Genomic DNA, 55774 nt, shown 5'->3' on the forward strand with positions numbered 1-55774 from the left:
CAACCCGACCGCTGATGCCATGAAGCGGGCCCTGGCCGCCAAGAAGGCCGGGAGCAGTGGCGCAGCCACGTCCGGGGGCTTCAAGCCGGGCCAGCACGAAGAGAAGATGGTCGCGCGTCAGAGCGCAGCGGCCAACAAGCCCGCTTTCCGCAAGGCGTCAAAGCGCGGTTAACCCACTGATTTATATAGGCTATTTTGGCTAAAGTCCCAGCCTGCGGGCCCGCGCCGAGATTTCGAGGAACAGCCGCTCGGTGATCAGCCGGTCAGGCAGGCCCGTGGTCTTGGTGCGAACCTCGGCCAGCGCCACGGCCTCGGTGACCTCCTGCAGGTCGCGCGGGGACCAGACCTTCACCTGCCGCAGGATCTCGGCCTCCTGTTTCCAGAAGACGCCCGCTGCCTTGGCGGCCTCGCGCGCCCCCTGACCCGAGGCGATGGCCGCAGATATGCGGCGCAACCGCCCCAGATGCTGGCCTGCCGCGCGAACCGCCGCGACGGCGGCCTCGCCCTCGGCAAAGGCCCGGCGCAAGCCCCCCTGACAGGCCGCCGCCTTGCCGCCAAAGGCCTGCTGGGCCGCGTCCTGGAACGAGGCCTGCGGCTCGACGCCCAGATGCGCCTCAAGCTCCGCCTCGTCGATCTGCCGGCCGGATCCGGGGCCGATATAGAGGATGAGCCGCTCCAGCTCCTGACGCATCAGGCCGCGTTCGCGGGGCAGGCGGGCGACGAACCGGTCCAGTGCCTCGCGCGTCAGACCGACATTGTCCGCCTGCAGGGCCTCGCGCGTCATCCGTGCGACGTCGCCGGTCTCATCCTCATAGCAGACGATGCCGACGGCCCCGGCCTGGCTCTCGGCTGCGCGGCGCAGCGCTGAATCCCGGCCCAGATTGCCCGCCTCAATCACCCAGACGGCGTCGGCGTTGTACTGGCCGTCCGCATGGCCCTTGAGAACCGCCGCCAGGGCCTTTTCCTGCGGCACGCGCTCGCCGCCGAGGCGCAACCGCACCAGACGTCGCCCGCCCATCATCGACAGGGCCGACAGGGCGTCCTCCAGCCGGCCGTCGTCCGCCTCGACATCGGTCTCGGTCAGCAGGGAGACATTGAAGGGGTCGTTGAGGTCCGGGGTGACGGTCTTGCACAGCCGCTCGGCCCGTTCCCCCACGCCCGAGCGGTCACGCCCATGGATCAGGACCACGCGCACCGACGGGTCGGGGGACTTGAGGAAGCGCTCGATCTCCGGAGCCTTGGAGAGCTGCATGGCCCCGGATCAGGGACGGGCCGGGGCGGTCGGGCCCACGGCGTGGAACAGGGCCAGGCGGATTCGCTGGGCGAGGGCCTCGGCCGCACGCTCCTCGGCGTCTTCCTGGGCCGCGATCGCGGCATAGGGCTGGTCCGAGACGGCATAGGTGACCGTGACCGTCTCGCTTCCGGTCCGGGCTTCGCCGCCGGACAGCGGCGTCAGCGTCCACTGCCCGATAAGGGTCATCTCATAGCGGGCGGCGGTGTCGTCGATCCGACGGCCCAGCGGCCTTCGGGAGGGATCAAGCGTCACGTCCAGACGCCATGCAGGTGCGAGGGCCCGATCATACAGAAGGGCATCCTCCAGCCGCTCACGCAGCCGGTAGCCCAGCCGGGTGTCGGGGGTTTCAACCACAATGCGCGACAGGCCGGCCGTGGCGGCCTCCCCATACAGGGGAGTGAAACCACAGGCGGAGACGGCCAGCATCAAGGCCGCAGCCCCGCCCAGCCAGAGCCCGCGCAGGCCGCCGGTCATCCTGCCACCAGATTGACGATACGATCGGGCACCACGATCACCTTCCGGACCGACAGACCATTGGCCTCAAGGTAGGCGCGCACGGCCGGATTGGCCAGCGCCTCGGCCTCGACGGCCTTGGGATCGGCCCCGCGCGGCATGACGATCTCGCCGCGCCGCTTGCCGCCGATCTGGACGGGCAGGGTCAGCTCGTCATCGGCCGCCAACGCCGGGTCCCACTGGGGCCAGGGCGCGTCCAGAACCATGCCGCTCTCGCCCAGCGCGCTCCAGCATTCCTCGGCCAGGTGGGGGGTAAAGGGGGCGATCAGGCGGGCAAAGGCCGACAGGGCCTCACGCCGCGCCGCACCGCCCGCGCCGGCATGGGCGCGCAGGGTCGACAGAAAGCCGTACAGCTTGGCGATGGCCGAGTTGAAGCGGAAGCCCTCGACGCCTTCGGTGACGGCCTTGATCGCCTTGTGGGTCTCGCGGCGCAGGGTCTGGTCGACCTCGGCCTGATCGGGCGCGGCGCCGTCGAATCCGTCGAACTCGGCCCAGACGCGCTGCACGAAGCGGCTTGCGCCCTCCAGACCGCCGGTCGTCCACTGGACGTCCCGCTCGGGCGGGCTGTCGGACAGCACGAACAGACGCCCGGCATCGACGCCGTGGCTGTCGAGGATTTCCTGCGGCGCGACCACATTCTTCTTGGACTTCGACATCTTCTCGATGTCGCCGATCGACAGGGGCTCGCCGGTCGACAGGCGGGTCGCGACGCGCTTGCCGTCGACCGTCTCCAGCCGGACATCGGTCGGCTCGACCCAGGCCCCGGCTTCGGTGCGATAGGTCTCGTGGACCACCATCCCTTGCGTAAACAGGCCGGCAAACGGCTCCTTCACGGACATCATGCCGGCATCCGTCAGGGCGCGGCTGATGAAGCGGGCATACAGCAGGTGCAGGACGGCGTGCTCGACCCCGCCGATATACTGGTCGACCGGCAGCCAGTGGTCCGCAGCGGCCTTGTTGATCGGCGCCTCGGCCTTCGGATCGGTGAAGCGGGCGAAATACCAGCTGGAATCGACGAAGGTATCGAGCGTGTCGGTCTCGCGCACGGCCTCGGCATCGCAGGACGGACAGCGGACGTGCTTCCACGTCGGGTGGCGATCCAGCGGATTGCCCGGCTTGTCGAAGGTCACGTCCTCGGGCAGCACCACCGGCAGCTGGTCGGCCGGCACCGGCACGGCGCCGCAGGACGCGCAGTGGATGACCGGGATCGGACAGCCCCAGTAGCGCTGGCGGCTGACGCCCCAGTCGCGCAGGCGGTACAGGGTCTTGCCCTCGCCGGCGCCGGCGGCCTCGACGCGGGCGATGACCTCGGCCTTCCCCTCCGCGATCCCCTTGCCGTTCAGGAAGTCCGAATTGAACAGGGCGCCGGGACCCGTATAGGCCTCGTCCCCGACGTCGAAGCTGTCATCGGCCCCCTCGGGCCGCACGACCGGCAGCACCGGCAGGTCATATTTGCGCGCAAACTCCAGATCGCGCTGGTCGTGGGCCGGACAGGCGAAGATGGCGCCCGTGCCGTATTCCGACAGGATGAAGTTGGCGATCCAGACCGGGATCTCCGCGCCGGTGAACGGATGGCGGACCTTCAGGCCCGTGTCGCGACCGATCTTCTCGGCCTGTTCGATCTCGGCCTCGGAGGTGCCGCCCCGGCGGCATTCGGCGACGAACTCCGCGACGGCAGGATCGGCCTCGGCCAGCTGTTTCGACAGCGGATGGTCGGGGGCGAGGCCCAGGAAAGAGGCGCCGAACAGGGTGTCGGGCCGGGTGGTGTAGATCTCGATGCCGCCCTCAAACCCCTTGGGCGGCGCGCCGGCAAAGGCCCAGGTCATCTGCAGGCCGCTGGACCGTCCGATCCAGTTCTCCTGCATGGTCCGCACCTTGTCGGGCCAGCGGTCCAGCGTCTTCAGCCCGTCGATCAGGTCGTCGGCATAGTCGGTGATCCGCAGAAACCACTGGTTCAGCTTGCGCTTTTCGACCACGGCACCCGAGCGCCAGCCGCGCCCGTCGATCACCTGCTCATTGGCCAGAACCGTATTGTCGACCGGATCCCAGTTGACCACCGAGTCCTTGCGATAGACCAGGCCGCGCTTCAGCAACTCCAGGAACCAGGCCTGCTGCTTGCCGTAATAGGCCGGATCACAGGTGGCGAACTCGCGCGACCAGTCCAGCGACAGACCCAGCAGCTTCAGCTGGTCCCGCATGGTGGCGATGTTGGACCAGGTCCATTCGCCCGGGTGCACGCCGCGCTCCATGGCGGCGTTTTCGGCCGGCATGCCAAAGGCGTCCCAGCCCATGGGGTGCAGGACCTCAAAGCCCCGGGCCCGTTTGAAGCGGGCCACCACATCGCCCATCACATAGTTGCGCGCATGGCCCATGTGGATGTTCCCGGACGGATAGGGGAACATCTCCAGCACATAGTATTTGGGCTTGCCGGTCGGCGCGGCCGGCGTGGTGAAGGCGTCAGCCTCGCGCCAGCGGTCCTGCTGGCGGGGCTCGGCGGTCTTGGGGTCGTATCGGGCCACGCGAAAGAGGGCTCCTTGAACGAGCCCGGCGCGGGCCGGGCCCGGATGCGTCGGTCGGGAGAGACGAAACCCGGCTCGGGGCCCGTCAGATCGGGTACAGGAGGCGAGTGCCCCCTACGGTCAGCGGGCGTCGGCGAGGTTGAGCTGGCGCGCGCGCGTCAGGATGGCGTTCTCGAGGTCCGTCTCGGTCTGCGGATCGACCGGGGCGGCCGTCCACTGGCCGTCGGCGCCACGCACCTGCTTGACCACGGCCACGTTCAGGGCATCGGCCCGAAGCCGGGTGTCGAGGATGAAGACGGTGGCCTTGAACCGCTCGTTCGGGGCGGCGGGGTCCGAATACCAGTCATAATTGATCACGCCACCCCAGGGGTCGGCGCTCTCCAGCGGCATGAAGCTGAGCGTGTCCAGCGAGGCGCGCCACAGATAGGCGTTCACACCGATGCCGACGGACGGGTCGTTGGAGGCCGCCGCATTGCCCGAACCGCCGATGATCGGGATCGAGCTACATCCGGCCAGGGCCAGGCTCGATGCCATCAGGACCATTGCTGCGCCGCGAACCACAGCCGACTGGGTGGCCATTCAGGACTCTCCGTTCAGATTCAACCTCATCGCTCCCGGACAGAAGCGCATGCGTCGTCCCGGATCGCACCGACCCGGAACTGTCCGTCCTATAGCACGGGGAAAAGGGGCAAAGACAAGGCAAAGCCGCATCTGCGGCCCGGAGCGCGGGACTCGCCAGCCGGGATAGGGGCGGCAGACCGGAATTCGCGTGACGCTTGCGCCACAGGAGGGAACGGAGTCGCGACGCGCGCAACCCTTGGCCCCCGTTTGCATTGACCGAACATGAGGCCAGTGTCTTAGTTTCAGGTCATAAAGCGGCGGGACCGGTTTTTGCCGGTCGCTGACGCCAATCAGAGTCGAAGGCTCAAAGGGCAGGACATGCGCCAGACGCGCACAGGACAGGTCAAGGCACAGCGCGCCCGCACGGGCGTGACCGCCAGTCTGTCGGTCGCCCTGATCATGGCTGGCGCTGCCCTGACGCTGGCGCCCGCCACCGCTGAAGCGCAGACGCGCCCCGCCCCGCGGGCCCAGACGCCGACCGTATCGCTCAGTGACGCAGATCGCGCAGCGCGCACCGGCCAACGCCGGGGTCTGCGCCTCAACGAAAGCGGACGCTGGGGTCTCGACTTCAGTCTCAGCCCGCCCGCCAGTCGCGAAGCTGAATGGGGTGACGTCGAAGCCGGCGCCTACTACCGCGTCAACCCCAGCCTGCGCGTCGGGGCCTCGGCCGGTCTGGCGGTCACCGATCCCGATCCGGCCCGGGTCCGCGAACCCGATGCCCGCGCCCAGCCGCGCGTCCGCCTGGAAAGCATCTTCCGCTTCTGAGCGCCCGTTCAGCCCGCGCTGAACACCCTCACCACACCGCCAACCGCCGCCAGCCCGCACAGACCGGTGTCCGCCAGAGCGGGCGCCGTTTCCGCCGTGATGCCGCCGAGGCCGTAGACCGGCAGGGGCAGGCACGCGACCCGACGGGTGACCTCCGCGATCCCCAGAGGGTCCCGATCCGCGCTGGATCCGCCTGCCTGAAATACCGGTGACACAATGACGGCGTCCAGGCCCTCGGGCGCAGGCCTGGAGGCCTCGCCATGCAGGGCGCCGGTTATGGTCCATTCGGGGTGACGGGACCGCAGGGCCGCAGCCCGGCCCAGATCGCGTTCGGGCAGATGCACGCCGTCCGCCCCGACGGCCCGTGCCAGATCGGCGTCGAGCCCGATCAGCAACCTCAGGCTCCGCGCGGTCGTGACGCGCCGCAGCAGCCGGGCCTCGTCGGCCATTTCGGGCCGGCCAAAGCCGCGATAGACCACCCCGGCCCCCCGGGGCAGGCGCGCTGCGACCTCCCAGGGCCGGGGGGTGCGGACCGGATCGGTAAAGAACAGCAAGGGGGGCAGGGACGCGACACCCGGGCTGACAGCCGCCGCGGCCCGGTTTAGAGCCTGTGCCGTCTGCCACAGCTGGTTTTCGTCCGGGTCGCCCGTCATGTCCTCCTCATCGCCTGTCTCTGCGCCTCCGTCCATTGCCCAGCGTCTGGATGAGGCGCGGGCGCGGATCGAGGCTGCCGCGCGCGATTGCGGACGCGACCCGGCGGCCGTCACCCTGGTGGCCGTGACCAAGACCCAGCCCTGGGGCCGGGTAAAGGCCATACTGGATGCCGGACAGGCCGTATTCGGCGAGAACCGGGTGCAGGAGGCAGACAGCCGCTGGGGTGCCCCCGAGGCCGCAGCCCATGCTGTGGAACTGCGCCTGATCGGTCCGTTGCAGAGCAATAAGGCCGAGGCGGCCTTGGCCCGCTTCGACATCATCGAGACCCTGGACCGCGACCGACTGGCCGAGGCGTTGGCCCGGGCGGGCGACAAACTGGGCAAACGTCCGCGAGTCCTCATTCAGGTCAATACCGGTGAAGAGCCCCAGAAGGCGGGTATCGCGCCGCGCGACGCCGATGCCTTCATCGCCCGGGCGCAAGAGGTTCATGGTCTGGTGGTCGAGGGTCTGATGGCTATTCCCCCGGTCGAGGAGGCCGCCGGTCCCCATTTCGCCCTGCTGGCCAAAATCGCTCGTCGCAACGATCTGGAGGTCCTGTCCATGGGCATGAGCGGCGATTTCGAGACCGCCATCCGTTTTGGCGCGACCCATGTGCGGCTCGGTACCGCCCTGTTCGGGCCTCGCGATACGGATTGAACGACGGGAAAACGCCGGCCTGCCCTTGGCGTAGGCCGCGACGCTCGCCATCATCAGGTCATGCCCACGCCCAAGACCCTGCTGATCATCGACGACGACGACGACCTGCGCGAGGCGCTGGCCGAGCAATTGGCCCTGCACGAAGAGTTCGTGCCCCGCCAGGCGGCGAATGCCACCGATGGCATCCGCATGGGCCGCGACTCGCGTATCGACCTGATCCTGCTGGATGTGGACCTGCCCGACATGGACGGGCGCGAGGCCTGTCGCCTGTTGCGCAAGGCGGGGGTGTCGACCCCCATCATCATGCTGACCGGCCAGACCTCGGACTCCGATACCGTTCTGGGCCTCGACGCCGGGGCGAATGACTATGTGGCCAAGCCGTTCCGGTTTGCCGTGCTGCTGGCCCGCATCCGCGCCCATCTGCGCAGCCACGAACAATCCGAGGACGCCGTCTTCCGCATCGGCCCCTATGAATTCCGCCCGGCCGCCAAGACGCTGTCGGCATCCGAGGGCCGCAAGATCCGGCTCACGGAAAAGGAAACCAACATCCTCAAATACCTGTATCGCGCCGGGGCCAAGGCCGTGTCGCGCGAGGAACTGCTGACCGAGGTCTGGGGCTATAACGCCGGGGTCACCACCCACACGCTCGAGACCCACATCTATCGCCTGCGCCAGAAGATCGAGCCCGAACCCGGTCAGGCCCGTATCCTCGTGACCGACCAGGGCGGCTATCGCCTCCAGCCGTGACCGGCTTCATGCCGTGGTCCGAAGTGGTCGCGCGCGTCCGCCACCTGCTTGAGGCGCGGGGCGACCCCGTTTCCGATGCCCTGTTGGGAAATCTGAAGGATATCGTGGAGCTGGCGCAAGCCGGGGTCGCGCTGCCCGAGGTGGGCATTGGCTACTGGCCGACCGCTACACTGGGCTGGCCGTCCTTGACCCTCGAAATCTTCGAGGACCGTATCGAGGTTTACCCGCCTGCCCCGCCCGGCAAGGCCATCACCGTCTGGGGCGAGCCGCACACGCCGGGGCAGGCCTTTTCCGAAGCCTTCAAGACGGCCGTTCTGAACGCCGAAGGCCCTATCCCGGACGCCATTCGCTGAGAACAGTGCTGGAGCTGCCGTCCTCGAAGGCGACACGGTCCAGCTGGACGGCAGCGATACAGACCGGACGCTGGTCGATACTGGCGGCGCGACAGCGGATGGCCTGGCCATCGGGGAAGCTGGAAAAGCGGCCCTCAAGCACCACACGATAGCCCATCGGCGAGGGAACGGGGGCGCGACCGTCTTCGCCTCTCAGGGTAAAGCGATAGGCCTGTCCGTCGCGGCGGCCCAGACGCGAACTGTCGGTCTCATGAACCGAGGCCAGACCCACAGTCTGGGAGGCGGCCTGTGCACCCCCGCCCATCAGGGGATCCCGCGCGATCTTGGGGCAGGATTCACTGCCCAGCCACGGACGGGTGACCCAGAAACCTTCGACCGCTTCCCAGCGGTCTGCAGCGCCCGACCCCACGATCAGGGCGGTGTCAGACCAGTCCCCGGGCGTCAGCGACAGGACGAGAGTCTTGTTGTCCGGTCCCCAGGTGAGGCTGGGCAGACCCGCGTCGGCGCTGCTCGCCTCACTGTCCACCGGCGCAGCCGGGGCCGGTCTCCCGCATCCGAACGGCAGACGAATGGCAAAGGTGCGACCGACAAGGGGGTCCGCGCCGGTGGGCGCAACCCCGGTGGCATAGGCTGATCCGGCGCGGGAAATGGCGCCGAGGAACGCGGCGCGATCCAGACTGGTCGGGGTCGAGACCTTCGGCTCCGGCACGGGCGTCTCGACGATCGGTTCGGCGTCGACGGGCTGTTCGCGCGGTTCGCGATCGCACTGCGCCAGACCCAGAGCCATCACGGACGCCATCGCCAGGCGGGCGACAGGCAGATCGCGGATCGATTTCATCGTGTCATTCCCAAGCATCCCAAGGCTTTAGCACAGTCTGACTTCAAGACGAATTTCCGTGAGCCGTATTGACGCCGGCCTCGGGGGCGCGTCTTCAGGGACGGATGACTCTTGATCAGATCATAGCCCTTGGCGTCCTGGTGACCGTGGTCGGCGTGCTGATCCACGGCCGGGTGCGCGCGGATGTCGTGGCGCTGGCCGGGGCGGCGGTGCTGCTGCTGCTGGGTGTGGTCCGGCCAGTCGAGGTTCAGGCGGCCTTTGCCAGCCCGGCCGTCATCGCCCTCGCCTCCCTGTTCGTCATCGCCTATGCGATCGAACTTTCAGGCCTGCTCGGCCTGCTGATCCGCCAGGCGACCAAGCTGTGTGCCCGTCTGGGCGAGGCGGGTCTGTGGATCGTCATGATGCTGTGCGGGGCCGCCTCGGCCCTGCTCAACAACACCCCGATCGTGGTGCTGGCGGCGCCGGTCATCAAGGATGTGGCCGGGACGCTGAACCGCTCGCCCAAGCGCTTCCTGATTCCGCTCAGCTACATCAGCATCATGGGCGGCTCCTGCACCCTGATCGGCACCTCGACCAATCTGCTGGTCAATGACATGGCCAGAAACGTCGGACAGCCGGTCTTCACCCTGTTCGAGATCACGCCCGTGGGCCTCGCCATCGCCGTTTGCGGGGCGCTCTGGCTGTATTTCGTGGGGGCGCGCCAGCTAGGCCGCGCGGTTGCCGACGATGAGGCCGAGGCCCTGCGCCGCAAGCGCGCCGAGGAGGCCCGGATCGAGGCCGAGACCCAGAGAGCGGCGCGGCGCTTCCGCCTGCCGTTCAGCCTGCCGCGTGTCGGCGAGCCCCGCCCGCTCGAAAACGGGTCCGGCGATGCCCAGCTGGGGGACATCAAGCTCTATGCGGCCGCCGACCGGCCGTTCGACTTCAAACGGGCCATGGTGTCGCTGAGCATCTTTGTGGCGGTCGTGCTGGCGGCCGGCATGGGCTGGATTCCGATCGCGGCGGCGGCCTTTGGCGGCGCGGTGGCGTTGATCCTGCTTCGGATCCTGACCGCCGAGGAGGCCTACTCCGGCCTGCGACCGGACATTCTCCTGCTGATCGCGGGCATGGTCGTGCTCGGCATCGCCATCGAGGTGACCGGCCTCGGCCAGACCGGGGCCACCCTGCTGATCGACGTCATCCGGCCGTTCGGGCCGCTGGCGGCCCTGATCATCCTTTACGGTGTGACCCTGTTTTCCACCGAGCTGCTGTCCAACGCGACGGTGGCGGTGCTGATCACGCCGGTGGCCGTGGCCCTTGCGGTCAGCCTGGGCGTGGATCCCCGACCCTTCCTGGTGGGGGTCATGATGGCGGCCTCGGCGGCGTTCGCGACACCGTTCGGCTATCAGACCAATGTGCTGGTCTATCAGCTGGGTGGCTACAGCTACATGGACTTCGTCCGGATCGGGGTGCCGCTCAACCTGATCACCTGGGTCGCGGCCATGATCGCGATCCCGATCTTCTTCCCGTTCTAGGCCTCAGACGTCGAGGTCGACACTGACCGGGGCGTGGTCGCTGGGGCGTTCCCACGCCCTTACCGGCTCGTGGATGCGCGCTGAGCCCGGCACCACGGCGGGCGTCAGCCCCGGCGAGGTCCAGATGTGGTCCAGCCTCAGCCCCCGGTTCGACTTGCGGAAGTCCTGGGCGCGGTAGCTCCACCAGCTGGCCAGCTTTTCCGGCTCGGGAAAGGCGTCGCGGATCACATCGCTGAAGCGTCCGGCCTGCTGCAGCCGGGTCAGGGTCTCGATCTCGACCGGCGTATGGCTGACGACCTTCAACATGTATCGGTGGTTCCAGACGTCGAACTCACCCGGGGCAATGTTGAAATCCCCGGCCAGGAGCAGGGGCGCATTCGGGTCGCGCGCCGACACCGCGGCGGTCAGTCGCTCGTAGAAATCCATCTTGTGATCGAATTTCGGATTGAGGGCGCGGTCGGGCAGGTCGCCGCCCGCCGGGATGTAGAAATTCTGGATCTCGACGCCCCTGACCGTCGCCGACACGCAGCGCGCATGCCCTTCGCGGCACAGGCCCAGGTTCGGCGCCTCGTCCAGCGGCAGGCGGCTGGCGATGGCCACCCCGTGCCAGCCCTTCTGCCCGCCGATCTTGAGATGCGGCAGGCCCATCTCTTCAAAGGCGCGCACCGGGAACTGGTCGTCGGTGCATTTGATCTCCTGCAGCAGCAGGACGTCGGTGGCGCTCTCGGTCACATAGCGGGCGACCTGGTCGATGCGCAGGCGGACGGAGTTGATGTTCCAGGTGGTCAGGCGAAGGGTCATGCGCCCGCCTTAGCAGGGGTTCGTCAGCGCGCGCAAAAAAACGCCCGGCCGCAAGACCGGGCGCTTTCAGAGGTGTCTCTGCCGCAGGGAGGGGGATGACATCCGTAGCGGTCAAATGGCTGCTGCCAGCCTGTTGTCATTATGCAACGTCAAATCGAAAACGTCAAATGGCCGCTATAGCCCCGCTTTCTGTGGCGGTTTTGACACGGTTCGTCAGCCGGGCGTATCCGTCAACGATTGCGTCCCGGGCGGCGGGTCGGGTCGCGCAGCTGGAACAGGCTGCTCGACAGATTCCCGGCGGGCCTGAGCGTGGTCAGCTGGGTGCGGGTCCGCGCGCCCTGGGCATCGACAACGGTCCATTCCTGCAGACGCATGGGGCTGCCGGCAAAGGCCAGGGTGACCGACCCGTCATTGGGCCGGCGGGCGTCCCGCGCGACCAGGGCAAAGGCACCCGAATCGCGACGCACGACCCGCTCGATGCGCACGCCCTGGTCCAGACGGACCTCGCGCGAGAGGAAGGTCGACAGCGGCGTCTCACTGAGCGGCACCTGACGGAACACCTCCAGGCGCGGGTCATAGCGCATGACGTTGTTGCCGTCCGAGACGACCAGCAGGCCCTCGGGGTTGGTGTATTCAAAGCGCATCTTGCCGGGGCGCTGCAGCCAGAACCGGCCCGTACGGCGCTGACCGCCCGCGCCCGTCTCGACAAACTCGCCCTGGGCCGAGGTCAGGCCGCGCAGATAGGTCTGGGCGCGGGCCACAACGGCCTGATCGGCCTCCGACAGGCCCGCCTGGGCCATGACCGAGGGGGCGCTGACCAGCAGGCCGGTCACGCCCAGGGCGGCACCGAGGCCAAAATCGCGGCGGGACAGGATGGGAGGCGTCGTCATGAAATCATCCTTGAAAGTGAAGCGGATCGAGACTCGAACATCCCCGGTCCACAAGGCGCGGTCATGGCTCCAGCCTGACCATATTCCGGCGCTGCGATGAAGCCCCGTTCATCGGAAACAGGGCCCGGCGCCACGCCGGCCCGGAACAACGCCCTTCGCGCGCACCGGTTCATCCTGCCCTCAGGCAGAGAGCGACCGCGTCGCGAACGTCAGGGCGAAATCCCTGCCCTCAAGCAGCGAGCCGCCGCGCGGCGAGCGTTAGGGCCACTCCTAAAGAGGCGGCGGTCCGGCCAGGACGTCGCGCTTGCCGGCATGGTTGGCGGGGCTGACCACGCCTTCCTGCTCCATCCGCTCGATCAGGGTGGCGGCGCGGTTATAGCCGATCTGCAGACGGCGCTGGACGTAGGAGGTCGAGGCCTTGCGGTCGCGGGTGACCACGGCCACGGCCCGGTCGTACAGGTCGTCACCGGTGCCGGCTCCATCATCGCCGCCGTCGACGCCGTCACCGTCCGGCTCGTCGGTGATCAGGTCCAGATAGTCGGGCGCCCCCTGCGCCCGAAGGTGGGCACAGACTTCCTCGACCTCGCGGTCGGTCACGAACGGCCCGTGCAGGCGGGTGATCCGCCCCCCGCCGGCCATATAGAGCATGTCGCCCTGACCCAGCAGCTGCTCGCCGCCCTGTTCGCCCAGGATGGTGCGGCTGTCGATCTTGGAGGTCACCTGGAAGGATATCCGGGTCGGGAAGTTGGCCTTGATCGTGCCGGTGATGACATCGACCGACGGGCGCTGGGTCGCCATGATCAGGTGGATACCGGCCGCGCGGGCCATCTGGGCCAGCCGCTGGACCGCGCCCTCGACATCCTTGCCGGCGACGAGCATCAGGTCGGCCATCTCGTCCATCACCACGACCAGATAGGGCATGGGTTCGGGCCGGATCTTTTCGGACTCATAGACCGGGCGGCCCTGTTCATCGAAACCGGTCTGGACGGTACGTTCGAAATGCTCGCCCTTGGCCTGGGCCTCCTTGGCGCGGGCGTTGTAGCCGGCGATGTTGCGCACCCCCAGCTTCGACATGCGGCGATAGCGGTCCTCCATCTCGCGGACCGTCCATTTCAGCGCCACGACCGCCTTCTTCGGGTCGGTCACCACCGGGCTCAGCAGGTGGGGAATGCCGTCATAGACGCTGAGCTCCAGCATCTTGGGGTCGATCATGATGAAGCGGCATTCGTCGGGGCTCAGCCGGTACAGGATCGACAGGATCATGGCATTGACCCCGACCGACTTGCCCGAACCGGTGGTGCCCGCGATCAAAAGGTGCGGCATGCGCGCCAGGTCGGCGACATAGGGCTCCCCGCCGATCGTCTCGCCCAGCGCCAGCGGCAGCAGGTGGGCGGGTTTGTCATACTCGCCCGAGGCCAGCAGATCGCGCAGATACACGGTCTCGCGCTTGGCATTGGGCAGTTCGATGCCGATGGCATTGCGGCCCTGAACCACGCTGATGCGACAGGCGCGCGCCGACATGGAGCGGGCGATATCGTCGCTGAGTGCCACCACGCGTCCGTGCTTGACCCCCGGGGCGGGGACCAGTTCGTACAGCGTCACGACCGGGCCCGGCCGGATCTGGTCGATGGAGCCGCGCACGCCGAACTCCTGCAGCACTTCTTCCAGCAGGCGGGCATTCTGTTTCAGCGCAGCCTCATCGACCGCGGCGACGCGCTTTTCCGGCTTGGACAGGGTGGCCAGCGACGGCAGGTCAAAGGCCCCCGGCGGACGCACGAAATCAAAGGTGCGCTGATCGACGTCGGCATCCTTGCGGGCGGCGCGGGTCGCCTTGGTCGGGGCGACGCGCGGCTCGGACACGTCGGGCGCGCGGGCGGCAGCGGGCGCGGGCTCCCGTACCGGCGGGACCTCCGGATCGACGGGCTTGGGGCGGGGCGGGGCGCGACGCACGGGGCGGGCGCGGGCGGTCTCGGCGGGGGTGGCCGCGCGGGTGCGGGCCCGGCCCCGGATCCAGTCCAGCGCGTCGCCCAGATCAGCGGGGCGAAGGCCCAGCGCGTGGCCCAGCGCCGTCAGGGCCCCCGCCAGGAACATCAGCCCGATCACCACACTGACGATGACGCTGTTGCCCGGCAGGCCCAGCGCATTCAGTCCGGCAACGATCACCCCGCTGAACCCGTCGCCTGACAGGCCGCCCATGCCGGTGACCAGCGGCCAGATGGCGGGCGGGGTCGGCGTCGACAGGGCCGCGGCCAGCGCCAGCACGCCCAGTGTCGCGGTCAGGCTGCGCATCGGCGTCACCAGCAGCCGGTGACGCAGGGTGTCGCCCACGGCGATGGCCAGCCCGAAGGCCAGCAACAGCAGGGCAGCCGGCCAGGCCGCCAGTCCGAGGCTCTGCATGAACAGATCGGCGACCACCGCCCCCTGCGTCCCCAGCCAGTTGGTCGGGGCATGGGTGGAGGCAGCGTTCCAGCTGGGATCGTTGCGGTTCCACGAGATCAGGGCCAGCAGCAGCAGCACCGACAGCAGGGCCTGCAGCATGCCGCGAAAGCGCACGATCGCCGGCGCCTGCCAGACAATGCGGGCGCTCAGCCAGATCCGGTGACTGATGGCGAGGGCGGCGGACATGGGCGGGCAGACCCCTTGCGGACAAAACAGCGGCGAAACACCGACAGGGTGGCAGAGGGAGGGTTAAGGGGCTGTTTACCTCGCCCCTATGTGCGCCGCTTTCGGAGGCCTTTCGCCGCACTGGACGGATGGCAGCGACAGCGCGACAAGGGGCCATGACCGAGATTGCTGACACCGATGTGCTGATCGCCGGCGCAGGCCTGGCCGGGGCCAGTCTGGCGCTGGCCCTGTCGCGCGAAGGCTTCGACGTCACCGTGGTCGATCCCCAGCCGTTCGAGGCCCAGCTGGCGCCGACATTCGACGGGCGCTCGACCGCCATCGCCTTTGCCACCTACCGCATGCTCCACACCTTGGGGCTGGGTCAGGACCTGGCGCCGCATGCCTGCCGGATGGACCGGATTCTGGTGACCGACGGACGCCGGCCCGGCGCCTCGGCCAGGGCGCCTGATCCGGCCTATCTGCGCTTCGACGCCGATGAGATCGGTGACGCCACCGGCGGCGAACCGCTGGGCTATATGATCGAGAACCGTCGCTTGCGCGTGGCGCTGGCCCGCGCCCTGGCCGAGACCGATGTCACCATACGGGCGCCGGTGGGGGTAAGCGGGGTCGAAACGGGCCTGGGCCGCGCCACCGTCACCCTCAGCGACGGGTCACAGGTGCGCGCCGCGCTTGTCGTCGGCGCCGAGGGCCGCCGCTCGGTGGTCCGCGACGCGGCCGGTATCGGCGTGATCCGGCAGGCCTATGGCCAGAGTGGTGTGGTTGCCACCGTGCGTCTGGCCGCCCCGCACGACGGCGTGGCCCATGAATATTTCCTGCCGGGCGGCCCGTTTGCCATCCTGCCCCTGACGGATCAGCGTGCCAGCCTGGTCTGGACCGAACCGACGCGGGCGGCCGAGGCCCTGCGCGGCGCCTCGGACGCCGCCTTCCTGTCCCATCTGAACCGGCGCTTCGGGGATTTCCTCGGGACGGCCCGGCCCGAGGGACCGCGCTTCGTCTACCCGCTGGACCTCAGCCTCGCCACGGCCATGGTCGCGGCGCGTGTGGCCCTGATCGGCGATGCCGCCCACGGGGTGCATCCGGTCGCAGGGCAGGGGCTGAACATGGGGCTCAAGGATGTGGCCGCCCTGGCCGAGGTGCTGGCCGACGCCCGCCTGCTGGGCGAGGACATCGGCGCCGAGCCGGTGCTGGAGCGCTATGCCCAGTGGCGGCGCTTCGACACCGTGGCGCTGACCCTGGCCTTCGATGCCTTCGTGCGTCTGTTCTCGAACGATATTGCCCCGGTGCGCGCCGTGCGGGATCTGGGCATGGCCGCCGTCAACCGCATCGCCCCCCTGCGCCGGGCCTTCATGCACGAAGCGGGCGGCGCCACTGGCGACCTGCCCCGGCTTTTGCGGGGCGAGGCGGTCTAGTCCAGCTGCCGGGCTTCGCCGACCAGCAGGATCGGCACGCCGTCGCGGATCGGAAAAGCCAGCTTGGCCCCCTTCGACACCAGTTCCTGACGGGCGCGGTCATAGCTGAGCGTGCCCCGCGTCACGGGACAGACCAACACCTCCAGCAGGCGCGGATCCACAGTCGAGGGGGTGTTGAAACTGTCGCTCATGCCCCGATCATAGAACCGGCAACGGCCCCGTCCAGACGCATGCGACCTATTGCAGCGAGGGCGGCGTGTCCTCGTCGCCGCTGTCGGCCGCATTGATGCTCAAAAGGGTGGTCAGGGCGCGGGCCCGGGCGGTCAGATCGGCGGCCTCGACCAGGGCCTGTTTCTCGGCCACCTCGAACGGCAGGGCCATGCACAGGCTGTTGACCAGGGCCTCGGCGGGGGCGTCGCGCGCCGTGTCCCAGTCGATCTCCAGCCCCCGGTGCTCCAGGAACAGGCGTAGCGCCTCCAGCAGGACCGGACGCGCGATCTCGGCACTGGAGGGGGCCGGGATCAGATCAGCCCCATAGGGCTGAAAGTCCGCGCGCACCTGTCGATAGGGGGACCGGGCCGGAATCTCCTCGGCGATGCGAAAGCGGCACAGGCCCGTCAGGGTGATCATATAGCGCCCGTCGGGCGTCTCTGCGAAATTGGTGATCCGGCCGACACAGCCGACCGGCGCCAGTGTCGGGTGATCCGCCGGTCCGCCGGTGGTCTGGACCATGCCGATGATGCGGTCGCCGGCCATGGCGTCATCGATCATGTTCAGATAGCGCGGCTCGAAGATATTGAGCGGCAGCTGCCCGCGCGCGAGCAGAACCGCGCCATCCAGCGGGAAGACGGGAATGACCTGCGGCAGGTCACTGGCCTTGACGATGCCCTGGGCCACCGCGCCGGCCTAGGCGAACAGCAGCGACGACAGGCGCCGCCGCCCGTCCTTCGCCACATCGGAATTCAGGCCCGCCGCCTCGAATACGGTCAACAGTTGCTTGCGGGCCGCCTGATCGTTCCATTCCCGGTCGGCCTTGACGATATCCAGCAGCTGATCGACCGCGCCGGGCAGATCGCCCTTGGCGGCCAATACCCCGGCCAGATCAAAGCGCGCCTGATGGTCCGACGGGTCTGCGGCGATCTTTGCCTTCAGGGCCTCGGCCTCGCTGTCGTCCGCCACCTGGGCCCCGAGCGACAGCTGGGCGCGGACGCTCTGGATATCCGGATCGGTCGAATTCGGTCCCGCCATGGCCAGGGTCTGGATCGCCTGCTCGCGATCCCCGTCGGCCAGATAGACCCGCGCCATGCCGGCGATGGCCTTGAGGTTTTCGGGCTCCAGCGTCAGCACCTGGGCAAAGGCCTGGGCCGCCCCGCCCAGATCGTCCAGCGACAGGGATTCAGCCCCCAGCGCCAACAGTTGATCGACGTCGGAATTGCCGCCCTTGCCGCCGGTCAGCTTGTCGATAAAGGCCTTCAGCTGGCTCTCGGGCACTGCGCCCTGGAAGCCGTCGACCGGCTTGCCGTCGACAAAGGCATAGACGGTGGGGATCGACTGCACCCGCAGCTGGCCCGCATAGGCCGGGTTCTTGTCGACATCGATCTTGACCAGGGCGACAGCGCCACCGGCGGCGCGCACGGCCTTCTCCAGCATGGGCGTCAGCTGACGGCAGGGCCCGCACCAGGTCGCCCAGAAATCAACGATGACCGGGCGGCTCTTCGACGCCTCGACCACCTGTTTCATGAACTCCGCATCCGAGCCCTCGACGATCAGATCGTCGGTGTTGGCGTGGCCGTTCGGCTGGGCGGGATCGATCAGGGACATTCAGGCTTCCTCGGCAGGGGGCGGGGCTTCACCCGCCACATGGTCATGGGGCACGGGATCGGCAACCGGGTCAACGATGCGCGGTCCCTCTTCCCCGGAGAAATCGACGATCAGGGGGGTCCGTTCCAACAGGTCGAGGAACCGCCGGAAATCCGTCTGGTCCAGCGCCGTCGTCGCCGTATTGGTCAGGGGGTGAAAATTGACGACGTCCGCCGTCCACAGCGCCCGGTCCAGCACGAAGCGGACCTGCCCTTGGGTGTCATTGACCAGACCCAGCGCCGTCACCGATCCCGGGGTCACGCCCAGCGTCTCCACCATGGCCGCCTCCGAGGCAAACGACAGCCGGTCCGAGCCCAGGCGTTTCGCCAGACGCTTCAGGTCGATGGTCGTGTCCTGACGCGCGCTGACCAGCCACAGCTGCCCGCCGCGCCCCTTCAGGAACAGGTTCTTGGTGTGGGCCCCGGGCAGGGCCGCCTTGATCGCATGGCCCTGGTCGACCCGGAACACCGCCGGATGGTCATGGGTGCGGGGCGCAAGGCCCACCTCGGCCATCCAGGCCAGCAGGCGGTCGCGGTCAAAGGGGGCGGGAAGGCTCATCCCGCCATCATAGGTTTTGACCGCGAGCCGGGCCACCGGATAGGAGAGGGGCTGAGGCAATCTGAACCGGAGGTCCAAGGTGGAACTGGAGTGCTATCCGATGACGGCGCGGCCGCCGGACATGGTGCCGGGGCGACAGTCGCGCGCCTGGATGGACGCCTTCGCCAGCCGCCACCCCTATCGCTGCCTGCCGCTGACCATGGCCAACACCACGGGCTGGGAAATCCTGTGCCCGGTCGGCTTCACGGCCGAGTGGAACGGCGGCCCGCGTCAGGAAGACATCCGCATCACGCCCGAGCGGGTCAATTCCGACCTCAGCCACTTCGTCACCTCGCACTTCTCGCGCGGCGTGCTGACCATGCATCCCCAGTATATGTTCCGGACCCCGCCGGGCTGGCAGATGATGGCCACCGGCTCGCCCAATCACGTCAAGGACGGCATCCAGGCCCTGACCGGGCTGATCGAGACCGACTGGCTGCCCTTCCCCTTCACCATGAACTGGATCTTCACCCGGCCCGGCAAGATCACCTTCGAGCGCGGCGAGCCGTTCTGCTTCATCACCCTGATCGAGGCGCGCAAGGTCGAGGACTTCCAGCCCGTCATCCGCTCGCTGGAATCCAACCCCGGCATGAAGGATCAGTTCGAGGCCTGGAACCGCCAGCGCACCGACTTCAACCAGCGGCTGGCCAAGGGCGACCCCGAGGCCGCCAAGGAGGCCTGGCAGCGCTACTACTTCAAGGGTGAAATCCCCGAGGCGCTCGGCAATGCGCCCGAGACCCACACCAACAAGCGGCGCCTGAAGACACCCCGGCTGGGCTGACCCGGCCGGGGCACTCCCGTGGCGTTAGCGGATCAGGCGCGGGGCGATGTTGGCGATCACATCGCGGGCGTCAAAGGCGTTGGGATCGCCGGCGGGCTTCGGTCCGCGGCCCATGACGATTTCCGAGGTCGCCTCGAACCGGTCGATCTGGCGGACATTGACGTCGTTCCAGTACGGGTCGAACCGGCTCCAGCTGCCGCCGCGATAGAAGCGCCAATAGGGGTTCCAGCCGCGGTAATAGGGGTCATAGAACGGGTCGCGTCCGCCGACATAGCGGGTGTCGCGGTCCGTGGCCCGCTCGACCGTGGCGAACCAGTCATAGCCCTCCTGCACCGTCAGCTCGGCGGCGCGCAGCAGCAGCGACATCTCGACCTGCTCGCGCGAGGTCACCGAGTTGCCGGCAAAGGCCACGCGGAAGCGGTTGGCTTCCAGCCGCTGCTCGGCATAGCCGCCGGCGCGTCCGGGCTGCATGGGTCCATAGGGGGTCGGCGTGGCGCAGGCCGCGACCGTCAGGGCCAGGGCGCTGGCGGCCACGACCAAAAGGGCGGGGCGGCGAATGTTCGAGCGAGGCATAGTGTCCATCTCCGAAAGCGAGGGCGTCCGGACAACAGGTGCGCTCACCCGTCATCCGAAACAAGAGGTTGGCAGCGGCCGAAGCCAAGCCGTTTCTACCTGAACGGAGCCTGAACAAGCCGGTTCCCGCCGGCCGCGTCGCGCCGCCCTACAGCCTCAGCCCGATCAGCACCGCCGCCGCCAGCAACAGCACCCCCACGGCCGCATCAAACCCCCGCCGGAACCCCGGCGCCGTCATCCGCCGCGCCAGCGCCGCCCCGCCCAGGCCATAGGCATTCATGGTGATCATATCCATGCCGACGGTCGCCAGGGCGAACAGCGCCAGCTGCGGCACCAGCGGCCGCCCCAGATCCAGAAACGGCGGCAGCACGGCGGTAAAGAACAGCACCGCCTTGGGATTGGCCAGCTGCACCATGAAGCCGTCGAAGAAGGCGCTGCGCCCCAGCGTCAGGCTCGGCCGCTCGGGCTTGCCCGGCACATCTCCCCGCACAGCCCCCCACAGCGCCTTGCCGCCCAGCCAGGCCACATACAGCGCCCCGCCCACGGCGATCACCCGAAACGCGGCGGGAAAGGCCAGCACCAGCGCCCCCAGCCCCAGCGCCGCCGCCGTGAACCACACCAGCGTCGCCAGACTCATGCCCAGCACCCCGACCACCACGGCCCGCCGCCCGCGCGCCATACCATTGGCGATCGAGAACAGATTGGCCGGCCCCGGCGTCACCGCCAGCACCGCCATCACCCCCAGAAAGGCCGCATACCGCTCAGGATCGACGGGCAAGGCATAGGTCATGCCGCCCGATGGATGAGGCCGCGGGAGCGGTCAAGGGGCGTTGTTGCTGTTGATCCCGGGTAATGTTTCATTCTGGGATTGGGACCTATGCTCGCCGCGCCAAGGAGGACTGCGACGGTGGATGAGATTTCGAGGGTTCGCGCGCTGCATGATCACGCCGTGCTCGACACGGATGCCGAGGAGCGGTTTGATCGCATCGCCTCGATGGCGGCGGCGCACTTCGACGCGCCGATCGCTCTCGTGTCTCTGGTCGATACAGACCGACAGTGGTTCAAGGCATGCATCGGCCTCGACGTGCGGCAGACGACGCGGGACTGGGCCTTTTGCCATCACGCAATCCTGCTTGGCGCGCATCAGGTCATGGTGATCGAGGACGCCACCAAGGATGCGCGCTTCGTCGATAATCCCCTCGTCACGGGCGAGCCGAACATCCGCTTCTATGCCGGAGCGACCTTAACCACAAAGGAAGGGGCCGACCTCGGTACTCTTTGCGTCATCGACACCAAGCCACGCGCCAAGCCCTCGGAGGCCGATTTGGCGCATTTGGCCTCTCTGGCCAAGATGGTGGTGGACCAGATCGAGCTGTCCAAGGCCCGCAAGGCCTTGGAGGAGCGCCATCAGGTGCTCGACCTCGCGGAGAAACTTTCTCTGACGGGCTACTGGACCTTGAACACGGATACGGGGGCTGTGTTCTGGTCGCCTCAGGTCTATGCGATCCATGGGGTCGACGATGAGAGCTACCGACCCGGCCTTGACGACGCGCTGGCCTTCTACGTCGACGGCGACCGCCAGATGGTCGAGGCTCTTATCGCCAAGAACTCCGCAGCGGGAGTTGGTTGGGATTTCGACGCGACGATACAACGGCGGGATGGCACCCTGCGGAACGTCCGCTCGGTGGCGGCCTGTCAGAAGGGCCCCAACGGTCATGTGAGGGGCTTCATCGGCGTCTTCAAGGACCTGACTGACGAGCGGCGCGTCATCGCCGAAGCCGTGGAGCAGGAGCGGCGCTACCGACTGCTCGCCGACCACGCCAGCGATGTGATCGCAGTGTATGGAGCTGACGGAAGGTTCACTTACCTGTCACCGTCCATTACGGAACTGCTCGGCTATCTGCCGGATGAGCTCCTGGGCAAGACGCCCTATGACCTTATCGTCCCCGAAGACCAGGCTCGTGTCGCTGCCGAATTCGCCGCTGCGGCCAGGTCGAAGTCCGCTCTGACCGTCGAGTATCGCGCCCGTTCCAAGGACGGTCGAAGCCGCTGGCTCGAAGCGCGGCCCCGGTTTCATCGGGACGAGGCCGGCAAGGTCATTCAGATCACCGATTCGGTGCGCGACGTGACCGAGCGGCGTGAACGCGAGGTGGCGCTGGCAGAGGCGCGGGTTGCTGCCGAGAGCGCAGCCACGGCCAAGGCCGAGTTCCTCGCCAACATGAGTCATGAGATCAGGACCCCGTTGAACGGCGTGATCGGATTTGCCGAGGTTCTGGCCAACACCGTTCTGGATACCGACCAAAAGCGTTACGTCGACCGCATTCGCACGGCCGGAAAGGGCCTGTCGGCTCTCATCGACGACATCCTCGACTTCTCGAAGATCGAGTCCGGCAACATGATGATCGAGGCGCGCCCGTTCGACCTACGCGCCATGGCGACGGAAATCGTCGATCTCACTCGCGCAAGCATCGCCGGGCGGCTGCACCTCGACATCGACTATGACGGCGGCCTTGCCGATCGCGTCATCGGCGACGAACAGAGAACCCGGCAAGTCCTCCTGAACCTGATCGGGAATGCCGCGAAATTCACCCATGCAGGCTCGGTGCGGCTGGAGGTGCGTCGGCGACAGGATTGGCTGGAGTTCAGGGTCGTGGATACGGGCATCGGTATCTCGGCCGAAGCCATGAGCCGTCTGTTCGACGGCTTTACTCAGGCTGACGCATCCGTTGGGCGCCGCTTTGGCGGGACAGGGCTCGGCCTCAACATCAGTCGCTCGCTGGCACGCCTGATGAATGGGGATGTCACGCTGGAAAGCGAGCCGGACGTGGGCACCACGGCCATCTTCTCCTTGCCCTACAAACCGAGCGCGGATCAGCCCGTTTCGCTTCCACTCCGTTCAGCTCGGCAGCGTTCCGAACGCAAGCTGCGCGTCCTCGCGGTAGACGATGTTCCGACCAATCTTGAGCTTATCGAAATCCTTGTCGCCGGCGTCGGACACGATGTGACTTGCGCGGCTTCCGGGGAAGCGGCGCTCGAACGCTTGCGGGCCGATCCGGCTTTCGACCTTGTTCTCATGGACGTCCAAATGCCCGGGATGGACGGTCTGGAAGCCACCCGGCGTATCCGCAGGATGCCCGAGGCGGCCAACGTCCCGATCGTCGCCCTGACGGCCAATGTCCTGGCCGATCAGATCGAGGCCTGCCGTGCGGCCGGTATGGACGATCACCTCGCAAAGCCGATCAAGCCGGAGGTGCTGGGCGAAACGCTGGACCGCGTGTGCCGCATGGCCGTCCCTCCGCCGTCGAGCCCGACAACCCCGCATGGGGCGGACCCCTTGGCCGCACTCAAGGAACGCTATCGCGAGCAAATGAAGACCTTCGCCACTGAGTATTCCCGCATGCTGGCCATGCCTTCCGAAGCGGGGGTCGCCGCCATCGCGGCTTACACCCACTCCATCGCGGGAACGGCGGGAAGTCTGGGCTTCGCCGACGTCTCGACGGCGGCATTTCAACTGGAGTCCGCCGCCGAACAATGCCGCGAAGACGGAAGCGCCGTCGAGAGTTTGCCTGCTCTCATTCAGGCCGTGCTTCGAGCTGTAGAACATACATGAGGGTTGTGTTACGTAACGGTGTGTGGCCGGGGGGCTATTCTAAACCCTTATTCGAGGTTGGTTTTGTCCAAGTACATCGTGGTCGAGGACGACCCCTTCTGGTCCGCAGAAATCTCTGCCGCTCTGTCGCAGGCCAACATCCAAATTCTGAACGCTCAAGACGGACGCCAGGCGTTGGACCTGGCGAGCCGCTACCCAGATGCCACCATGGTGCTCGACATCATTTTGCCCGAGGTGGACGGCGTCGAAGTGCTCCAGAAGCTTTCCGAGGTGGCCCCACTTATGCGCGTCCTCGCCATCACCGGCGGTGGTCGACTCGGAGCGGGCTTCTACCTGAAACTGGCGTCGACGTTCGGCGCCACGGGTCAACTCGCGAAACCTTTCACTGCACAGCAGCTTATAGACAACTGGACGGCCTTGGCGGCTTGACGCCTAGGACTCGGAGCAAATGATGGGAACTGCCGCGTTGATCCTGGTGGTCGATGACGACCCGGTCATGCGCGAAATCACGCGCGTTCATTTGGAAGGCGCTGGTTATCGAGTGGCCCTCGCCACCAGTGCCTTGGACGGTCTTCAGAAGGCGCGGACTCTTCGACCGTCAGTGGTCGTAATGGATTTCGCCATGCCGGGAGGCTCCGGAGGCGAAGCGCTGCGGGCCCTTCGGATCGACGACGAGATCGGAAACACACCCGTCTTGATGGTGACGGCCTGGTCTCTGGCAGAGAGCCAATCGTCAGCATCAGGCCTCGCAGCGACTTGGCTCCAGAAGCCCGTTATGGGCGACCGCCTGATTCAGTCCGTGCGAGATCTTCTTCCCGCATGATCCGACCTGGGGGCCATGGTTCGCGCGGCGCTCGCGTGCTGGTCGTCGACGACGATCCCTTCATCCAGCAGATGGCCCAAGCGCTGCTGGAGCGAGACGGGCGCCGTGTGAGCGTGGCCGCGACCGGCGCGGCCGCCTTGGCCAGGATGGCAGAGCCCGCGCCGGAGCTCGTGTTGCTGGACCTCGGCCTTCCGGATATTTCCGGCTTGGAAGTTCTGCGACATTTCCGGGCGGCGAGCGCCTGGCAGCAGGTGCGCATCCTGGTGTTCACCGCCTCGCACGAGACCGAGAACATCGTTCGCGCCAAGCAGGCCGGCGCCTCCGGCTATGTCTGCAAGCCTGTTAAGCCGGACACCTTGGCGGACATGGTCTGCGACCTTCTCGATCAGCCCTCTCTGACCTGGGTCGACGACTATACCCGAGCCCACCGGCCGATCTGAACCGCTTCAACGTGACATTTACTCCGCCGTGTTAGCGTCGGGAATGGCCCAGAACTGGCTGCCGTTGTCGGAGTATCCCGTGATCAAGCCCCGCATTCTCGTTGCCGAGGACGATCGCTATTTGGCCGCCTTGATCCGGCAGACCCTGGAAGGACGAGGGCTGGCGATTACCCTGGCCCAGAACGGCGAAGAGGCGCTGTTTCAGGCCGACGAGATTTGTCCTGATCTGGTGATCCTGGACGTCGGGATGCCCGTGCTCGACGGCCTCACCGTCCTAAGAACCTTGAAGGCGGACCGCTTTCACCGCCAGGTGCCGGTTTTGATGCTGACGGCGGCCAGAAGTGAGACCGATGTCCGCCGCGCGATCACGAACGGCGCGTCCGACTACCTTATGAAGCCGTTCCGGCCCGACAAGTTGATCCTGCGGGTAGACCGTTTGCTCCAGAGGTCACAGAGCAACAATATCCGAATGGGATATGAGTTCGCCTAGCGGCAACAAGGGCGTATCCGCCTTCCTTTCTGGCGAACGAACCGCTCTCTTCGGGCATCCGCTTCGAGCGGAGACACCCGTGCGCAACGCTCCGGGCCAGCCACTACAAATCTGGACAGCCAAAAAGGCGCCCCCGTTTCCGCGAGCGCCCTCTTCTGTCCCGGCTCAAGGCGGGTAGGACAAGGCTGGCTGAGGCGGGCTGACGCCCGCCCCGAGCGTGGACTTAAAAGTCCATGCCGCCCATGCCGCCCATGCCACCCATGTCGGGGGCGCCGCCGGCCGAGGCCTTCTTGGGGGCGTCCGCCACGGCGGCTTCGGTGGTGATCAGGATGCCGGCGACCGAGGCCGCGTCCTGCAGGGCGGTGCGGACCACCTTGGCGGGGTCGATGACGCCCATCTTCACCAGGTCACCATACTCCTCGGTCTGGGCGTTGAAGCCGAACGAGGCGTCCTTGTTCTCCAGCACCTTGCCGACCACGATCGAGCCTTCGACGCCGGCGTTTTCGACGATCTGGCGGATCGGGGCCTGGATGGCGCGACGGATGATGGCGATACCGGCGGTCTGGTCGGCGTTGTCGCCGGTCAGGCCCTCAAGCGCCTTGGTGGCCTTGAGCAGGGCGATACCGCCGCCCGGGACGATGCCTTCTTCCACCGCGGCGCGGGTGGCGTTCAGGGCATCGTCGACGCGGTCCTTCTTCTCCTTGACCTCGACCTCGGTCGAGCCGCCGACGCGGATGACCGCGACGCCGCCGGCCAGCTTGGCCAGACGTTCCTGCAGCTTCTCCTTGTCGTAGTCCGAGGTGGTGTCCTCGATCTGGCGCTTGATCTGGGCGATGCGGGCCTCGATGGCGTCCTTTTCACCCACGCCGTCGACGATGGTGGTGTCGTCCTTGGTGATGGTGACCTTCTTGGCCTTGCCCAGCATGTCCAGGGTGACGTTTTCCAGCTTGATGCCCAGGTCTTCCGAGATCACCTGGCCGCCGGTCAGGACGGCGATGTCCTCCAGCATGGCCTTGCGGCGATCGCCGAAGCCCGGCGCCTTGACGGCGGCGACGCGCAGGCCGCCGCGCAGCTTGTTGACCACCAGGGTGGCCAGGGCCTCGCCCTCGATGTCCTCGGCGATGATGAGCAGCGGACGGCCGCTTTGGACCACGGCTTCCAGGATCGGCAGCATGGCCTGCAGGCTGGAGAGCTTCTTCTCGTGGAGCAGGATCAGCGGCTCTTCGAGGTCGGCCTCCATCTTGTCGGCGTTGGTGATGAAGTAGGGGCTCAGATAGCCGCGGTCGAACTGCATGCCTTCGACGACGTCCAGCTCGGTCTCGGCGGTCTTGGCTTCTTCAACCGTGATGACGCCTTCATTGCCGACCTTGTCCATGGCGCGGGCGATCATTTCACCGACTTCGACGTCGCCATTGGCGGAAATGGTGCCGACCTGGGCGATTTCCGAGTTGGCCGAGACCTTCTTGGCGTTGGCCTTGATTTCGGCGAGGACGGCGGTGACCGCCTTGTCGATGCCGCGCTTCAGATCCATCGGGTTCATGCCGGCGGCGACGGACTTGAGGCCTTCCTGGACGATCGACTGGGCCAGCACGGTGGCGGTGGTGGTGCCGTCACCGGCCTTGTCGTTGGTCTTGGAGGCGACCTCGCGGATCATCTGGGCGCCCATGTTCTCGAAGGCGTCTTCCAGCTCGATTTCCTTGGCGACCGAGACGCCGTCCTTGGTCGAGCGCGGGGCGCCGAACGATTTCTGGATGACCACATTGCGGCCCTTGGGCCCCAGGGTGACCTTCACCGCATTGGCGAGGATGTTGACGCCGCGCAGCATCTTGTCGCGCGCATCGGTGTTGAACTGTACGATCTTGGCAGCCATTGAGGCAGCTCCTTTGAAGTAGTGAGTGGTGAGTGACGAGTGGTGTGTGGCGAGGGTGATCGAGGTCAGGTCTGAGCGGCGGGGTCACGCTGGACCGGTCTCGCCACTCGCCACTCGTCACTCGCCACTGGGGCTGAGCGTTTAGCTCAGCACCCCCAGCACGTCCGATTCCTTCATGATGATCAGGTCTTCACCGTCGATCTTGACCTCGGTCCCCGACCATTTGCCGAACAGGATGCGGTCGCCGGCCTTCAGCTCCAGGGCATTGACCTTGCCGCTGTCGTCACGGGCGCCGGGCCCGACGGAGACGACTTCGCCTTCCTGGGGCTTTTCCTTGGCGGTGTCGGGGATGATGATCCCGCCCTTGGTCTTGGATTCTTCTTCCACGCGCTTGACCAGCACGCGGTCGCCGAGAGGACGAAACGCCATCTGTGATATCTCCCTTTGGAATGGTCTCCCGACCGGGGCTTTGGCAGCCGCAGGGCGAGAGTGCTAATGCGGCCTGCAGGTAGGGTCGGACACCCCGGCGCGTCAAGGGTTGAGCGGGCGCCGCCGCGAGAAAAATCTCAGCGCGCGGCGGTGTCGGCCAGCTCTTCCGCCCGGTCCCAGCTGGCGCGAACCTGCTGGGCGAACAGGGGGGCCGCCCGGCGCAGGGGATCGCCGCCCTCCAGCGCCATGCCGCTGCGGGCGAACAGATCCCGCCGCGCCGGCCGCAGCACCGCCAGCGCCTCGCCCGGCCGGTCCCGGTCGGACAGGAAGTCGGCCATGGTGCCGGCCAGCCGCACCGCCTCCGGATGCCCCGGCGCCAGCCGCGCGGCGACAATGGCCTGCGACCGCTGATACAGGGCCTCGGCCATCGCGTCGTCACCGGTTTCCGCCAGCGCCAGCGCCCGGCCCTCCAGGGTGGTGACCAGATCCGGGCTGTCGGCGCCCAGGCCCGGCTCCAGCACCGCCAGCGCCTCGGCAAACAGCGGCAGGGCCTCGGCATGGCGCCCCTGTCCGGACAGGGTGATGGCCAGATTGGCGCGGGCGATGCCGGTGAAGGGGTGCTCGGGGCCTGCCACCTCCAGCGCGAGGGCCAGCACCCGCTCGAACACCGGCTGGGCCTCGACGTCGCGGTCCGCCAGATGCAGATACCAGCCGTAATTGTTCAGCAGCTGCGCCGTCAGGAAGGGATCCCCCACCCCCTCGGCAATGCCCACGGCCCGGGCATAGGCGGCCTCGGCCTGATCCATCCGGCCGGTCCGGCGCAGCACATTGCCCAGATTGCTCAGCACCAGCGCCACGGTGTCGCTGTCGCGGCCATAGGCGACCTCATAGATGCCGAGCGCGCGGCGAAAGACGGGCTCGGCCTCGGCAAACCGCCCCTGGGCCATCAGGGCATTGGCCAGCTGGTTCATCGTATCGGCGGTCAGCGGATCGTCGGGGCCGAGAAGGTCCAGCCTCAGGCCCAGCCCCACCCGCGCGGCACTTTCAGCCTCGGCGAACCGGCCCAGCGCATCCAGCGCCCGCCCTTCCTCGAACAGCAGTTCGGCGACCGTGGCCGTGTCGGTCCGATCGGCCAGCAGGGCCCGGGCGCGCGCGATATTGACCAGCGCCGCCTCATAACGCCCCTGGATGTAGAACAGCCGCCCCTGAATCTGCAGCGGCTTGACCAGCGCCGGATCCGAGGGTCCGCGCGCCGCTTCAATGACGGCCACAGCGGTGGCGAGGGCCTGGTCCGCCTCTTCCGACCGGCCGGTGGCCAGCCGCAGCCGCGCCACCTCGACCCAGGCGGCCGAGGCCTCCTCGACCCTGCCGGTCTGGGCAAACGCCGCCGCAGCCTCGACAAAGGCGGCTTCCGCGACTGCCATATCCCCGGCGTCCCGGGCGGCGACGGCGGCCTGCAGCCGCTCGCGGGCGAGGGCGTCGGGGCTGGAGACGCGCACATCCGTCGGCCCGGCCGTCGGAGGGGGCGGGGGTGGCGGAGGCGGAGGCCGGTCCTGGGCCAGCGCCGTCCCGGCGATCATCAGGCTGCCCGACAGCGCCGCGCACGCAGACAGCGCCCGGACAGCCAGACGGCGCAGCGACAGATCAGGGCAGAACGGGGCAGACGGCATGACGGCGTAACCTGCGCTGAACACTGTTCCGAGACAAGCCCGGACACGGCAGGCGACGCTCGATGAACGCGGGATGAACAGCCCCCTCCCGAGGGGTTCAGGTGCTGCGCGCCAGTATGGGCCCATAATCTTCACCGACCCTCCACGAAAGGACGGCCCCATGACCCGCACCCTGACTGCCGACACCGCCCAACGCACCGCCGTGACCGGCGCCCTGACCGCTGGCGTTCTGGCGCTCGGCCTGATGGTCGCCAACCCGGCCGCGGCGCAGAACTATCGCTATGACCGCTATCCGGACCGCGACCGCTCTTCCAGCGGCGAGGATGTCCTGCTGGGGGCTGCTGTCGGCGCGGTCGCCGGCGCCATCATCGGCAACGGTGACGGCGAATACATCCTCGGCGGCGCCGTCGCCGGGGCCGCCATCGGCGCGACCGCCAACCGCGGCGATGACTGCAACTACTATCGCGGCGGCCGCTGCTACCGGAACCAGGGCCACTGGGAGCGCGAGCACGGCATCAACAGCCGCGACCCCCGCTACTACGGCAACGATCGTCGCGACCAACGCTATGATCGCCGCTACGATCGGCGCGATGACCGACGCGATCGCCGCTACGACCGCCGCGATGATCGCCGGGACTATCGGAATGACCGCCGCGACTACCGCTACGACCGTCGCTGGTAAGGTCTAGATCAGCCGCTCAAACAAGGACCGCGTGGACGGGTCCCAGGTCTCTGGGGCCCGTTTCTCGTGGGCGGCCCCCAGCACCCGCTTGGCCAGCACCTTGCCCAGTTCGACGCCCCACTGGTCAAAGCTGTTGATGTCCCAGATCACCCCCTCGACGAAGGTCTTGTGCTCATAAAGGGCCAGCAGCGCGCCCAGCGCCTCTGGCGTCAGCCGGTCCATCAGAAGGGTGGTCGAGGGCCGGTTGCCCGGAAAGGCGCGGTGCGGCGCCAGCCGCTCGGCCTCGTCCCGGTCCGTCCCCTGGTCGATCATGTCGGCCAGCGCCGCCTCGGCCGTCCGTCCCCGCATCAGGGCCTCGGCCTGGGCGACCGCATTGGACCACAGGGGTGCGCCGTCCCGGCCCTCCAGAGTCTGCTTCACCACCACGAACTCGGCCGGCACCACCTCGGGCCCCTGATGCAGCTGCTGGAAAAAGGCATGCTGGCCATTGGTGCCGGGCTCGCCGAACACCACCGGTCCGGTGCCGCGCGTCGCCGGCGACCCGTCGCGGGTCACCCGCTTGCCGTTCGACTCCATCTCCAGCTGCTGCAGGAAGGCCGCAAGACGCCTCAGCCCGTGGGCATAGGGCGCGACCGTCCGCGCCCACCGCTTCAGCCCCTCGACATTATAGACCTGGGCCAGGGCCATCAGCACCGGCGCATTGTAGGCCAGCGGGGCCTCGAGGAAGTGCCGGTCCATCTCGCTGGCCCCCGCCAGCAGGCCGCGAAACACCTCGCCGCCCAGGCCGATCACGCACGACAGGCTGACCGCCGACCACAGGGAATAGCGCCCCCCGACCCAGTCGGAAAAGCCGAACACCCGACCACAGCCGAACGCCTCGGCCTTGTCGGGCGCCGCCGACACGCCGACCAGATGCCGCCGCAAACCGTCTTCCGGCAGGGCGGCGGCCAGCCAGTCGCGTGCCAGCCTGGCATTGGTCAGGGTCTCCTGCGTCGTGAAGGTCTTCGAGACCACGATCACGAGGGTCGAGGCGGGGTCCAGCCCCGTCAGCGCCTCGGCCATCTCGCGCGGATCGATATTGGCGACGAACCGCACGTCAATGGCGGGATCCAGCGGCTTCAGCGCATCCCACACCAGACGCGGCCCCAGATCCGAGCCACCGATGCCGATATGGACCACCGCCCGGAACCGTTCGCCCGTCGCCCCGGCCTCTTCACCGGCGCGGATCGCCTCGGCATAGGCGACCATCTGGTCCCGCACCTGTTCCACCTCGCGCGAGACCGGCTCGCCCAGGGCCTCGAAATGGGCCCCGTCGGGGGCCCGCAGCGCAGGGTGCAGCACCGCCCGGCCCTCGGTGGCATTGACCGCCGCCCCGTTGAACAGGGCCCGTTTCCAGTCGCCGACGTCACAGGCCTCGGCCAGCGCCAGACAGGCGTCCAGCCCCTCTGCCGTAAAGGCCTGTTTCGACAGGTCGAGGGTCAGGCCCGCCACCTCCAGCGTCAGCCGCGCCACCCGCCCGGGCTCCGCCTCGAACAGTGTCTCGATCCGGACATCGCCGTCCCGGTCGGCCACGGCATCAAACCGGGCCCAGGCCTCAGCCCGGCGTTTCGGGTCGGTGACAGGCAGGGCGATGGACATGGGCGACTCCGGATCGGGGGGTGGGCGTCAAGGGCTCGTTTACGGCTGGGGCGTAAACCGGTGCAATCCCCCAGGTCGACCTGATTCGGGATGCGCCGACACGATTCAAGGGCCCCGTGCCCGGAAAGGTTACCATGTCCTGCGGACTGGCCCTCGCGACCGCCCTCCTGCTCACCAATCCCGACGTGGCGCTGGCCGCCTCGGTGGATCCGGCGACCGTGCCCGCCGACCTGACCGGTCTGGCGGCAGAGCCCCTGTTCATCGACATCGTCTCCCGGTCCGGCCGGCTCAAGAGCGTGGCCGAGGGCTGGGCCGCAACCGGCGCTGTGCACGCGCCCGGCTTCCTGACCGGCAGCGACTGGCTGAACTTCCGCACCGAGGCCACGGCCCTGGGCGAGCTCAACCTGCAGGGCCATTTGATCCTCAAGTCGCGCGAGAGCGAAGGCGACATGACCTGCATCCTGCGCGGCCTGTCCGAGGACCTGCCGGTCCGACTGGCTGATATGGAAGCCGCCGACACTGCGGGTGCCCGCGATCTGGCCCTGGCCGAACTGGTGCATCTGTTCGACGACAACATCGCCGTCATCACCAGCCCGGCCCAGACTTTCCCGGAATAGGGCCTTTCCGGAATAACGCCCTTGCCGGAATGAGGGGCGTTACGCCCCTTCCAGCTCGTCCGCATATTTGATTGAGCAGCCATAGGGCGTGGCGAACGGTGTCGAGACCGGGCGTCCGGCCTCCATGTCCGCCAGCGCCGCCTTCACATGGTTATTGGCGCCGTCCAGATCCTCGATCTTGTTGGTCGGGCGGTCGTCGATTCCGCCGACGAACAGCAGCCGCCCTTCCGGGTCGATGACGCGCATGTCCGGGGTGGTCTTGGCATCGTACAGACGGCCGACCGTGCCCTCGGGGTCCAGCAGCAGATGGGTGGCGGCGGCGTCATTCCGGGCCTTCCATTCCCGCGCAGCCTCCCCTTCGACAAAGCCTTGCTGGCCCGGCGCCGAGGAAATGATCGTCAGCCACACCACGCCGTCGCCGGTGGCGTCGCGCTGCAGGGCCTGCATGGCGCCGCTCTCATAGTGTTTCTGCACATAGGGACAGCCCTCATTGGTCCATTCCAGAACGACCGTCTTGCCGCGGAAATCGGCCAGGCTGCGCTCCACCCCCTCGGCATCGACCAGGGTAAAGGCCGGGGCCATGTCGGCGGCCGGGGCTTCGGCAGTCTCTGTCGACCCGGTCTCTGGCGCCTCGGTGGCGGGGCTACAGGCGGCCAGCAGCGCCAGGGCGGCGCCCGTGGCCAGCAGTCGGATGATCATCGCAGTCTCTCCGTCAGGGTGGCAGGAAATCAGACCCTCATGAACCGGCCGTGCGGATCGCCTCGGCGACCAGTCCCGGCGTCAACAGTTGCGGCAGCACGCGGGGGGTGTCCGTGCCCGGCGCATAAAGCAGATACAGCGGAACGCCCGACCGCCCGTGGCGCTCCAGCTCTCGCGTGATGGCGGGATCGCGCACGGTCCAGTCGCCGACCAGATAGACGGCCTTCGTCTCGTCCATGGCCGCGCGGACCTGACCGGACGTCAACGCCACCCGCTCATTGATCTTGCAGGTCACACACCAGTCGGCGGTGAAATTGACCAGCACCGGGCGTCCCCCGGCCTGCGCGGCCGCAACCGCATCCGCTGACCAGACCCCGGCTTCAGGCCCCGCCGCAGCCGATGCAGTGGCCTGTGCCCGGGTCACGGGCTCCATCCGGCTGACGAGAACCAGCGCCGCGATCACGGCGATCAGCGACAGGGCTCCGAGAACCAGCGTCCAGCGCCCGGCCCCCGCCTGCCGCGTGCCCCACAGCCACAGGGCAAGGGCCAGCATCAGCCCCGCGATCAGGCCCAGCGCCAGAACCTCGCTGCCCGCCTGCCGCGCCGCCACCCAGGCCAGCCACAGGGTGGTCGCATACATGGGAAAGGCCAGCAGGCCCTTCATCCGCTCCATCCACGGTCCCGGCCGGGGCAGACGCGTCAGCAGGGCCGGGCTGAAGGCCACGACGACGAACGGCAGGGCCAGCCCCAGCCCCAGCATCAGAAAGACGATCAGCGCCGCAGCCCACGGCATGACCAGCGCCGCCCCCAGCGCCGCCGCCATGAAGGGCGCCGTGCAGGGCGCGGCCACGGCCACCGCCAGCACCCCGGTGAAGAAGGCACCCGTGCCCCCGGGCAGGCGCGACAGCCGGGCCTCGCCCAGCCCCTGCAAGGACTGGCCGATGTGATAGACGCCCGACAGGTTCAGTCCGACCGACAGCGTCAGCAGCGCCAGCGACAGCACCACCACCGGGCTCTGCAGCTGAAAGCCCCAGCCGACCGCCTCGCCCGCTGCCCGCAGGCCCAGCATCAAACCGGCCAGCAACAGGAAGGTCACCAGCACGCCGGCCAGGAACATCAGACCGTCGCGCCGCGCCGCCTGCGGGTCATGCGCCGCCCGCGCCAGCGCGGCCGCCTTCATCGCCAGAATGGGAAACACACAGGGCATCAGGTTCAGGATCAGGCCCCCGATCAAGGCCAGCAGCGCCGCCTGGAGCAAGGCGGAGGGGTCAAATCCCGTGGGACCGGCGGCATCTTCCGCCCGCAGCGTGCCACCGCCGCTGACCCCCTCGGGCAGGGGGCCGGGTTCGGCAATGATCTCGTAAGCGCCCTGTCCGGTGGTGATCACCCCGCCCACCGGCCCGGTCAGCCCGCCAGCCCGCACCTTGCCGCCGGGGGCGAGGGTCAGGCTCAGCCCCTCGGGACCCCATGTGCCGGTCTGGGGCGCGGCATGGTCGATAATCCCGCCCTCGAACGGAAAGAAATAAACGGGACCGGGGCCGTCCGGTCCCTGAACGGCGTCGCCGGTGACGGCCAGTGTCAGGCGCCCGTCGTCGGCGCGCGCCACCCGCGCGGTAAGCCCCGCCGGACGCGGCGAGGATTGCAGCACCGCCTGAATGGCACTCGCATGCCGGGTCTCCAGCGCGGTTTGATCCCCCGCCCCGACCGGCAGCCGCAGGCCCAGGGTCAGCTCGTCCGGCACGCACATCTCGGCGCTGCACACCAGGAACAGGGCGGTGACGGACAAATCCAGCATCCGGCCCGGCTCGGCATCGGCGGGCACGGCGATCGGCACCGGCAGATAGACGACGTCGGAATAGCCATAGTTCATCAGCCCCGACAGCGGCTGGCGCTCCGGCAGGGGCCAGACGATGTCGCCGGCCTCCCAGCCTTGCGGCAGGCTCCAGTTCAGGGTGGTGGCTCCGCCGGAGTCACCGGGATTGCGCCAGTATGTGTGCCAGTCCGGCTTGATGTCCTGACGCACGGCCAGGATCAACGTCGACCCGGGCGTCGCGCTCGCGGTCATCGAGACCAGTTCCGCCGTGATCCGATCGGTCGAGGCGGGTCCGACGGTCGGCGAGGCGTCCTGCGCCGGGACCGGCGCGGCCGCCATCGCCAGCCAGCCTCCGATCAGGACGGCGAGCAGGGATGCCACAAGGGAAGTCGGTCGCCGCAGCCTCGTCACCCGGATCCTCGTCAACAGTCGATCTGGGCCCACCCTAGACAGGGAAGGGTGGCCAGGTCACGCCCCGGGGCTCTGTGCGACGGCAGGTCGCGGCGGTCAGCGCGGGGCCGCGTCCACGATCACTTCGGTGCGGCGGCGCAGCGGTTCGGCGGTGCCGTCGGCGTTCACCGCCCCGGTGTCGCCCTCAACCGCGATCTGGAACGCGGGCAGGGGCCAGCCCTCCGCCTCGAGCGCCTCGGTGACCGCGACGGCGCGTCGTTCCGACAGGGTCTGATTGGCGGATGAGGACCCCGTGGCCGAGGCCAGGCCGATGACCTGCACCTTGCGGATGTCGCAGTCCCTGAGCTGGTCAGCGGTCATGCGGATCGCCTGCCAGGCGGCATCGGTCAGCTGCGCCTGCCCCTCACCGAAATAGATGTCGAACCGCTTGGCCGAGCAGACGGTCGGCGTCGCGACCAGATCGCTCCTGTCGCGAAAGATGCCCGACCCCTCGCACCCCGTCAGAACTAGGGCCGCGGCCCCCGCAACACCCACGAAACGCAGCGTCGACATCGATGACATGATCAGCTCCCACCCGGACAGGCTCCCACCCTAACAGAAAAAGGCGGCCCTCCCGCATGGAAAGGCCGCCCGTCTCATCAGATTATCACACCGGGATCAGTACCGCGGCGGGTTCCGGCGCGTGCCGTCTTCCCAATAGCAGTCCCCTTCCGGGTAGCAGTAGTAGTAGGCACCGCGCTGCTGGTCATAGTTGCGGCGCTGGTTGGCGCGGTCCTGCGACGAACCGCGGATGGCTCCGGCGGCCCCGCCGACGACGGAACCGATGGCGGCACCGCGACCGGCATTGCCGTCGCCCACATTGTTCCCGATCACGGCGCCGGCGACGGCGCCGATCGCGGCACCGGCAGCGCCCTGCCGGACGGCTTCGTTGGTCCCGCCGTAACCATTGCCATACGGATCACTGGCGCAGGCGGAGGTCAGCAGACCCGCGGCCGCTACGGCCAAAAATACCTTCTTCATCGTCAATCCCTTTTCCCTTCGGTTCGCCCCCGAGGTGAGAACGCTGGATTACTGTCCCGGTTCCTCGACTATATCTTGGATTAAGACTGTATTAAGGTCCGGGAGACGGGGCCGGGGGGCGTCTGTGCCACCGGTTCTCCCGAATGTAGGGGGTTTAGCGTATGCGTTTCAACCAGATCACGCGCATGGCCGATGACGGCCACACCGGTCCTGTATGGGCCCGCAAGAGCCGGCGGTCGGGGGGTGGCCTGTCCGGCATCATCGGCCTCATCATAATGCTTCTGGCGGTGTTCGGCGCCCTGACGGCCGCGCTCGGCATCAAGGAACAGTCGCTCGCCGAGGGCGGCGCTGTGCTCGACGGCTGGATCACCAAGGGCGTCGATGGCGCCAAGGGGCTGATCGGTCAGGCCCCGGAGGCGGCCGAGGCCGTGGCTGACGATGCCGGAGATCTGGCAGAAAAGACCGGTGATGCGCTCGAGGCCGGTGCCGAGAAGACGGCGGACGAACTCTCCAATCCCTGAGGGATTGCGCGCCTTGCCATCGGGTGGAACGCCATGGCCTGTCAGCACGTTGACGGGCCATGGCTGAAACCTTGACCGTAGATGAGTCGTCACCCGAGCGCACGCTGACGACGGCCGTGCCCCTGCGCACCATTGTCGTTCTGGTCAATCCGCTGTCGGGGGGTGTCGGGGCCAATGCGGTTGCCGAGGTCGAGGCGATTCTGGCGGACTATCCCGTCACGGCGACTGTCGTTGCCCTGACCCCCGATGATTTCGACAACCAACTCGATGCCGCCTTCGACGCGACGGCCGACGCCCTGTTCGTCTTGGCAGGCGACGGCACGGCCGGCACCATCGCCGCCCGGGCCGGGCCGAAAGGGCCTCTGGTGGCGCCCCTGCCGGGCGGCACGATGAACATGCTGCCCAAGGCGCTCTACGGCACCGGCGACTGGAAAGAGGCCCTGCGCCGGGCCCTCGAGGCCGGTACCGAAATTGCCGTGGCCGGCGGCCGGGTCGTGGATGCCACGGACTCCCGACCCTTCTTCTGCGCCGCCATCCTGGGGGCGCCCGCCCTGTGGGCCCCCGCGCGTGAGGCGGTCCGGACCGGGCGGCTGCGACTGGCCTGGCTCTATGGCGTCAGGGCGCTGCGCCGGGCCTTCAGCGGGCGACTGCGCTACACCCTCGTGGGCCAACACCCGTCCCGGACCGAGGCCCTCGTCCTGATCAGTCCGACGATCTCCCGCGCCGTCGATGCCGAAGGCGGGCTCGAAGCGGCCGCCATGAACACCACCGGCGCGGCCGAAGCCTTCCGGCTGGCCGCCCATGCCCTGTTTGACGACTGGCGGCAGGACCCCGCCGTCCGGACCCGCATCACCCGCTATGCCAGTGTCTCGGCCCGATCGCGTATTCCCGCTGTGATCGACGGCGAACCGACGCTGCTGGATTCCGAGGCCGAGATCATCTTCGACGCCGTGGCTTTCCGCGCCCTCGCCCCCGCCCCCGAGCCGCAAGCCGAGGCGGAGGCGAGCGTCTGATGGGTCGGATCATCCAGATATCCGACATCCATTTCGGCTGCGAGATTCCCGAGGCGGTCGCAGCCGCCCATGACCTGTTGCACGAGGTCCGACCAGATCTGACCCTGATCACCGGTGACATCACCCAGGTCGGCGCCCGCGCCGAATTCCTTGCCGCGGCCCGCTGGATCGACAGCCTGCCCACACCGGTGTTCGTCACGGTCGGCAATCACGATGTGCCCTACTGGGACGTTGTGGCCCGCGTCTTTCATCCCTGGACGGCTTTTGAAGCGGCGGTCGGTCATCCGGCCCATGACCACCAGTTCAGCGCCCGCCTGAGCGACACGGCCCTGATGGTCCGGGGGATTACGACGGCGCGGGGCTGGCAGGTCCGGCTCAACTGGTCCAAGGGCGTCATCGATCTCGACCAGACGGCCCGCGCGGCAGACGCCCTGTCCCGCGCCCCGGTCGGCGCCCTGAAGATCGTGGCGGTCCACCATCCCCTGATCGAGATGGAGGGCGCGCCCGTCACCGGCGATGTCAAACGCGGGAGACGGGCCGCGGAGCTGTTCGCGGACGCGGGCGTGGATCTGGTGCTGAGCGGCCATGTGCATGTGCCCTTCGCCCTGCCGATCCAGCTGGGTGACCACCGGTCCTATGCGGTGGGCTGTGGCACCCTGTCCCATCGCCTGAGGGGTGTCCCCCCCAGTATCAACCGCATCGAATGGGACGACGAGACCATCACGGTCACCGTTCTGGCCTTTGACGGCCAGGCCTTCGTCGAGGACACCAGTTGGACCCTGTCGCGCCGTCAGGACACCCGAAACGCAGAGACCGCCCCCCGCCCCGAAGCCGTGGCTGAAGAGATGCGCCAGTTGGCCGAGGACGACCCCGACTAGAACGCTGACCGGTTTTGCGCAGGCGTCCCTGCGGTGCTAGACGCGCGGCCATCCCGCCGCCTCCCCGCGCCCTCCAGACCGAGCCCTGCCCATGCCCGCCGCCCCTGACTTTCCGCCCGCCCCGGATGCTGTTCGCCCGGTCCGTGCCCTGATCTCCCTGTCGGACAAGTCGGGGCTGGAGGACGTCGCCCGCGCCCTTCACGACTTGGGGGTCGAGCTGGTCTCCACCGGTGGCACCCGCGCTGCGATCGACAAGGCCGGACTGCCGGTGCGCGATGTCACCGACCTGACCGGCTTTCCGGAAATGATGGACGGCCGGGTCAAGACGCTCCACCCCGTGGTGCACGGCGGCCTGCTGGGGGTCCGCAATGCCCCCGCCCATGCCGCAGCGATGGAACAACACGGCATCGGCCCGATCGATATCGCCTGGATCGATCTCTACCCCTTCGAATCCACCGTTGAATCGGGCGCGGGCTTCGAGGCCTGTATCGAGAACATCGACATCGGCGGCCCGGCCATGATCCGCTCGGCGGCCAAGAACCACGGCCACGTCGCCGTCTGCGTCGATCGGGACGCCATGGATCAGGTGATTGCCGCGCTGAAGGCCGACGGCGCGACCTCGCTGGCCCTGCGCAAGCAGCTGGCCGCCCGCGCCTTTGCCCGCACCGCGGCCTATGACGCCGCAGTCTCCACCTGGTTCGCCGACCGGGTCGAGGATCCGGCCCCGGTCCGCAAATCCATCGCCGGCAGCCTCGCCCAGACGCTGCGCTATGGCGAGAACCCGCATCAGGCCGGCGCCTTCTATCGCACGGCCGACCGTCGCCCCGGCGTCGCCAACGCCCGCCAGCTGCAGGGCAAGGAGCTGGGCTACAACAACATCGCCGATGCCGACGCCGCCTACGAACTGGTGGCCGAATTCGCCGAGCCGGCCTGTGTGATCGTCAAGCATGCCAACCCCTGTGGCGTGGCCATCGGCAGCGACCTGTCCGCGGCCTATCAGCGGGCGCTGGCCTGCGATTCCGTGTCGGCCTTCGGCGGCGTGGTAGCGGTCAACCGGCCACTGACGGCAGCCGACGCCCGGCTGATCACCGACATCTTCACCGAGGTGGTCATTGCCCCCGGCGCCGATGAAGAGGCCATGGCGGTCTTTGCGGCCAAGAAGAACCTGCGCCTGCTGCTCACCGACGGCCTGCCCGATCCGATGCAGCCGGGCTCGGTGTTCCGCTCGGTCGCCGGCGGCTTCCTCGTCCAGTCGCGCGATCTGGCGCGCATCACGCCCGCCGACCTGACCATCGTCACCAAGCGCCAGCCGTCGGACGCCGAGGTCCGGGACATGCTGTTCGCCTTCACCGTGGCCAAGCACGTCAAGTCCAACGCCATCGTCTATGCGAAGGACGGCCAGACCGCCGGCATCGGCGCCGGCCAGATGAACCGCCGCGACAGCGCCCGCATCGCCGCCATCCGCGCCCGCGAGGCTGGAGAGGCCCAGGGCCTGCCGTCGCTGGCCGAGGGCTCGGCCTGTGCCTCCGAGGCCTTCTTCCCCTTCGCCGACGGCCTGCTGGAAGCGGTCGCCGCCGGGGCCACCTCGGTCATCCAGCCGGGCGGCTCGATCCGCGACGCCGAGGTGATCGCCGCCGCCGACGACAAGGGCATCGCCATGGCCTTTACGGGGGTCCGTGTCTTCAGGCACTGATAGTCAATGGACACGCTTGCGGAACGCTGGGCCCGGCTGGAGCCACATGTGACGGTTCTCGGGCCGGACGACGACCGGCCGCGCCCGGCGGTGCTGCTGTTCCACGGCTGCGGCGGCGTCCGCGACCACCTGCCCCTCTATGCCGAGGCGGCCAAGGCAGCGGGCTGGCGGGCATACATCATTGATTCCTATGCGGCCCGGGGGTGGAACCGCACCTTCGCCATGGCCACGGTCTGCACCGGCCTGCATTTTCGCGGACACGCCCGGGGCGGGGATGTGCTGGCCACGATCGACGGCCTGTCATGCCGGCCCGAGGTCGACGCCGGTCGCCTGTGCCTCGCCGGCTGGAGCCACGGCGGCTGGGGCATTATGGAGGCCATGAGCGCCGATCCCCGCCCCGGCGCGCTCGGCCTGTCGGACCCGGCTGCCTGTGACCTCGCAGGGGTGAAAGGCGCCTGGCTGGCCTACCCTTACGTCGGCTTCCTCGCGGCCAACCGGATGAAGCCGTGGCGGCACTGTCCGAAGACCATCGGCGTCATCGCCCGCACCGACCACCTGACGACGGTCCGCAATGCCGAGCGGGTCCATGCCATGGTCCGCAACTGCGGCGCCGAGGTGGAGACCTGGATCGCCGAGGGCACCCATTCCTTCGATGAGCCGATGAGCGCCCCGCCGATGCGCCATGACCCCGAGCTGGCAAAGGAGGCGATCCGGCGCTTCACCGCCCTGCTGACGGATCTGGCGCCGGCCCTCTAGACGGGCTCGACGACAACCTCGCCCCGGATGGAGTTGGCGAGGTAGCAGGCCTCGTGCGCGCGGTGGTGGAGGTCATCCAGCACCTCGGCCGGGGGCGCCTCGCCACCCCAGCGGATATCGGGACGCAGGGTCACCCGGGTGATGGAAACCTTGCCCCGGTCGTCCCGGCCCATCTCGGCCACGGCCGCATCGGTATAGCGGTCGACCGTCAGGCCGGCCTTGGCCGCAAAGGCCAGAAAGAACAGCATGTGGCAGGCGGACACGGCCGCCACCAACGCCTCTTCCGGATCGACGGCGGCGGGGTCCGAGCCCGGCACCGGCGGGGCCGACGAGCCCCGCACCACGGCGCCCCCGTCAAACCGCCAGTCGTGCGCCCGCGAATAGGCCCCGTCGGTAAACGGTTGATCGCCGCGCGACCAGTCGACGGTGGCGGTATAGGTGCTCATGTCAGCGGCCCTCCGGGGTTTCGAGTACGGTGTAGACGATACGCCGGCGAATTTCGAAGCCCAGCGATCGGTAGAGGGCGATGGTGGCGGTTCGGTCCGCGAAGGCGTGCAGGAACACGGCGTCGCCCTGATCTAGAATGCGGCTGCAGACCTCGCGCATCAGGGCCCTGGCCAGCCCCCGGCCCCGATGGTCCGGATGGGTGCAGACGGCCGAGACCTCGGAGAACCCTGCCACACGCAGCCGCGTCCCGGCCATGGCGATCAACCGGCCGCCCTCCCGGATGCCGATGAAGCCGCCAAAGTCGAAGGTCCGGCGCCGGAACGGGCCGGGCTTGGTCAGCATCGCAAGGTCGTGGATGGCTTCCGCATCTGCCTCGCCCAGCGGCTCCCACGCCACCGAGGGGCCGGGCGTCAATGTCCGGCAGACCATCTGGGCCAGCACGGCACGCAGTTCGCTGGTGGAGTCGGGCGGCAGCACGTCGACCATGTCCGAGCCTTCTGCTTCCAGAAAGCCCGCGCCGGGGGCCGCCTCGACAAGGGCCGCAAGATCGCCGACCCCGTCGGCGTCCCGGACGGCCGCGAAATTGCCGATGTCGGGGCGGAGTCGCACCGCGCCGGGTTCGTGGATCGCCAGGGCGGCCTGTCGCCCGGTGAGGGCGGACCAGATCGGCCGATCAAGAGGATGATGGGGGCTCATGCCCTTCCTCTATCGCCCCACCCGCAGAGCGTCATCTGCCGGCAGGATACCCCGTCCGAAATCCGCGACTAGGCCCGCCAGAAGCCCACGATCCGCTTGACCTCGTCGACGACCGGGTCGGCGACGGCGGCGGCGCGTTCGGCGCCGTCAGCCAGCACGCGGTCGATCTCGGTGGGGTCGGCCATCAGGCGGCGCATTTCGGCGGTGACCGGGGCCATGGCGGCGACCGCCACCTCGGCCAGCTTGGGCTTGAAGGCGCCAAAGCCCTGTCCCGCAAATTCGGCCAGCACAGCCTCCTTCGTCTGGTCCGACAGGGCAGCATACAGGGTGACGAGGTTCTTCGCCTCGGGCCGTCCCTCCAGCCCGTCCAGGGTCTCGGGCAGGGGCTCGGGGTCGGTCTTGGCCTTGCGCACCTTGGCGGCGATGGTGTCAGCGTCGTCGGTCAGGTTGATGCGCGACAGGTCGGACGGGTCCGATTTGGACATCTTGGCCTGACCATCGCGGAGGCTCATCACGCGCGGGGCCGGGCCCTGGATGACGGGGTCGGGGATGGGGAAGAAGCCCGGCACGCCAAAGTCATTGTTGAACTTCTGGGCGATGTCGCGGGTCAGCTCGAGGTGCTGTTTCTGGTCCTCGCCGGTCGGCACCTCAGTGGCCTTGTAGACGAGGATGTCGGCGGCCTGCAGCACCGGATAGGTATAGAGGCCGACCGAGGCACGCTCCTTGTGCTTGCCCGACTTCTCCTTGAACTGGGTCATGCGGTCCAGCCAGCCGAGGCGGGCGACGCAGTTGAACACCCAGGCCAGCTCCGCATGGGCGCGCACGGCCGACTGCGGAAAGATCACCGAGCGCGCCGGGTCGAGACCCGAGGCCAGATAGGCGGCGGCGATCTCGCGCGTCTGGGCGGCCAGCTTCTCGGGCTCCTGCCAGACGGTGATGGCGTGCAGGTCGGCGACGAACAGGAAGCAGGGGGCCCCCGCGTCCTGAAGCTGGGTGAAGCGTTTCAGCGCGCCCAGATAGTTGCCGAGGTGCAGGGCACCCGAGGCCTGGATGCCGCTGAGGATGCGGCGCGGACCGGAATAGACGGGAGGCGTATCAGTCATGGTCAGGGCCATGCCCCAGCCGGGGCGGGGTGGCAAGAGTGCGCATCAGGCCTTGCCGCCGTTGCCACGCTGGACCAGCGCCTTCAGCTCGGAGATACGCACCGCGCGGGTCGCGAAGGCAAGGACCGCATAGGCCAGGCCGCCGAGGGCCGTGACCAGCAGGACCGAGAGCTCCTTGGCGCCGTGGTCGAGGCCGAGGCCGGACAGGGCCTGTCCGATCGACGGCTCATAGTACGGCCGCCCCCAGGTGGCGACAGCGACCAGCAGGCCCATGCCGGCGGCGGCGAAGGCGATGCGGATCAGGCGCGAGACCAGCGCCGGGCCGGGCCGGTAATGGTCGCGCCGCCACAGGGTCAGCGCCAGCAGGCCGGCATTGGACCAGGCCGCGGCACTGACGGCGGCGGCGATGCCGGGCACGCCCATGCCCGAATAGAACAGGCCCACGGCCACCACGGCATTGACCGCCACCGACACAAGGGCAAAGCGCATCGGGCTCTTCGTATCGCCGCGCGCAAAGAAGGCAGGGGCGAGGATGCGGATCAGCACAAAGGCGGGCACGCCCCAGCCGAACTGGAACAGGGCCTCGGCCGTGGCGCGGGCATCGACGTCGAGGAAGGCGCCGCGCGTGAACAGGGCATCGATCAGGAAATAGGGCATGCCCATCAGGGCGGCGGCAGCCGGCAGGGTCAGGGCCATGGACAAGAGCACGGCCTGATCCATCGAGGTCTTCTGCCGCTCGTGGTCATTGGAGGCCACCGCCGCCGACAGACGCGGCAAAAGGGCGATGCCGATGGCCACGCCGACCAGTCCCAGCGGCAGCTGATACAGCCGGTCGGCCGTCGCCAGCCAGCTGCGGCCGCCGTCGACGAAGCTGGCCAGATTCCCGGAGACGAAGACATTCAGCTGGGTCGCCGAATTGCCGATGGCGGCGGGGATGGCGGTGATGATGATGGCCTTGACCGCCGGAGTCAGGCGCGGGATCGCCAGATGGATGTTGGCTCCGGCCTTGCGCACGGCCCACCAGCACAGGCCGGCCTGGGCGACGCCTGCCGCCAGCACGGCCCAGGACGCCGCGTAGGCCGCGCCGACCTGGCCTCCCGTCGCCGGAATGACGGCGACCAGCATGATCAGGTTCAGCAGAATGGGATAGGCGCCGGAGACGATGAACCGGCCCCGCGCATTCAGCACGCCCGACAGCAGGGCGGCGACGGCCATGCACGGCAGATAGGGCATGGTGATCTGGGTCAGGACCACGGCCAGCTTGAAGCGCGCGGGGTCATTGAGGAAGCCGACGTTGATGACCGTCATGATCCACGGCATGGCCAGCTGGGCGACGATGGTCAGGACGACGGTGACCATGGCCACCATGGCCAGGGCTTGCGTCGCGACGCGGTCGGCGGCCTCGGGGCCGTCGGTCTCAAGCGTCCGGGCATAGGCGGGCACGAAGGCGGCGGCAAAGGCCCCCTCGGCAAAGATGCGCCGGAACAGATTGGGGAAGCTGAGGGCCGTATTATAGGCGTCGGCGGCGGGCCCGGCCGAGGCGCCGAGCGCCGCCGAGATCACCACATCGCGGGCAAAGCCGGCCCCCCGGCTGATCAGGGTCAGGCCGCTGAAAATTGCTGAGGACCGCATCATCCCGCCCTCGCGACGGGCGGGGGCGGCCGGGGTGGTCCCGCCAGGGCGGGTGGTGGCCGTGGCCTCGGGCGTCGGAACGGTCTCGGGCGGCAGGCTCACAGGATCGGGCTCACGGGCGTTGGCTCAGGCGGGGCGGAAAACCAGCCATAGGCCGAATTCGGATGCGTTGCACTCATCGAAAAACACCGTCTGAATAGTCTGAACCGTCTGGAATGGACTCTCCGCCCGCCAGACTTCATCCCTTCTCCCGATGGGAGAAGGTGGCGCGAGAGCGCCGGATGAGGGGCGGAGGTGACCGTCGGCGAACGCCGTGGCAGGACCGGTGCGACGGCCCACGCCGACGGACACGAAGAGCCCTCACCCCCTGCCCCCTCTCCCGTCGGGAGAGGGGAGGAAAAACACCGTCTGAATAGTCTGAACCGTCTGAATGGTCTGAACCGTCTGAACCGTCTGAATTCGCGCCTCCGCTAACCGGGAGGTCTGGCAACCGGACAGTATGGCGGACGCGGCAGCCAGGGCGGGCAGAACGGTGCGGGAATCTGCGGGGCTATTGAAGGGGCGAGGGAATTTCGGGGCGGCTGTCGCACCACAGGTCTCCTCCCTATCGAAGATGGGGAGGTGGCGCGGCGGCGCGGCCGACGGGCCGGAGGGGCTCTTGAGGGCGAGTGCGCGGCAAAGAACCCCTCCACCGCTCCGCGGTCCCCCTCCCCATAAAATGGGGAGGAGACGGGTCGCGGCCACGAAAAAGGCCCCGGCGTTTCCGACGGGGCCTCTTCCTCAGTCATGGATCTGCGCGTCAGTCGCGACGACGGCCGCGGCTGCGGTCGCGGTCACCACCGCCTTCACGCTTGGGACGACCGCCCGTGTCGTCCGACAGCGGCGGCTCGCCGCGTTCGGCGCGTTCGGCGTTGATCTTGTCGGTGATGTCCTCACCGGTTTCCTGATCGACCACCTTCATCGACAGCTTGGTCTTGCCGCGATCATCGAAGCCGAGGAATTTGACCTTGACCTCCTGGCCTTCCGACAGGACGTCGGCCGGGTTGGCGACGCGTTCCAGAGCGATCTGGGACACGTGAACCAGGCCATCCTTGGCCCCGAAGAAGTTCACGAAGGCGCCGAAGTCGACGACCTTCACGACCTTGCCGGAGTAGATGGTGCCGGGCTCGGGCTCGGACACGATCGACGAGATCCAGTTCTTGGCGGCGTCGATCTTTTCCTGGTCCGAGGCGGCGATCTTGACGGTGCCGTCGTCCTCGATGTTGACCTTGGCGCCGGTCTTTTCGACGATTTCGCGGATGATCTTGCCGCCGGTGCCGATGATGTCGCGGATCTTGTCGACCGGAACCTTGATGGACTCGATCTTGGGCGCGTACTCGCCCAGTTCCGAACGGGCGCCGTCGATGGCCTTGTCCATTTCATCGAGGATATGCAGACGACCGGCCGACGCCTGGGCGATGGCCTTCTTCATGATCTCCTCGGTGATACCGGCGACCTTGATGTCCATCTGCAGGCTGGTGATGCCGTCACGGGTGCCGGCCACCTTGAAGTCCATGTCGCCGAGGTGATCTTCGTCACCCAGGATGTCCGACAGGATGGCGAACTCGCCCGAGGGCTCCAGGATCAGGCCCATGGCGATGCCCGAGACCGGCTTCTTGAGCGGCACACCCGCATCCATCAGGGCCAGCGACGACCCGCAGACCGTGGCCATCGAGGACGAGCCGTTCGACTCGGTGATCTCGGAGACCAGACGGATGGTGTAGGGGAATTCTTCCGACGACGGCAGCATCGGGCGAATGGCGCGCCAGGCCAGCTTGCCGTGACCGATTTCGCGACGACCGGCGCCGCCCATGCGGCCCGTTTCCCCGACCGAATAGGGGGGGAAGTTGTAGTGCAGGAGGAACTTCTCCTTGTACGTCCCGGTCAGGGCGTCGATGTACTGCTCGTCCTCGCCGGTGCCGAGCGTGGCGACGACGATGGCCTGGGTTTCACCGCGGGTGAACAGGGCCGAACCGTGGGTGCGCGGGAAGACACCGACTTCCGAGACGATGTCACGGACCTTGTCGAGGGCACGGCCATCGACGCGGTTGCTGTTGTCGATGATGTCGCGACGCAGGACTTCGGCTTCGCAGGTCTTGAAGGCGGCGCCAAAGGCACCCGAGTCGACGCCGTCCGGGTTTTCTTCGGTCTTGAGGAGGGCCTCGGCGGCCTTCTTCTTGGCGGCACCGACCGCTTCGTGGCGGGCGTGCTTGGCCTTGTGGGTGTAGGCGGCCTTGATGTCGTCGCCGACCAGCTTCTTGATCGAGGCGACCACGTCCGAGTGATCCTCGGGCGTGAAGTCGAACGGCTCCTTGGCGGCGTGTTCGGCCAGGTCGATGATGGCATCGATGACCGGCTGCATGCCGCGGTGGGCGAACATCAGGGCCTCGAGGAAGGTGTCTTCCGACAGTTCCCTGGCCTCGGACTCGACCATCATCAGGGCGTCCTGGGTGCCGGCCACGAACAGGTCGAGGTCGGAATCGGGCATCTGGTCGATCGTCGGGTTCAGGACCAGCTCGCCGTTGATGTAGCCGACGCGGGCGCCGCCGATCGGGCCCATGAAGGGCACGCCGGAGATGGTCAGGGCGGCAGATGCCGCGACCATGCCGACCACGTCCGGATCATTTTCCAGGTCGTGCTGGAGAACGGTGACGACCACCTGGGTCTCGTTCTTGAAGCCCTTGACGAACAGGGGGCGGATCGGACGGTCGATCAGGCGGGAAACCAGGGTTTCCTTCTCGGTCGGACGGCCTTCACGCTTGAAATAGCCACCGGGGATGCGGCCCGCGGCAAAGGTCTTTTCCTGATAGTTGACCGTCAGGGGGAAGAAATCGAGGCCGGGCTTGGGCGCGCGGCCGTAGACGACGGTGGCCAGAACCACGGTCTCGCCATAGGTGGCCAGAACCGCGCCGTCCGCCTGACGGGCGATGCGGCCCGTTTCCAGCGTCAGCGGGCGACCGGCCCACTCAATGGTCTTGCGTTTGATATCGAACATATTTTCTCTTTCGTGTCCCATGGCCGAATTGCCGATGGGGGCGGACAGTCAGGGCTTGTCTCAGTCCTTCGGGCCCAGGAACCCGGGGGCGCTGTCGCACCCGGGCGGGATGGAAGAGGACCGGCGTGGCCCTCGCGTCGTGGAGGCGTGCTGCCTCCGTCCGCCCTGCGGCGGATAAGAGAAAGGGCCCCCCGAAGGCGGCCCTTCCCGTCACCTGAACCTAGCGGCGCAGGCCCAGCTTTTCGATGAGGGCGGCATAGCGGCCTTCGTCGACTTTCTTGAGGTGGTCCAGAAGGCCCCGGCGTTGCGACACCAGCTTGAGCAGGCCGCGACGGCTGTGGTTGTCCTTCTTGTGGGTCTTGAAATGCTCGGTCAGGTTGGCGATCCGTTCCGTCAGGATGGCGACCTGCACTTCGGCGGAGCCCGTGTCGGCGATGCCGCGAGCGTTTTCAGTGATGACTTCGGCCTTGCGTTGAGGCGTAATCGACATCGTGTGAGTCCTTTTCTTGCCCTACCGCTCGGCCCGCGGGGCCTCGCTGCTTGAGGGCTGGAGGTTAAAAACGCGGTCGGGTTCAAGTCGACCGGCCCGCATCTGACAGAGGGCGACCAGGGTTCCGTCCTCGAAGGCCGAAACGGTCCGCGAGCCGGGCGAGAGCCGGGCTTTCAGGGTTTCGATCTGTCGGGGAAGCAGAAGGATCGGCCGTCCCTGCCGAAGCGAGAAGGCATCCGTCGCGGTCACGGCCAGATCCGGGATGTCGTCCAGAGCGGTCGTAACCGGAAGAAGACCTTCCGAGGCGGCGCCCCTATGCACCATTTCGCGAAGAATATCCAGCGAGACCGCGTTTTCCGTCGAAAACGGCCCCACCTGTTCGCGCCGGAGGGCGGTAACATGCCCCTCGGCCTCCAGCATGAGCGCCAGATCGCGCGCCAGCGAGCGGATATAGACGCCCTTGCCGGTCCGAACCCGGATCTCGACCCGGTCGGTGTCCGCGGCGGTGATCGTCGCCTCATGAATGGTGACGGGCCGGGACTTCAGCTCGAACTCGGCGCCGTCGCGGGCGAGGTCATAGGCGCGCTGGCCATCGACCTTGATGGCGGAAAAGCGCGGCGGCACCTGTTCGATCTCGCCGACAAAGGTGGGCAGGGCAGCCTCGATGGCCTCCTGCGAGGGGCGCACATCCGACCGGGCGATCTCGGCGCCCTCGGCATCGACGCTGTCGGTCGACACGCCCCAGGTGAGGGTGAAGCGATAGACCTTTTCGGCCTCCATCATGAAGGGGACGGTCTTGGTCGCCTCGCCCAGGGCGATGGGCAGTATGCCGGTGGCCAGGGGGTCGAGCGTGCCCGCATGGCCCGCCTTTTGCGCATCGAACAGGCGGCGGACGATCGAGACGGCCTCGGTCGAGCCGAGCTCCAGCGGCTTGTCCAGGCAGACCCAGCCGTGCACGGCCTGACCGCGCTTGCGGCGGGCCATCAGGCGTCCCCGCCCTCGTCCCCGTCGTCGGGCTTGAACACATCCGCCTGGACCCGCGGATCGTCCAGCAGCCGGTTCAGCCGCTCGGCGGCCTCGAAGCTGACGTCGTGGCGGAAGCGCAGATCGGGGGTGAAGCGCATGTCGATGTGCCGGCCGAGGGCGCCGCGGAGGAATTTGGCGTGGGCGTTCAGCGCCTTGACGATCTCGTCGACCTGGCCGCCGACATCGGTCGCATCGACCCCGGCGCCCAGCGGCTCGACGAAACAGGTGGCGTGTTTCAGGTCGGGCGACAGCCGGACCTCGGTGACGGTGATCGACACACCGATCAGGGCCGGGTCGCGGATCTCGTTCTCGCGCATGACCTCGACAAGGGCGTGGCGGATCAATTCCGAGGCGCGTAGCTGGCGCTGGCTGGCGCCGTAGCCGGCCGTGGCGCCGGGTTTGCGTCGGCTCATGGCGGGGTCTTTCTCGATCAGCAGTGACCGGCAAGGGGCCGGACGACAAGGGGGCGCGGTTTAGTCGCCCCGACCGGCCCTGTCCAGCGTGGCGGCATTTCGGGCATCGGCCAGCACGGAGCCGGCGACGAGGGTCCGCCCCGGATGGACGGTCAGACCGGCGGCCTCCAGCACCTCGGCGGTCCAGCGGTTGCACATCCGTCCGATCCAGAAGGTCTCGGTCGAGGCATAGAAGCGGGTGCGCCCGTCGGGTCCCGTGGCGCTCAGCCGGGGGGCGCCGCCGGGCAGGTCCAGCGAAGCCTCGATCCGGGCCGCCAGGGCCTCGAAGGCGTCGGGAGACAGATGCAGCTCAACCTGTCGGTCGGGATTACTCACAGGGCTGACCCGGTTGAGCGGGCTCAGCATGACGACCGAGGGATTGTCGGGCGCAAACAGGGCCCGGACCCCGTCGGGCAGGCGGGCGGTGATCGGGGTCTGGTCGACATAGAAGCGGGCATCGCCCCAGCCGATCCGCACGGCCTCGCCCGGGCCCAGACCGGCGACCAGCACGGCAAGCGGTCCGCCCCGCGCGATCAGGGGCGCGCGATCCATGACCAGATCGGTGTGAAAGCCGTTGCTGTCGACCCGCACCGGCACGGCGTCTGGCCCGTTCAGGGGCAGGTCCGGGCCGGACTCAGACCAGCTGACCAGACCGAGGACCACGCCGACCAGCCCCGCGATCAGGATGCGAAAGGCCCCGCTCATGCTCATCTCCGCAATGCCCGGTGCTCAGGGAATATGGAAGGCGAGATCGGCGCAAGCCCGGGCGTCGCCCTCGGGCCGGCCGGCAAAGGCCAGCAGTCGCAGGGTCTGCCCCTGAACCGCCAGCGCCAGATAGCGGGCCGGATATTCGGCACACAGGGGCCGGCTTCCGGCAGAAGGCGTGATGTCGGTGATCTCGCGCAGCTCAACCTGTTGCCCCGGGGCCAGGCCCGCCGCAGCAAAGGGCGGCTCGGACCCGGTGCCGATACGGTGCGGCCGGGTCTGAAGAACGCCAAGGCCGGTGATGTCGAGCTGCGCCCCTTCGGCATGCATCAGGGGCCAGGGTGTCGAGCCGGAAGCGGCGAACGGGCCGCGCAGGGCATGATCCACAGCCCGGGTCGGCAGGGTCGGGGCCGACGCGGCGGGGGCTGACACGCGCGTCCAGATGTCGGTCAGTTCGGCGCGGGCCCGGGTCACGGTCTGCTCGGCGCTGCGCTCGTCAAAGGCCGACAGCAACAGCACCAGAACCAGCACCCCGAACAGGTCGAGGAGGCGTCTCATGCGGCGCTCTGGCGGGACGGATCGGGACACATGGGTTAACGCTAACAGCGATCCATGACGGTTCGAAGCCCTATCGCGTCGAGGGCGAGGTTTCGTCAGGCTGGGGCGAAGCGCCCTCGGGCAGGGTCCATTCGCCGCGATAGGAATAGCTGAGCGTCACACAGTGGCGATAGGTGCCGTCGGTCCAGCGGCCCACGGCGTGCAGGGTGATGGGATCGCCCTGACGGATCCGGCCGGTCAGCAGCCAGGCGTCATCGGCACCGGGGCACAGCGCCCGCACCAGCCCCCGCCCGTCGCCTTCCTTGACGATGCCATAGACGTCATTGGCCCGCACGCCCTCGGGCAGGGCAGCCCGGGTCTCCCGCGGGCCGCCGCGACGGATCTCGGCCGAGCCGCGCGCGGTGGTCGAGAACAGCCGCTGGACGCTGACGGCGCCGAAGAAGTTGCGCCGGATCTCGATGGTGATGCCCTGCGTCAGGGCCTGGGTGATGCGGTCGGAGGCGTCATAGGCCCAGAAGCGGGTTTCCGCCGCCGCCGGGCCGACCATGAAGGCGAGCAACAGAAGGCCTGTGGCAAGTCGTTTCATGACCGGTCTCCGGTGGGGCAGGGATCAGGCGCGATTACAGCTCGCGCTTGATCTCCTCGACGGTAAAGCACTCGATGAGGTCGCCTTCCTTGATGTCCTGGAAGCCCTGGAACTGCATGCCGCATTCCTGGCCCGAGGGCACTTCGTTGACCTCATCCTTGAAGCGTTTGAGCGTGTTGAGCGTGCCCAGTTCCAGCACCACGACATCGTCGCGGATGATGCGGACGCGGGCGCCCTTGCGGACCACGCCTTCGGCCACCCGGCAACCGGCGATCTTGCCGATCTTGGAGATGTCGAACACCTGCAGCACCTTGGCGTTGCCCAGCCAGGTCTCACGCTGGATCGGCGCCAGCATGCCGGACAGGACGCCCTTCATGTCGTCGAGCAGGTCATAGATGATCGAATAGTAGCGGATCTCCACCCCTTCCCGATCGGCCAGCTCGCGCGCCTGCTTCGAGGCCCGGACGTTGAAGCCCAGGATGGGGGCTCCCGCCGTCTTGGCCAGGTTGACGTCGCTCTCGGTGATACCGCCGGCGCCCTGGAACACGACCCGGGCGCGGACCTCGTCGTTGCCCATGGCCTGCAGCGAACCGGCGATGGCTTCGGTCGAGCCCTGCACATCGGCCTTGATGACCACAGGCAGTTCCGAGATCTTCTTCGAGCCCAGCTTGGCCATCATGTCTGCCAGCGACACGGGGTTGGCGGCAGTGGCCTTTTCACGCTGCTTGCGCTCGCGGAAATCGGTCAGTTCGCGGGCGCGGGCCTCGCTTTCGACCACGGCGAACACTTCACCGGGAGAGGGCGGCTCGTCCAGGCCGAGGATTTCGACCGGGACCGAGGGTCCGGCCTCGTCCAGCTGGGCGTTGCGCTCGTCCAGCAGGGCGCGAACCTTGCCCCAGGCGGCGCCGGCCACGACGATGTCGCCGCGACGCAGGGTGCCGCGCTTTACCAGCACGGTGCCGACCGGGCCACGGCCCTTGTCCAGCTTGGACTCGATCACCACGCCCTCGGCGGAACGGCCCGGGTTGGCGCGCAGGTCCATGACCTCGGCCTGGACCAGAACGGCCTCGAGCAGCACATCGAGATTGGTGCGTTCCTTGGCCGACACCTCGATCATCTGGGTGTCGCCACCCAGGTTTTCGGCGATGACCTCGTGCTGCAGCAGCTCGTTGATGACCTTCTGCGGATTGGCGCCCGGCTTGTCGATCTTGTTGATCGCCACGATCAGGGGGGCTCCAGCCGCCTTGGCGTGCTGGATGGCCTCGATCGTCTGGGGCATGACGCCGTCGTCCGCCGCCACTACCAGGATGACGATGTCGGTGACATTGGCGCCGCGCGCCCGCATGGCCGAGAAGGCCGCGTGGCCGGGCGTGTCGAGGAAGGTGACGCGCTGATCGTCCTTCAGGCGAACCTGATAGGCGCCGATGTGCTGGGTGATGCCGCCGGCCTCGCCGGTGGCCACATCGGTGGTGCGCAGGGCATCCAGCAGGCTGGTCTTGCCGTGGTCGACGTGACCCATGACGGCCACGACCGGGAAGCGCGGCGTGGTGGCGTCCTCGTCATCCGCCTCGGCCAGGAAGCCGGTTTCGACGTCAGACTCGGACACGCGCCGGACGGTCATGCCGTATTCGTCGGCCACCAGTTCGGCGGTGTCGGAATCGATCACATCGTTGATCTTCATCATCATGCCCTGACGCATCAGGAATTTGACGATGTCGACGCCGCGCACGGCCATGCGGATGGCCAGATCGCCAACGGTGATGACGTCGGGGATGACAACCTCACGCGGGCGGTTCGGCACTTCCGAGGTGCCACCCTTGCGCTTTTCCTTCTCGCGTTCGCGGGCCCGGCGGACCGAGGCGAGCGAGCGGATGCGTTCGGCCGCGTCCTCGTCACCGCCGGCCAGGGCCTGGATGGTCAGGCGGCCTTCGCGGCGCTTGGGCTCACCGCGCGTGCGGCTGATGGCCTTGCCCGGACCGGCGTCCGAGAAGCGACGATCCCGGTCATCCTCGGGACGACCGGCGCGACCGGCAAAACCGCCGGCAGTACGGGCGGGACGCGAAACCTCGGGCGTCGCCGGGGCAGCGGCGGGCGCCCCCCGACCTGCGGGCGCACCACGCCCACCGGGCGCGGCACCCGGCGCGGGGCGCGGGGCATTGGCGGAATAACGAACGGGCTCGCTGGGCACACGGGGCCGACCGGCGGCGCCACCGGGCGGTCCGCTGAGGGCCACTTCACGCGCCGACCGGCCACCAAAGGCCGGACGCTCGGGTGTTTCGCGGCGCGGCTGGCCAGGCTTGGGCACGCGCTGGCCGAAATTGACCGCCGGACGCGCCGGACGAGCCGGAGCTTCGGGGGCCGCAGGCGGCGCGGCAGGTGCCGGCGTTTCCGCCGCTGGTTCAGCCTTGGCCGGAGCCTCGGCCTTGACCGGTGCAGCCTTGGCCGGAGCGGGGGTCGGCTTGGGCGCAGCCGCGTTCAGCTTGGCCGCTTCGGCGCGGGCGGCTTCGGCAGCGGCCTTGGCGGCAGCGGCCTCGCTCTGCGCGGTTTCGGCCAGCTTGCGCGTGGCTTCGTCGCGCTTGGCACGCTCGGCGGCTTCGGCCTTCTCACGAGCGGCGCGTTCGGCCTGGGCGGCCTCGATGGCGCGGCGGCGGGCTTCCTGTTCCTCGGACGACAGGCCCCCGGCATCGGTGGGGCGCGGCGCAGGCGCTTCGGCCCGGGGCGGGGCGGGGCGGCGCCCGGCCACGTCAAAGCCCTGGGTGCGCGGCTGGACCGGCGCTCCGGGGCGACGCTTGGTCTCGACCACAACCGTCTTGGTGCGGCCGTGGCTGAAGCTCTGGCGGACCGTGCCGGTCGAGACGGAGCCCGTGGCGCGCGGCTTCAGGCTCAGCGGTGCACGCGGACCCGTCTGCGGGGTCGCGGCGCCCGTGCCTGTGGCGCTGGAGGTCTCGGTCGTCTTGCCGTCCTGGGTCTTGTCGTTCTCGTCGGTCATCCGGTCGCTTCGTCTGGACGCCGGGACAATCCCGACGCCACGTATCAAACACAAAAGGGCGAGCGCGCCCCGCCTCCCCTTCAGGAGTCGGAACCCTGCCCGTCCACAGCCTGCCCGGGCCCGCCAGGGAGCCCATCGTCACAAGGGTCGTTCGGTCCGTCCCCGGAGGTGTGGCCGGGCCCGGCCCGATCCCACTCCCGCGGATGAAGCGGACGAAAACCCGCCAATCTGTTGACCTCAAGGGCCCAGCGATCCGCGCGTCCGCCTGCAAGCAGCACGCTGTGTATCGCATTTTCCAGCCCCAGGGCCAAACTCAATTCTTCCGCCCCGAATGCACCGCACAGGCCCACGGGGCGAGGTGTGTGCCGCATGAGGGCCATCAGGCGCTGGCGTCCGTCGCGCGCGCCGTCGGCGGCCTCGACCAGCCAGGCGGCCCGGCCGCCCTTGATCGCAGCAGCCGATTTCTCGAAGCCGGAGATAAGCACGCCTTCGCGCCTGGCAAGCCCCAGTTGTTCCAGGCAGCGCCGGACCAGCAGGCTTTCGACCTGATCGGCAAGGCCGGGAGAGGCCTGCACCGGCGCCTTTGCGGCCCGTGAAAACAGGCCCTTGCCGGCCGCTGTGATCGAGGCGCGGTCGGCCGCGACCCACAGGCCACGGCCCGGCAGCTTGCGCGCCAGATCGGGTACGACCTGACCGTCCGGGCCCACGACGAAGCGGATCAGGGCAGACTCGTCCATGACCTGGCGCGTGACCAGATCGCGGCGTTCCCGTTCAGCCTGTGCTTCGGCGAGCCCCATGGACGGTCCGGTCTCCCATCACGCTTCGACGTCGTCGTCGTCGGACGGGGCAGAGGCGTCGTCGGCATCCCCCTCGTCGTCGGAGGCGTCGTCAGAGGCATCGTCGATGTTCGAGCCGGCGAAGACGGTGTCGGCGTCA

The 55774-nt window shown here is 68.3% G+C and carries 57 protein-coding genes (2 of these 57 cut by a window edge); 20 read left to right on the forward strand and 37 right to left on the reverse strand.

Annotated elements, in window-relative coordinates:
- Positions 1–172 carry the 3' portion of a hypothetical protein gene (locus tag V7672_RS07505; RefSeq protein ID WP_335623976.1) on the forward strand. The gene continues 32 nt to the left of window position 1, outside the view, so the window shows 172 of its 204 coding nt (coding positions 33–204); its start codon lies off the left edge, out of view; it ends in the stop codon at positions 170–172.
- A 27-nt stretch (positions 173–199) separates the two neighbouring features.
- Here V7672_RS07505 and holA read toward each other — a convergent pair whose 3' ends face one another.
- The 4 genes from holA to V7672_RS07525 all read right to left on the reverse strand — a co-directional run bounded on the left by holA (position 200) and on the right by V7672_RS07525 (position 4905).
- The gene (holA, locus tag V7672_RS07510; RefSeq protein ID WP_335623977.1) at positions 200–1252 is read right to left on the reverse strand and encodes a DNA polymerase III subunit delta; all 1053 of its coding nucleotides are present in this window, start codon (positions 1250–1252) and stop codon (positions 200–202) included.
- Between the two features lie 9 nt (positions 1253–1261).
- Positions 1262–1768 carry an LPS assembly lipoprotein LptE gene (gene lptE, locus V7672_RS07515; protein WP_335623978.1) on the reverse strand — a complete coding sequence of 169 codons (507 nt, stop codon included), beginning with the start codon at positions 1766–1768 and terminating at the stop codon, positions 1262–1264.
- A complete protein-coding gene (leuS, locus tag V7672_RS07520) occupies positions 1765–4326 on the reverse strand; it encodes a leucine--tRNA ligase (protein ID WP_335623979.1) in 2562 nt (853 codons plus the stop codon). The genes lptE and leuS overlap by 4 nt, the downstream gene beginning before the upstream one ends.
- Positions 4327–4446: 120 nt before the next feature.
- A complete protein-coding gene (locus V7672_RS07525; RefSeq protein ID WP_335623980.1) occupies positions 4447–4905 on the reverse strand; it encodes a DUF3576 domain-containing protein in 459 nt (152 codons plus the stop codon).
- A gap of 360 nt (positions 4906–5265) precedes the next feature.
- Between V7672_RS07525 and V7672_RS07530 the strand changes: the two genes are divergently transcribed.
- Positions 5266–5712 (forward strand): NtrZ family periplasmic regulatory protein, encoded by a 447-nt coding sequence (locus V7672_RS07530; RefSeq protein WP_335623981.1) that lies wholly within the window; start codon positions 5266–5268, stop codon positions 5710–5712.
- Positions 5713–5720: 8 nt separating this feature from the next.
- On the opposite strand, the gene V7672_RS07535 is transcribed toward V7672_RS07530, so the two are convergent.
- The gene (locus V7672_RS07535) at positions 5721–6365 is read right to left on the reverse strand and encodes a thiamine phosphate synthase (protein ID WP_335623982.1); all 645 of its coding nucleotides are present in this window, start codon (positions 6363–6365) and stop codon (positions 5721–5723) included.
- Here V7672_RS07535 and V7672_RS07540 point away from each other — a divergent pair.
- The 3 genes from V7672_RS07540 to V7672_RS07550 are packed head-to-tail and all read left to right on the forward strand — an operon-like array spanning position 6364 to position 8162.
- Complete coding sequence (locus tag V7672_RS07540; protein WP_335623983.1) at positions 6364–7062, forward strand: YggS family pyridoxal phosphate-dependent enzyme; 699 nt, start codon at positions 6364–6366, stop codon at positions 7060–7062. The genes V7672_RS07535 and V7672_RS07540 overlap by 2 nt on opposite strands.
- Positions 7063–7122: 60 nt before the next feature.
- Positions 7123–7809, forward strand: coding sequence for a response regulator transcription factor (locus tag V7672_RS07545; protein WP_335623984.1), 687 nt, complete (start codon positions 7123–7125; stop codon positions 7807–7809).
- An 8-nt stretch (positions 7810–7817) separates the two neighbouring features.
- Positions 7818–8162 carry a hypothetical protein gene (locus V7672_RS07550; RefSeq protein WP_335623985.1) on the forward strand — a complete coding sequence of 115 codons (345 nt, stop codon included), beginning with the start codon at positions 7818–7820 and terminating at the stop codon, positions 8160–8162.
- Here V7672_RS07550 and V7672_RS07555 read toward each other — a convergent pair.
- Complete coding sequence (locus V7672_RS07555) at positions 8140–9000, reverse strand: hypothetical protein (protein ID WP_335623986.1); 861 nt, start codon at positions 8998–9000, stop codon at positions 8140–8142. The genes V7672_RS07550 and V7672_RS07555 overlap by 23 nt on opposite strands.
- A 104-nt stretch (positions 9001–9104) precedes the next feature.
- Between V7672_RS07555 and V7672_RS07560 the strand changes: the two genes are divergently transcribed.
- Positions 9105–10511, forward strand: coding sequence for an SLC13 family permease (locus V7672_RS07560; protein ID WP_335623987.1), 1407 nt, complete (start codon positions 9105–9107; stop codon positions 10509–10511).
- 3 nt (positions 10512–10514) lie between these two features.
- On the opposite strand, the gene V7672_RS07565 is transcribed toward V7672_RS07560, so the two are convergent.
- The 3 genes from V7672_RS07565 to V7672_RS07575 form a co-directional block, all read right to left on the reverse strand.
- Positions 10515–11312: an exodeoxyribonuclease III gene (locus tag V7672_RS07565; protein ID WP_335623988.1), complete on the reverse strand. Its 798-nt coding sequence runs from the start codon at positions 11310–11312 to the stop codon at positions 10515–10517.
- Between the two features lie 230 nt (positions 11313–11542).
- Complete coding sequence (locus tag V7672_RS07570; RefSeq protein ID WP_335623989.1) at positions 11543–12202, reverse strand: LolA family protein; 660 nt, start codon at positions 12200–12202, stop codon at positions 11543–11545.
- A gap of 270 nt (positions 12203–12472) precedes the next feature.
- Positions 12473–14827 (reverse strand): FtsK/SpoIIIE family DNA translocase, encoded by a 2355-nt coding sequence (locus V7672_RS07575; protein WP_335623990.1) that lies wholly within the window; start codon positions 14825–14827, stop codon positions 12473–12475.
- Between the two features lie 155 nt (positions 14828–14982).
- Between V7672_RS07575 and V7672_RS07580 the strand changes: the two genes are divergently transcribed.
- A complete protein-coding gene (locus V7672_RS07580) occupies positions 14983–16236 on the forward strand; it encodes a UbiH/UbiF/VisC/COQ6 family ubiquinone biosynthesis hydroxylase (protein WP_335623991.1) in 1254 nt (417 codons plus the stop codon).
- On the opposite strand, the gene V7672_RS07585 is transcribed toward V7672_RS07580, so the two are convergent.
- The 4 genes from V7672_RS07585 to V7672_RS07600 are packed head-to-tail and all read right to left on the reverse strand — an operon-like array spanning position 16233 to position 18654.
- Positions 16233–16427, reverse strand: a complete 195-nt coding sequence (locus V7672_RS07585) for a Trm112 family protein (protein WP_209119621.1) — start codon at positions 16425–16427, stop codon at positions 16233–16235. The genes V7672_RS07580 and V7672_RS07585 overlap by 4 nt on opposite strands.
- Positions 16428–16473: 46 nt before the next feature.
- Entirely contained in the window at positions 16474–17133 is a 660-nt protein-coding gene (locus tag V7672_RS07590; protein WP_335623992.1) for an LON peptidase substrate-binding domain-containing protein, read from the reverse strand.
- Between the two features lie 9 nt (positions 17134–17142).
- Positions 17143–18057 (reverse strand): thioredoxin, encoded by a 915-nt coding sequence (gene trxA / locus V7672_RS07595; RefSeq protein ID WP_335623993.1) that lies wholly within the window; start codon positions 18055–18057, stop codon positions 17143–17145.
- Positions 18058–18654 (reverse strand): prolyl-tRNA synthetase associated domain-containing protein, encoded by a 597-nt coding sequence (locus tag V7672_RS07600; RefSeq protein WP_335623994.1) that lies wholly within the window; start codon positions 18652–18654, stop codon positions 18058–18060.
- Positions 18655–18733: 79 nt separating this feature from the next.
- Here V7672_RS07600 and V7672_RS07605 point away from each other — a divergent pair, with 79 nt between their 5' ends.
- Positions 18734–19474 carry a DUF6065 family protein gene (locus V7672_RS07605; RefSeq protein WP_335623995.1) on the forward strand — a complete coding sequence of 247 codons (741 nt, stop codon included), beginning with the start codon at positions 18734–18736 and terminating at the stop codon, positions 19472–19474.
- A 24-nt stretch (positions 19475–19498) separates the two neighbouring features.
- On the opposite strand, the gene V7672_RS07610 is transcribed toward V7672_RS07605, so the two are convergent.
- Together V7672_RS07610 and V7672_RS07615 are read right to left on the reverse strand one after the other, a co-directional pair.
- Entirely contained in the window at positions 19499–20047 is a 549-nt protein-coding gene (locus V7672_RS07610; RefSeq protein WP_335623996.1) for a CC0125/CC1285 family lipoprotein, read from the reverse strand.
- Between the two features lie 148 nt (positions 20048–20195).
- Entirely contained in the window at positions 20196–20837 is a 642-nt protein-coding gene (locus tag V7672_RS07615) for a LysE family translocator (RefSeq protein WP_335623997.1), read from the reverse strand.
- 117 nt (positions 20838–20954) lie between these two features.
- Here V7672_RS07615 and V7672_RS07620 point away from each other — a divergent pair, with 117 nt between their 5' ends.
- The 5 genes from V7672_RS07620 (at position 20955) to V7672_RS07640 (ending at position 25410) form a co-directional block, all read left to right on the forward strand.
- A complete protein-coding gene (locus V7672_RS07620) occupies positions 20955–23657 on the forward strand; it encodes a PAS domain-containing protein (RefSeq protein ID WP_335623998.1) in 2703 nt (900 codons plus the stop codon).
- Positions 23658–23720: 63 nt separating this feature from the next.
- On the forward strand, positions 23721–24086 hold the full coding sequence (locus tag V7672_RS07625; protein ID WP_335623999.1) for a response regulator transcription factor: 366 nt from the start codon (positions 23721–23723) through the stop codon (positions 24084–24086).
- Between the two features lie 19 nt (positions 24087–24105).
- On the forward strand, positions 24106–24480 hold the full coding sequence (locus V7672_RS07630) for a response regulator (protein ID WP_335624000.1): 375 nt from the start codon (positions 24106–24108) through the stop codon (positions 24478–24480).
- Positions 24481–24515: 35 nt separating this feature from the next.
- A complete protein-coding gene (locus V7672_RS07635) occupies positions 24516–24920 on the forward strand; it encodes a response regulator (protein ID WP_335624001.1) in 405 nt (134 codons plus the stop codon).
- Positions 24921–24999: 79 nt separating this feature from the next.
- Positions 25000–25410 (forward strand): response regulator transcription factor, encoded by a 411-nt coding sequence (locus V7672_RS07640; protein WP_335624002.1) that lies wholly within the window; start codon positions 25000–25002, stop codon positions 25408–25410.
- Positions 25411–25633: 223 nt separating this feature from the next.
- Here the strand turns inward: V7672_RS07640 and groL are convergent, their stop codons facing one another.
- The 3 genes from groL to V7672_RS07655 form a co-directional block, all read right to left on the reverse strand.
- Positions 25634–27280, reverse strand: a complete 1647-nt coding sequence (gene groL, locus V7672_RS07645; protein WP_335624003.1) for a chaperonin GroEL — start codon at positions 27278–27280, stop codon at positions 25634–25636.
- Between the two features lie 141 nt (positions 27281–27421).
- Positions 27422–27709 (reverse strand): co-chaperone GroES, encoded by a 288-nt coding sequence (gene groES, locus V7672_RS07650; RefSeq protein ID WP_123288102.1) that lies wholly within the window; start codon positions 27707–27709, stop codon positions 27422–27424.
- 137 nt (positions 27710–27846) lie between these two features.
- Positions 27847–29379, reverse strand: coding sequence for a tetratricopeptide repeat protein (locus tag V7672_RS07655; protein WP_335624004.1), 1533 nt, complete (start codon positions 29377–29379; stop codon positions 27847–27849).
- Positions 29380–29539: 160 nt separating this feature from the next.
- Between V7672_RS07655 and V7672_RS07660 the strand changes: the two genes are divergently transcribed.
- The gene (locus V7672_RS07660; RefSeq protein WP_335624005.1) at positions 29540–30061 is read left to right on the forward strand and encodes a hypothetical protein; all 522 of its coding nucleotides are present in this window, start codon (positions 29540–29542) and stop codon (positions 30059–30061) included.
- A gap of 3 nt (positions 30062–30064) precedes the next feature.
- On the opposite strand, the gene pgi is transcribed toward V7672_RS07660, so the two are convergent.
- Entirely contained in the window at positions 30065–31699 is a 1635-nt protein-coding gene (gene pgi, locus V7672_RS07665) for a glucose-6-phosphate isomerase (protein WP_335624006.1), read from the reverse strand.
- 134 nt (positions 31700–31833) lie between these two features.
- Between pgi and V7672_RS07670 the strand changes: the two genes are divergently transcribed.
- Positions 31834–32316 carry a hypothetical protein gene (locus V7672_RS07670; protein WP_335624007.1) on the forward strand — a complete coding sequence of 161 codons (483 nt, stop codon included), beginning with the start codon at positions 31834–31836 and terminating at the stop codon, positions 32314–32316.
- Positions 32317–32355: 39 nt separating this feature from the next.
- Here the strand turns inward: V7672_RS07670 and V7672_RS07675 are convergent, their stop codons facing one another.
- From V7672_RS07675 to V7672_RS07690, 4 genes are all read right to left on the reverse strand, one after another.
- Positions 32356–33015: a redoxin domain-containing protein gene (locus V7672_RS07675; protein WP_335624008.1), complete on the reverse strand. Its 660-nt coding sequence runs from the start codon at positions 33013–33015 to the stop codon at positions 32356–32358.
- A gap of 37 nt (positions 33016–33052) precedes the next feature.
- Positions 33053–35209, reverse strand: coding sequence for a protein-disulfide reductase DsbD family protein (locus V7672_RS07680; RefSeq protein WP_335624009.1), 2157 nt, complete (start codon positions 35207–35209; stop codon positions 33053–33055).
- Between the two features lie 126 nt (positions 35210–35335).
- On the reverse strand, positions 35336–35800 hold the full coding sequence (locus tag V7672_RS07685) for an OmpA family protein (RefSeq protein WP_335624010.1): 465 nt from the start codon (positions 35798–35800) through the stop codon (positions 35336–35338).
- 96 nt (positions 35801–35896) lie between these two features.
- Positions 35897–36259 (reverse strand): YMGG-like glycine zipper-containing protein, encoded by a 363-nt coding sequence (locus V7672_RS07690; RefSeq protein ID WP_335624011.1) that lies wholly within the window; start codon positions 36257–36259, stop codon positions 35897–35899.
- A gap of 161 nt (positions 36260–36420) precedes the next feature.
- On the opposite strand from V7672_RS07690, the gene V7672_RS07695 reads away from it, so the two are divergent.
- The 5 genes from V7672_RS07695 (at position 36421) to V7672_RS07715 (ending at position 41120) form a co-directional block, all read left to right on the forward strand.
- Complete coding sequence (locus V7672_RS07695; RefSeq protein ID WP_335624012.1) at positions 36421–36780, forward strand: hypothetical protein; 360 nt, start codon at positions 36421–36423, stop codon at positions 36778–36780.
- A gap of 59 nt (positions 36781–36839) precedes the next feature.
- Complete coding sequence (locus V7672_RS07700; RefSeq protein WP_335624013.1) at positions 36840–37793, forward strand: diacylglycerol/lipid kinase family protein; 954 nt, start codon at positions 36840–36842, stop codon at positions 37791–37793.
- A complete protein-coding gene (locus tag V7672_RS07705) occupies positions 37793–38671 on the forward strand; it encodes a metallophosphoesterase family protein (protein ID WP_335624014.1) in 879 nt (292 codons plus the stop codon). Before V7672_RS07700 ends, V7672_RS07705 begins: the two co-directional genes overlap by 1 nt.
- A 91-nt stretch (positions 38672–38762) precedes the next feature.
- Positions 38763–40364 carry a bifunctional phosphoribosylaminoimidazolecarboxamide formyltransferase/IMP cyclohydrolase gene (gene purH, locus V7672_RS07710; RefSeq protein ID WP_335624015.1) on the forward strand — a complete coding sequence of 534 codons (1602 nt, stop codon included), beginning with the start codon at positions 38763–38765 and terminating at the stop codon, positions 40362–40364.
- Positions 40365–40370: 6 nt separating this feature from the next.
- Entirely contained in the window at positions 40371–41120 is a 750-nt protein-coding gene (locus tag V7672_RS07715; protein ID WP_335624016.1) for a dienelactone hydrolase family protein, read from the forward strand.
- On the opposite strand, the gene V7672_RS07720 is transcribed toward V7672_RS07715, so the two are convergent.
- The 14 genes from V7672_RS07720 to nusA all read right to left on the reverse strand — a co-directional run.
- A complete protein-coding gene (locus tag V7672_RS07720; RefSeq protein ID WP_335624017.1) occupies positions 41117–41566 on the reverse strand; it encodes an OsmC family protein in 450 nt (149 codons plus the stop codon). The two genes, V7672_RS07715 and V7672_RS07720, sit on opposite strands and share 4 nt — an antisense overlap.
- A gap of 1 nt (position 41567) precedes the next feature.
- A complete protein-coding gene (locus V7672_RS07725; protein WP_335624018.1) occupies positions 41568–42263 on the reverse strand; it encodes a GNAT family N-acetyltransferase in 696 nt (231 codons plus the stop codon).
- Between the two features lie 68 nt (positions 42264–42331).
- Positions 42332–43366, reverse strand: coding sequence for a tryptophan--tRNA ligase (gene trpS, locus V7672_RS07730; protein WP_335624019.1), 1035 nt, complete (start codon positions 43364–43366; stop codon positions 42332–42334).
- A gap of 45 nt (positions 43367–43411) precedes the next feature.
- The gene (gene murJ, locus V7672_RS07735; protein ID WP_335624408.1) at positions 43412–45001 is read right to left on the reverse strand and encodes a murein biosynthesis integral membrane protein MurJ; all 1590 of its coding nucleotides are present in this window, start codon (positions 44999–45001) and stop codon (positions 43412–43414) included.
- A 796-nt stretch (positions 45002–45797) separates the two neighbouring features.
- Positions 45798–48032: a polyribonucleotide nucleotidyltransferase gene (gene pnp, locus V7672_RS07740; RefSeq protein WP_335624020.1), complete on the reverse strand. Its 2235-nt coding sequence runs from the start codon at positions 48030–48032 to the stop codon at positions 45798–45800.
- 220 nt (positions 48033–48252) lie between these two features.
- Positions 48253–48522, reverse strand: a complete 270-nt coding sequence (gene rpsO, locus V7672_RS07745; protein ID WP_335624021.1) for a 30S ribosomal protein S15 — start codon at positions 48520–48522, stop codon at positions 48253–48255.
- Between the two features lie 21 nt (positions 48523–48543).
- Complete coding sequence (gene truB, locus V7672_RS07750; protein ID WP_335624022.1) at positions 48544–49506, reverse strand: tRNA pseudouridine(55) synthase TruB; 963 nt, start codon at positions 49504–49506, stop codon at positions 48544–48546.
- Positions 49506–49961 (reverse strand): 30S ribosome-binding factor RbfA, encoded by a 456-nt coding sequence (gene rbfA / locus V7672_RS07755; protein ID WP_335624023.1) that lies wholly within the window; start codon positions 49959–49961, stop codon positions 49506–49508. The genes truB and rbfA overlap by 1 nt, the downstream gene beginning before the upstream one ends.
- Before the next feature lie 60 nt (positions 49962–50021).
- Positions 50022–50705 carry a DUF2459 domain-containing protein gene (locus tag V7672_RS07760; RefSeq protein WP_335624024.1) on the reverse strand — a complete coding sequence of 228 codons (684 nt, stop codon included), beginning with the start codon at positions 50703–50705 and terminating at the stop codon, positions 50022–50024.
- 24 nt (positions 50706–50729) lie between these two features.
- The gene (locus V7672_RS07765) at positions 50730–51263 is read right to left on the reverse strand and encodes a hypothetical protein (protein ID WP_335624025.1); all 534 of its coding nucleotides are present in this window, start codon (positions 51261–51263) and stop codon (positions 50730–50732) included.
- A 70-nt stretch (positions 51264–51333) separates the two neighbouring features.
- Positions 51334–51849, reverse strand: coding sequence for a hypothetical protein (locus V7672_RS07770; RefSeq protein WP_335624026.1), 516 nt, complete (start codon positions 51847–51849; stop codon positions 51334–51336).
- A gap of 34 nt (positions 51850–51883) precedes the next feature.
- Entirely contained in the window at positions 51884–54838 is a 2955-nt protein-coding gene (gene infB / locus V7672_RS07775) for a translation initiation factor IF-2 (protein WP_335624027.1), read from the reverse strand.
- A gap of 80 nt (positions 54839–54918) precedes the next feature.
- A complete protein-coding gene (locus V7672_RS07780; RefSeq protein ID WP_335624028.1) occupies positions 54919–55635 on the reverse strand; it encodes an RNA-binding protein in 717 nt (238 codons plus the stop codon).
- Positions 55636–55653: 18 nt separating this feature from the next.
- Positions 55654–55774 carry the final stretch of a transcription termination factor NusA gene (gene nusA / locus V7672_RS07785; protein WP_335624029.1) on the reverse strand. The gene runs 1652 nt beyond the window's last position, so the window shows 121 of its 1773 coding nt (coding positions 1653–1773); the start codon falls outside the window, past its right edge; it ends in the stop codon at positions 55654–55656.

The organism is Brevundimonas sp. (genome assembly GCF_036963785.1).
Classification (GTDB): domain Bacteria; phylum Pseudomonadota; class Alphaproteobacteria; order Caulobacterales; family Caulobacteraceae; genus Brevundimonas.

Coding starts and splice junctions, on each gene's coding strand:
- V7672_RS07565 (WP_335623988.1), bottom strand. CDS start 11,312: ATGACCCTTCGCCTGACCACCTGGAACATCAACTCCGTCCGCCTGCGC.
- V7672_RS07655 (WP_335624004.1), bottom strand. CDS start 29,379: ATGCCGTCTGCCCCGTTCTGCCCTGATCTGTCGCTGCGCCGTCTGGCT.
- pnp (WP_335624020.1), bottom strand. CDS start 48,032: ATGTTCGATATCAAACGCAAGACCATTGAGTGGGCCGGTCGCCCGCTG.
- pgi (WP_335624006.1), bottom strand. CDS start 31,699: ATGTCCATCGCCCTGCCTGTCACCGACCCGAAACGCCGGGCTGAGGCC.
- rpsO (WP_335624021.1), bottom strand. CDS start 48,522: ATGTCGATTACGCCTCAACGCAAGGCCGAAGTCATCACTGAAAACGCT.
- infB (WP_335624027.1), bottom strand. CDS start 54,838: ATGACCGACGAGAACGACAAGACCCAGGACGGCAAGACGACCGAGACC.
- V7672_RS07695 (WP_335624012.1), top strand. CDS start 36,421: ATGCGTTTCAACCAGATCACGCGCATGGCCGATGACGGCCACACCGGT.
- V7672_RS07770 (WP_335624026.1), bottom strand. CDS start 51,849: ATGAAACGACTTGCCACAGGCCTTCTGTTGCTCGCCTTCATGGTCGGC.
- lptE (WP_335623978.1), bottom strand. CDS start 1,768: ATGACCGGCGGCCTGCGCGGGCTCTGGCTGGGCGGGGCTGCGGCCTTG.
- V7672_RS07535 (WP_335623982.1), bottom strand. CDS start 6,365: ATGACGGGCGACCCGGACGAAAACCAGCTGTGGCAGACGGCACAGGCT.
- V7672_RS07765 (WP_335624025.1), bottom strand. CDS start 51,263: ATGAGACGCCTCCTCGACCTGTTCGGGGTGCTGGTTCTGGTGCTGTTG.
- trpS (WP_335624019.1), bottom strand. CDS start 43,366: ATGACTGATACGCCTCCCGTCTATTCCGGTCCGCGCCGCATCCTCAGC.
- V7672_RS07615 (WP_335623997.1), bottom strand. CDS start 20,837: ATGACCTATGCCTTGCCCGTCGATCCTGAGCGGTATGCGGCCTTTCTG.
- truB (WP_335624022.1), bottom strand. CDS start 49,506: ATGGCCCGCCGCAAGCGCGGTCAGGCCGTGCACGGCTGGGTCTGCCTG.
- V7672_RS07530 (WP_335623981.1), top strand. CDS start 5,266: ATGCGCCAGACGCGCACAGGACAGGTCAAGGCACAGCGCGCCCGCACG.
- purH (WP_335624015.1), top strand. CDS start 38,763: ATGCCCGCCGCCCCTGACTTTCCGCCCGCCCCGGATGCTGTTCGCCCG.
- V7672_RS07685 (WP_335624010.1), bottom strand. CDS start 35,800: ATGTCATCGATGTCGACGCTGCGTTTCGTGGGTGTTGCGGGGGCCGCG.
- V7672_RS07575 (WP_335623990.1), bottom strand. CDS start 14,827: ATGTCCGCCGCCCTCGCCATCAGTCACCGGATCTGGCTGAGCGCCCGC.
- V7672_RS07660 (WP_335624005.1), top strand. CDS start 29,540: ATGACCCGCACCCTGACTGCCGACACCGCCCAACGCACCGCCGTGACC.
- V7672_RS07585 (WP_209119621.1), bottom strand. CDS start 16,427: ATGAGCGACAGTTTCAACACCCCCTCGACTGTGGATCCGCGCCTGCTG.
- groES (WP_123288102.1), bottom strand. CDS start 27,709: ATGGCGTTTCGTCCTCTCGGCGACCGCGTGCTGGTCAAGCGCGTGGAA.
- murJ (WP_335624408.1), bottom strand. CDS start 45,001: ATGATGCGGTCCTCAGCAATTTTCAGCGGCCTGACCCTGATCAGCCGG.
- V7672_RS07715 (WP_335624016.1), top strand. CDS start 40,371: ATGGACACGCTTGCGGAACGCTGGGCCCGGCTGGAGCCACATGTGACG.
- V7672_RS07580 (WP_335623991.1), top strand. CDS start 14,983: ATGACCGAGATTGCTGACACCGATGTGCTGATCGCCGGCGCAGGCCTG.
- V7672_RS07725 (WP_335624018.1), bottom strand. CDS start 42,263: ATGAGCCCCCATCATCCTCTTGATCGGCCGATCTGGTCCGCCCTCACC.
- V7672_RS07550 (WP_335623985.1), top strand. CDS start 7,818: ATGCCGTGGTCCGAAGTGGTCGCGCGCGTCCGCCACCTGCTTGAGGCG.
- V7672_RS07720 (WP_335624017.1), bottom strand. CDS start 41,566: ATGAGCACCTATACCGCCACCGTCGACTGGTCGCGCGGCGATCAACCG.
- V7672_RS07780 (WP_335624028.1), bottom strand. CDS start 55,635: ATGGGGCTCGCCGAAGCACAGGCTGAACGGGAACGCCGCGATCTGGTC.
- V7672_RS07560 (WP_335623987.1), top strand. CDS start 9,105: ATGACTCTTGATCAGATCATAGCCCTTGGCGTCCTGGTGACCGTGGTC.
- V7672_RS07670 (WP_335624007.1), top strand. CDS start 31,834: ATGTCCTGCGGACTGGCCCTCGCGACCGCCCTCCTGCTCACCAATCCC.
- rbfA (WP_335624023.1), bottom strand. CDS start 49,961: ATGAGCCGACGCAAACCCGGCGCCACGGCCGGCTACGGCGCCAGCCAG.
- V7672_RS07705 (WP_335624014.1), top strand. CDS start 37,793: ATGGGTCGGATCATCCAGATATCCGACATCCATTTCGGCTGCGAGATT.
- V7672_RS07570 (WP_335623989.1), bottom strand. CDS start 12,202: ATGACGACGCCTCCCATCCTGTCCCGCCGCGATTTTGGCCTCGGTGCC.
- V7672_RS07540 (WP_335623983.1), top strand. CDS start 6,364: ATGTCCTCCTCATCGCCTGTCTCTGCGCCTCCGTCCATTGCCCAGCGT.
- holA (WP_335623977.1), bottom strand. CDS start 1,252: ATGCAGCTCTCCAAGGCTCCGGAGATCGAGCGCTTCCTCAAGTCCCCC.
- V7672_RS07525 (WP_335623980.1), bottom strand. CDS start 4,905: ATGGCCACCCAGTCGGCTGTGGTTCGCGGCGCAGCAATGGTCCTGATG.
- trxA (WP_335623993.1), bottom strand. CDS start 18,057: ATGTCCCTGATCGATCCCGCCCAGCCGAACGGCCACGCCAACACCGAC.
- V7672_RS07610 (WP_335623996.1), bottom strand. CDS start 20,047: ATGCCTCGCTCGAACATTCGCCGCCCCGCCCTTTTGGTCGTGGCCGCC.
- V7672_RS07600 (WP_335623994.1), bottom strand. CDS start 18,654: ATGAGCCTTCCCGCCCCCTTTGACCGCGACCGCCTGCTGGCCTGGATG.
- V7672_RS07690 (WP_335624011.1), bottom strand. CDS start 36,259: ATGAAGAAGGTATTTTTGGCCGTAGCGGCCGCGGGTCTGCTGACCTCC.
- V7672_RS07630 (WP_335624000.1), top strand. CDS start 24,106: ATGATGGGAACTGCCGCGTTGATCCTGGTGGTCGATGACGACCCGGTC.
- V7672_RS07555 (WP_335623986.1), bottom strand. CDS start 9,000: ATGAAATCGATCCGCGATCTGCCTGTCGCCCGCCTGGCGATGGCGTCC.
- V7672_RS07760 (WP_335624024.1), bottom strand. CDS start 50,705: ATGAGCGGGGCCTTTCGCATCCTGATCGCGGGGCTGGTCGGCGTGGTC.
- V7672_RS07545 (WP_335623984.1), top strand. CDS start 7,123: ATGCCCACGCCCAAGACCCTGCTGATCATCGACGACGACGACGACCTG.
- V7672_RS07675 (WP_335624008.1), bottom strand. CDS start 33,015: ATGATCATCCGACTGCTGGCCACGGGCGCCGCCCTGGCGCTGCTGGCC.
- V7672_RS07700 (WP_335624013.1), top strand. CDS start 36,840: ATGGCTGAAACCTTGACCGTAGATGAGTCGTCACCCGAGCGCACGCTG.
- groL (WP_335624003.1), bottom strand. CDS start 27,280: ATGGCTGCCAAGATCGTACAGTTCAACACCGATGCGCGCGACAAGATG.